51 protein-coding genes, 2 tRNA genes and 2 pseudogenes (1 of these 55 running past the window's edge) are annotated in these 57671 nt (G+C 55.3%); 39 read left to right on the forward strand and 16 right to left on the reverse strand.

The genetic code is table 11. The annotated features are described in order from the left end of the window. Nucleotides 1-77: 77 nt before the first annotated feature. The 4 genes from PY311_RS07190 to mobP3 all read left to right on the forward strand — a co-directional run bounded on the left by PY311_RS07190 (nucleotide 78) and on the right by mobP3 (nucleotide 4018). Complete coding sequence (locus tag PY311_RS07190; RefSeq protein ID WP_286148002.1) at nucleotides 78-287, forward strand: helix-turn-helix transcriptional regulator; 210 nt, start codon at nucleotides 78-80, stop codon at nucleotides 285-287. Next, nucleotides 284-697, forward strand: a complete 414-nt coding sequence (locus PY311_RS07195; protein ID WP_286148003.1) for a helix-turn-helix domain-containing protein — start codon at nucleotides 284-286, stop codon at nucleotides 695-697. The genes PY311_RS07190 and PY311_RS07195 overlap by 4 nt, the downstream gene beginning before the upstream one ends. Nucleotides 698-1652: 955 nt before the next feature. After that, nucleotides 1653-2066: a hypothetical protein gene (locus PY311_RS07200; protein ID WP_286148004.1), complete on the forward strand. Its 414-nt coding sequence runs from the start codon at nucleotides 1653-1655 to the stop codon at nucleotides 2064-2066. Continuing rightward, on the forward strand, nucleotides 2054-4018 hold the full coding sequence (gene mobP3 / locus PY311_RS07205; RefSeq protein WP_286148005.1) for a MobP3 family relaxase: 1965 nt from the start codon (nucleotides 2054-2056) through the stop codon (nucleotides 4016-4018). The genes PY311_RS07200 and mobP3 overlap by 13 nt, the downstream gene beginning before the upstream one ends. Before the next feature lie 90 nt (nucleotides 4019-4108). Here the strand turns inward: mobP3 and PY311_RS07210 are convergent, their stop codons facing one another. Continuing rightward, nucleotides 4109-5506 (reverse strand): SLC13 family permease, encoded by a 1398-nt coding sequence (locus PY311_RS07210; protein WP_491066566.1) that lies wholly within the window; start codon nucleotides 5504-5506, stop codon nucleotides 4109-4111. Between PY311_RS07210 and PY311_RS07215 the strand changes: the two are divergent. Further along, a pseudogene (locus PY311_RS07215) lies at nucleotides 5472-6626 on the forward strand (tyrosine-type recombinase/integrase). The gene PY311_RS07210 and the pseudogene PY311_RS07215 overlap by 35 nt on opposite strands. A 242-nt stretch (nucleotides 6627-6868) precedes the next feature. On the opposite strand, the gene PY311_RS07220 reads toward PY311_RS07215, so the two are convergent. Further along, nucleotides 6869-6944 (reverse strand) — tRNA-Thr (locus tag PY311_RS07220). 338 nt (nucleotides 6945-7282) lie between these two features. Here PY311_RS07220 and PY311_RS07225 point away from each other — a divergent pair. After that, nucleotides 7283-7390, forward strand: a pseudogene (locus PY311_RS07225) (AbrB/MazE/SpoVT family DNA-binding domain-containing protein); the annotation flags it as partial. Nucleotides 7391-7925: 535 nt separating this feature from the next. Here the strand turns inward: PY311_RS07225 and PY311_RS07230 are convergent. Further along, nucleotides 7926-8285 carry a hypothetical protein gene (locus PY311_RS07230; RefSeq protein WP_286148006.1) on the reverse strand — a complete coding sequence of 120 codons (360 nt, stop codon included), beginning with the start codon at nucleotides 8283-8285 and terminating at the stop codon, nucleotides 7926-7928. Between the two features lie 175 nt (nucleotides 8286-8460). Then, on the reverse strand, nucleotides 8461-8868 hold the full coding sequence (locus PY311_RS07235) for a hypothetical protein (RefSeq protein ID WP_286148007.1): 408 nt from the start codon (nucleotides 8866-8868) through the stop codon (nucleotides 8461-8463). A gap of 28 nt (nucleotides 8869-8896) precedes the next feature. Here PY311_RS07235 and PY311_RS12660 point away from each other — a divergent pair, with 28 nt between their 5' ends. The 7 genes from PY311_RS12660 to PY311_RS07270 all read left to right on the forward strand — a co-directional run bounded on the left by PY311_RS12660 (nucleotide 8897) and on the right by PY311_RS07270 (nucleotide 18440). Then, nucleotides 8897-9283: a helix-turn-helix domain-containing protein gene (locus PY311_RS12660; protein ID WP_350309715.1), complete on the forward strand. Its 387-nt coding sequence runs from the start codon at nucleotides 8897-8899 to the stop codon at nucleotides 9281-9283. 83 nt (nucleotides 9284-9366) lie between these two features. Next, nucleotides 9367-10665 carry an ATP-binding protein gene (locus tag PY311_RS07245; protein WP_286148009.1) on the forward strand — a complete coding sequence of 433 codons (1299 nt, stop codon included), beginning with the start codon at nucleotides 9367-9369 and terminating at the stop codon, nucleotides 10663-10665. Nucleotides 10666-10685: 20 nt separating this feature from the next. After that, nucleotides 10686-13547 (forward strand): DEAD/DEAH box helicase family protein, encoded by a 2862-nt coding sequence (locus PY311_RS07250; protein ID WP_286148010.1) that lies wholly within the window; start codon nucleotides 10686-10688, stop codon nucleotides 13545-13547. A 1-nt stretch (nucleotide 13548) separates the two neighbouring features. After that, nucleotides 13549-14409, forward strand: a complete 861-nt coding sequence (locus PY311_RS07255; protein WP_286148011.1) for a hypothetical protein — start codon at nucleotides 13549-13551, stop codon at nucleotides 14407-14409. Next, nucleotides 14406-14603 (forward strand): hypothetical protein, encoded by a 198-nt coding sequence (locus tag PY311_RS07260; RefSeq protein WP_187015765.1) that lies wholly within the window; start codon nucleotides 14406-14408, stop codon nucleotides 14601-14603. The genes PY311_RS07255 and PY311_RS07260 overlap by 4 nt, the downstream gene beginning before the upstream one ends. Further along, complete coding sequence (locus PY311_RS07265; protein WP_286148012.1) at nucleotides 14603-16621, forward strand: DNA methyltransferase; 2019 nt, start codon at nucleotides 14603-14605, stop codon at nucleotides 16619-16621. Before PY311_RS07260 ends, PY311_RS07265 begins: the two co-directional genes overlap by 1 nt. 28 nt (nucleotides 16622-16649) lie before the next feature. Further along, on the forward strand, nucleotides 16650-18440 hold the full coding sequence (locus PY311_RS07270; RefSeq protein WP_286148013.1) for a hypothetical protein: 1791 nt from the start codon (nucleotides 16650-16652) through the stop codon (nucleotides 18438-18440). Between the two features lie 22 nt (nucleotides 18441-18462). On the opposite strand, the gene PY311_RS07275 is transcribed toward PY311_RS07270, so the two are convergent. After that, nucleotides 18463-19761 carry a DUF6076 domain-containing protein gene (locus PY311_RS07275; RefSeq protein WP_286148014.1) on the reverse strand — a complete coding sequence of 433 codons (1299 nt, stop codon included), beginning with the start codon at nucleotides 19759-19761 and terminating at the stop codon, nucleotides 18463-18465. Nucleotides 19762-19830: 69 nt separating this feature from the next. On the opposite strand from PY311_RS07275, the gene PY311_RS07280 reads away from it, so the two are divergent. From PY311_RS07280 to PY311_RS07305, 6 genes are all read left to right on the forward strand, one after another. Next, nucleotides 19831-20877 carry an AAA family ATPase gene (locus tag PY311_RS07280; RefSeq protein WP_286148015.1) on the forward strand — a complete coding sequence of 349 codons (1047 nt, stop codon included), beginning with the start codon at nucleotides 19831-19833 and terminating at the stop codon, nucleotides 20875-20877. 746 nt (nucleotides 20878-21623) lie between these two features. Further along, entirely contained in the window at nucleotides 21624-21929 is a 306-nt protein-coding gene (locus tag PY311_RS07285; protein ID WP_286148016.1) for a MobC family plasmid mobilization relaxosome protein, read from the forward strand. 5 nt (nucleotides 21930-21934) lie between these two features. Next, entirely contained in the window at nucleotides 21935-23389 is a 1455-nt protein-coding gene (locus tag PY311_RS07290) for a relaxase/mobilization nuclease domain-containing protein (RefSeq protein WP_286148017.1), read from the forward strand. 64 nt (nucleotides 23390-23453) lie between these two features. Next, nucleotides 23454-23702 (forward strand): hypothetical protein, encoded by a 249-nt coding sequence (locus PY311_RS07295; protein WP_286148018.1) that lies wholly within the window; start codon nucleotides 23454-23456, stop codon nucleotides 23700-23702. Nucleotides 23703-23859: 157 nt separating this feature from the next. Then, complete coding sequence (locus PY311_RS07300) at nucleotides 23860-24882, forward strand: virulence RhuM family protein (protein WP_286148019.1); 1023 nt, start codon at nucleotides 23860-23862, stop codon at nucleotides 24880-24882. Further along, the gene (locus PY311_RS07305; protein ID WP_286148020.1) at nucleotides 24879-27068 is read left to right on the forward strand and encodes a stage V sporulation T C-terminal domain-containing protein; all 2190 of its coding nucleotides are present in this window, start codon (nucleotides 24879-24881) and stop codon (nucleotides 27066-27068) included. The genes PY311_RS07300 and PY311_RS07305 overlap by 4 nt, the downstream gene beginning before the upstream one ends. A gap of 94 nt (nucleotides 27069-27162) precedes the next feature. Here PY311_RS07305 and PY311_RS07310 read toward each other — a convergent pair whose 3' ends face one another. The 6 genes from PY311_RS07310 to rbr all read right to left on the reverse strand — a co-directional run bounded on the left by PY311_RS07310 (nucleotide 27163) and on the right by rbr (nucleotide 31721). Continuing rightward, on the reverse strand, nucleotides 27163-27489 hold the full coding sequence (locus PY311_RS07310) for a carboxymuconolactone decarboxylase family protein (protein WP_350309716.1): 327 nt from the start codon (nucleotides 27487-27489) through the stop codon (nucleotides 27163-27165). Nucleotides 27490-27501: 12 nt separating this feature from the next. After that, nucleotides 27502-27933, reverse strand: a complete 432-nt coding sequence (locus PY311_RS07315; RefSeq protein ID WP_286148021.1) for a cupin domain-containing protein — start codon at nucleotides 27931-27933, stop codon at nucleotides 27502-27504. A 17-nt stretch (nucleotides 27934-27950) separates the two neighbouring features. After that, on the reverse strand, nucleotides 27951-28628 hold the full coding sequence (locus tag PY311_RS07320; RefSeq protein WP_286148022.1) for a RibD family protein: 678 nt from the start codon (nucleotides 28626-28628) through the stop codon (nucleotides 27951-27953). Nucleotides 28629-28737: 109 nt separating this feature from the next. Next, entirely contained in the window at nucleotides 28738-30606 is a 1869-nt protein-coding gene (uvrC, locus tag PY311_RS07325; RefSeq protein WP_286148023.1) for an excinuclease ABC subunit UvrC, read from the reverse strand. 113 nt (nucleotides 30607-30719) lie between these two features. Continuing rightward, nucleotides 30720-30983: an HPr family phosphocarrier protein gene (locus PY311_RS07330; protein ID WP_286148024.1), complete on the reverse strand. Its 264-nt coding sequence runs from the start codon at nucleotides 30981-30983 to the stop codon at nucleotides 30720-30722. A 204-nt stretch (nucleotides 30984-31187) separates the two neighbouring features. After that, nucleotides 31188-31721 carry a rubrerythrin gene (gene rbr / locus PY311_RS07335; RefSeq protein WP_286148025.1) on the reverse strand — a complete coding sequence of 178 codons (534 nt, stop codon included), beginning with the start codon at nucleotides 31719-31721 and terminating at the stop codon, nucleotides 31188-31190. 163 nt (nucleotides 31722-31884) lie between these two features. On the opposite strand from rbr, the gene PY311_RS07340 reads away from it, so the two are divergent. The 7 genes from PY311_RS07340 (at nucleotide 31885) to mnmA (ending at nucleotide 37888) form a co-directional block, all read left to right on the forward strand. Beyond that, a complete protein-coding gene (locus PY311_RS07340) occupies nucleotides 31885-32193 on the forward strand; it encodes a hypothetical protein (protein WP_286148026.1) in 309 nt (102 codons plus the stop codon). 130 nt (nucleotides 32194-32323) lie between these two features. Further along, a complete protein-coding gene (gene tsaA, locus PY311_RS07345; protein ID WP_286148027.1) occupies nucleotides 32324-33025 on the forward strand; it encodes a tRNA (N6-threonylcarbamoyladenosine(37)-N6)-methyltransferase TrmO in 702 nt (233 codons plus the stop codon). A gap of 80 nt (nucleotides 33026-33105) precedes the next feature. Further along, on the forward strand, nucleotides 33106-33543 hold the full coding sequence (locus PY311_RS07350; RefSeq protein ID WP_286148029.1) for an RrF2 family transcriptional regulator: 438 nt from the start codon (nucleotides 33106-33108) through the stop codon (nucleotides 33541-33543). Nucleotides 33544-33719: 176 nt separating this feature from the next. After that, nucleotides 33720-34652, forward strand: coding sequence for a cysteine synthase A (gene cysK, locus PY311_RS07355; RefSeq protein WP_286148030.1), 933 nt, complete (start codon nucleotides 33720-33722; stop codon nucleotides 34650-34652). Between the two features lie 14 nt (nucleotides 34653-34666). Continuing rightward, entirely contained in the window at nucleotides 34667-35440 is a 774-nt protein-coding gene (locus PY311_RS07360) for a serine O-acetyltransferase (protein ID WP_286148031.1), read from the forward strand. A 111-nt stretch (nucleotides 35441-35551) separates the two neighbouring features. Continuing rightward, a complete protein-coding gene (locus PY311_RS07365) occupies nucleotides 35552-36739 on the forward strand; it encodes a cysteine desulfurase family protein (RefSeq protein WP_286148032.1) in 1188 nt (395 codons plus the stop codon). 84 nt (nucleotides 36740-36823) lie between these two features. Then, nucleotides 36824-37888 (forward strand): tRNA 2-thiouridine(34) synthase MnmA, encoded by a 1065-nt coding sequence (mnmA, locus tag PY311_RS07370; RefSeq protein ID WP_286148033.1) that lies wholly within the window; start codon nucleotides 36824-36826, stop codon nucleotides 37886-37888. Nucleotides 37889-37924: 36 nt separating this feature from the next. On the opposite strand, the gene PY311_RS07375 is transcribed toward mnmA, so the two are convergent. Next, complete coding sequence (locus PY311_RS07375) at nucleotides 37925-38629, reverse strand: peptidoglycan DD-metalloendopeptidase family protein (RefSeq protein WP_286148034.1); 705 nt, start codon at nucleotides 38627-38629, stop codon at nucleotides 37925-37927. 224 nt (nucleotides 38630-38853) lie between these two features. Here PY311_RS07375 and PY311_RS07380 point away from each other — a divergent pair, with 224 nt between their 5' ends. The 4 genes from PY311_RS07380 to PY311_RS07395 all read left to right on the forward strand — a co-directional run bounded on the left by PY311_RS07380 (nucleotide 38854) and on the right by PY311_RS07395 (nucleotide 43247). Next, on the forward strand, nucleotides 38854-39411 hold the full coding sequence (locus tag PY311_RS07380; protein ID WP_286148035.1) for an ECF transporter S component: 558 nt from the start codon (nucleotides 38854-38856) through the stop codon (nucleotides 39409-39411). A 473-nt stretch (nucleotides 39412-39884) separates the two neighbouring features. Further along, a complete protein-coding gene (locus PY311_RS07385) occupies nucleotides 39885-41039 on the forward strand; it encodes a DEAD/DEAH box helicase (RefSeq protein WP_286148036.1) in 1155 nt (384 codons plus the stop codon). A gap of 15 nt (nucleotides 41040-41054) precedes the next feature. After that, nucleotides 41055-42746, forward strand: a complete 1692-nt coding sequence (locus PY311_RS07390; protein WP_286148037.1) for a peptide ABC transporter substrate-binding protein — start codon at nucleotides 41055-41057, stop codon at nucleotides 42744-42746. A gap of 36 nt (nucleotides 42747-42782) precedes the next feature. Beyond that, the gene (locus PY311_RS07395) at nucleotides 42783-43247 is read left to right on the forward strand and encodes a flavodoxin (RefSeq protein ID WP_286148038.1); all 465 of its coding nucleotides are present in this window, start codon (nucleotides 42783-42785) and stop codon (nucleotides 43245-43247) included. A gap of 109 nt (nucleotides 43248-43356) precedes the next feature. Here PY311_RS07395 and PY311_RS07400 read toward each other — a convergent pair whose 3' ends face one another. After that, on the reverse strand, nucleotides 43357-45465 hold the full coding sequence (locus tag PY311_RS07400) for a heavy metal translocating P-type ATPase (RefSeq protein ID WP_286148039.1): 2109 nt from the start codon (nucleotides 45463-45465) through the stop codon (nucleotides 43357-43359). A gap of 69 nt (nucleotides 45466-45534) precedes the next feature. Then, the gene (locus PY311_RS07405) at nucleotides 45535-45813 is read right to left on the reverse strand and encodes a DUF6110 family protein (protein ID WP_286148040.1); all 279 of its coding nucleotides are present in this window, start codon (nucleotides 45811-45813) and stop codon (nucleotides 45535-45537) included. A 381-nt stretch (nucleotides 45814-46194) separates the two neighbouring features. On the opposite strand from PY311_RS07405, the gene udp reads away from it, so the two are divergent. The 9 genes from udp (at nucleotide 46195) to PY311_RS07450 (ending at nucleotide 55067) form a co-directional block, all read left to right on the forward strand. Beyond that, nucleotides 46195-46968 (forward strand): uridine phosphorylase, encoded by a 774-nt coding sequence (gene udp / locus PY311_RS07410; protein WP_286148041.1) that lies wholly within the window; start codon nucleotides 46195-46197, stop codon nucleotides 46966-46968. Between the two features lie 12 nt (nucleotides 46969-46980). After that, the gene (locus PY311_RS07415) at nucleotides 46981-47793 is read left to right on the forward strand and encodes a mechanosensitive ion channel family protein (RefSeq protein ID WP_286148042.1); all 813 of its coding nucleotides are present in this window, start codon (nucleotides 46981-46983) and stop codon (nucleotides 47791-47793) included. A gap of 86 nt (nucleotides 47794-47879) precedes the next feature. After that, entirely contained in the window at nucleotides 47880-48068 is a 189-nt protein-coding gene (locus tag PY311_RS07420) for a hypothetical protein (RefSeq protein WP_286148043.1), read from the forward strand. Nucleotides 48069-48382: 314 nt separating this feature from the next. After that, nucleotides 48383-50377 carry a DNA gyrase/topoisomerase IV subunit B gene (locus PY311_RS07425; RefSeq protein ID WP_286148044.1) on the forward strand — a complete coding sequence of 665 codons (1995 nt, stop codon included), beginning with the start codon at nucleotides 48383-48385 and terminating at the stop codon, nucleotides 50375-50377. Between the two features lie 41 nt (nucleotides 50378-50418). Further along, nucleotides 50419-52665 carry a DNA gyrase subunit A gene (locus PY311_RS07430; protein WP_286148045.1) on the forward strand — a complete coding sequence of 749 codons (2247 nt, stop codon included), beginning with the start codon at nucleotides 50419-50421 and terminating at the stop codon, nucleotides 52663-52665. Between the two features lie 77 nt (nucleotides 52666-52742). Further along, nucleotides 52743-53597: a YitT family protein gene (locus PY311_RS07435; protein WP_286148046.1), complete on the forward strand. Its 855-nt coding sequence runs from the start codon at nucleotides 52743-52745 to the stop codon at nucleotides 53595-53597. 13 nt (nucleotides 53598-53610) lie between these two features. Further along, nucleotides 53611-54213, forward strand: a complete 603-nt coding sequence (locus PY311_RS07440) for a lactate utilization protein (protein WP_286148047.1) — start codon at nucleotides 53611-53613, stop codon at nucleotides 54211-54213. 21 nt (nucleotides 54214-54234) lie between these two features. After that, complete coding sequence (locus PY311_RS07445) at nucleotides 54235-54939, forward strand: hypothetical protein (protein ID WP_286148048.1); 705 nt, start codon at nucleotides 54235-54237, stop codon at nucleotides 54937-54939. A 52-nt stretch (nucleotides 54940-54991) separates the two neighbouring features. Continuing rightward, nucleotides 54992-55067, forward strand: a tRNA-Gly gene (locus PY311_RS07450). A 785-nt stretch (nucleotides 55068-55852) separates the two neighbouring features. Here the strand turns inward: PY311_RS07450 and PY311_RS07455 are convergent. Continuing rightward, nucleotides 55853-57052 carry a trans-sulfuration enzyme family protein gene (locus tag PY311_RS07455; RefSeq protein WP_286148049.1) on the reverse strand — a complete coding sequence of 400 codons (1200 nt, stop codon included), beginning with the start codon at nucleotides 57050-57052 and terminating at the stop codon, nucleotides 55853-55855. A 73-nt stretch (nucleotides 57053-57125) separates the two neighbouring features. Further along, nucleotides 57126-57671: the 3' end of a branched-chain amino acid transport system II carrier protein gene (gene brnQ / locus PY311_RS07460; protein ID WP_286148050.1), read on the reverse strand. 744 nt of this gene lie beyond the right edge of the window; 546 of the gene's 1290 nt are visible here — the last part of the coding sequence; the start codon falls outside the window, past its right edge; its stop codon occupies nucleotides 57126-57128.

Below are 57671 nucleotides of genomic sequence, written 5' to 3' on the forward strand. Positions count from 1 at the left end.
CCATCTGCAAACAGTCTAACAGAGGGACCTCCGAAACGCAAGTAATTTTTCTCTGAATTCTATTGGAGGTAACGATTTTGAAAATATCGACCTATCACAGCTACGATGAATTGCCGCTGTTCCTCAATGCGGAACTGGTGGCAAAGGTGCTGGGCGTGTCCATCTCCAGTGCCTACGAGCTGATGCACGAAGAAGTATTTCCGTCTGTGCGCGTCGGCAGTCGGTTCGTGGTGCCCAAGGATAAATTCCAACAGTGGGTGGAGCAGCAGACTGGAGGTGCCAGATGAGAACTTGGACAAAGCGCGACCCGGTCAAGAACTATTTTCCTCTGCCCAATGAGATCTATCAGTTGGGCTTGTCTCACGGCGCGATCGTTGTCTACGGTTACCTGCTCCGCATCGAAGACCGCAGAACCTATCAGTGCCATCCCAGCTACGCCACCATCGGCAAGGCGGTGGGCATGAGCCGCAACACCGTGCGGAAGTATGTGCAGGAGTTGGAGGAACGCGGGCTCATCCGCACAGAGCGCACCAGCATCATCACGCGGGACGGCCGCAAGCAAAACGGAAGTCTGCTCTACACGATCCTGCCCATCCAGTTTTCCATCGACCAGTTTTATAAGCGGCAGATGGATGCTGTGGACAGGGCAAAGGAACGGCAGCGAGTGGCAAGACGCATGGAGCAGACCAGCGTGTGAAAACAGCAGATATGTTCTCTGCGTGCTGTTATCATAGGCAACCAAAACCGTGAAGCCCATCAATGCGGCAAGAGAAACAGCAATGGGATCACGCAGCCCAGCGAGGCCGCGACGCCTCGAGACAGCGACGCGCATGAGCGCATCGCTGTCCCGCAGGCTCAGCGTGTCGAAAAAGTCTTTTCTCCCCGCTGAGCAAGTTTTCAGAACTTTATAAAAGTTCTGAAAACTTAGGATTTCAATGGCGCAGGACACCCCTCTTGGGTTTCCCGCGCACACTCTTCCTTTCCGTCGCGGAGAATTTACCACTTTATTGACAGTCTGCGCCTTCGGGAGCACACCCGACCAAGACCCGAAAGCGGCAAAGTTTGCCGTTCTGATACCCGGCCGCGCAGGGTTTCCGAACCGCGCAAAACGCTCCGAGGGTAGTGATAGCGCCCCCATCCAAAACGCCCCGTGTTTCGCCGTGTAAGCCGCTGTGTGCGATCCTGTTGGTGAAGGCAAGTGTGTACCCGCTTTCACCTGTGAAAACGAACGTGAGCCGTTTGTGCCGGAGGTGTTGAAGCCGAACTTTTACCGTGTGCTGTTTCTTGTCGGAAGCGAGGTGGAGATGCCTGCAAGCAATGGTCGTCAAAGAAAACAGGGCTCCCGCCGAAGCCCAGCGAAGCGGGTTCGGTGGGAAGAGGAGACGCAGCGGGATGAGTGAGTTTTCGCCGCTTTCGGCGGAAATGAGGGATATGGAGCTTGCGCCGACGAAAAGCAGGATAAAGGGCTGGCGTCGGAACCGACGCTCTGCCCAATCACTCCTGCCCGCAGTGCGGGCAGTTGACGGAGGTTTCAACGCAGGCGGTTGTGGCGTCTATTCGGAAGATTTTTTGTACGATTGGCGTCTAACGTCCGTGAAAAGCCGATGAATACAGACTTTTCGACGGCGTCTTAGTGAGAAAGAAGGCATTTTATGAGTGATAACAAGGATCGCTTGACCTATCGGCCGGAACCGGAGACCAAGCAAAAAATAGAACGGTGGTATCAGGAAGATAACTGCCGCAGCAAAAACGAGTTCATCGAAAAGGCGGTGAACTGCTACGCGGATATGCTGGCCGCAGGCGAAAGCACCGCGCTGCCCCGTGCGGTGCAATCCGCCATCGACGCGCGGCTGAAACTCTTCGAGGATCGCATCGCGTCGCTGCTCTACAAGCAGGCAGTGGAGATGGACATGGCGATGTCCATCCTCCTGCAAAGCCTCAACGTGAGCGAGGAAGTGCTGCGACAGGAACGGGCCAAGAGCATCGCCGCCGTCAAGCGCACTAACGGTCAGCTGCGGTTGGAGCAGAAGCTCCGTGAGCTGGAGAGCGAAGCATGGCAAGGCTGATTGTCAAAAGTCCGTACATCAAGTGCGGCACTGGGCAAAGCGCTGGCGGGTACCTCAAGTACATCGCGACGCGGGAGCGGGTGGAGATTATCCCGGATGACCGTCCGCCCACCAACAAGCAGACGCAGCTCATCGCGAAATTGGTGAAGGATTTTCCTGACGCAAAAGAGCTGATGGAGTACGAGGACTACAGCTCACACCCGACAAAAGCAACGGCGTCCGCGCTCATCACGCTGGCGCTGGAATCGAATTGGGACAGGCTCTCCTCGATGGATGGCTACGCCAAGTACATCGCCCTGCGGCCCAGAGCGGAGCGGTTGGGGGAACACGGTCTCTTCGGTGACGATGACGATGTGGATTTGAGCAGAGTCATGGATGAACTGGATCACTACACCGGCAATGTGTGGACGCACATCATCTCCCTTCACCGGGAGGATGCGGAGCGGCTTGGCTACAACCACGCGGAGGCGTGGCGCACATTACTGCGTACCCACCGCAATGACATCGCCGCGGCGATGAAGATTCCGCCGGAGGACTTTCACTGGTACGCCGCCTTCCATGACGAAGGGAATCATCCCCATGTCCACATGATGGCGTGGTCGGTGAAAACGAATCAGGCGTACCTGTCCAAAGATGGTATCCAGCAGATCAAGTCCACGCTGACCAACCAGATTTTCCGACAGGAGTTGCTGCACGTCTATGAGCAGAAAAGCAAATCCCGTGATGAGCTGGTACGGGAAGCGCGGCGGACAATGCTGGAACTGGTGCAGACCATGCGGGGGATGACCTGCATCCACCCAGAGGCGGAGCAGATGATCTGGAAACTCTCCAAACAACTCAGCATCGTAGCGGGCAAGAAAACCTACGGCTATCTGCCGAAGCCGATGAAAAAGTTGGTGGATGAGATCGTCGACCAAATGGCGCGGCTGCCCACTGTGGATGCGTGTTACCAGACATGGTGGGAACTGCAATGTCAGGTGGAGGATTACTATTCCGAGGGGAAGAAACGTCTGCGCCCACCGCTGTCTCAGCAAAAGGAGTTCCGCCAGATCAAGAACGCCGTCATCCGTGAGGCGGAGCATATTCGCATGAACAGAATTTCCTTTGAGGACGCGGAAATGCAGGATGACGGCGAGCAGATCAGCGCCTACGCCATGAGCTACGAGTGCCAGAATCTGCAAAGCATGGCGAACGATGACAGTTTCCCTCTGGAGGAACGGGATGAAGCGGCGGAGCAGTTGGAGCAGCTTGCGGAGGATGGTGACGCATACGCCCAATACGTCATCGGCACGGCGTATCGTGACGGCGGACTGCTGATTCACGACATGGTCAAAGCACAAAAGTTCTTGGAACGCGCCGCCGAGCAGGAAATCGATGCGGCGCAGTACGCCCTCGGCAAGCTGTATCTCTCTGATGATGCAGATGTGCACGATCCTGCCAAGGGCATCTATTGGCTGAAACGCTCAGCTGACAGTGGCAACGATTACGCTGCCTACCGGCTGGGCAAGGAATATCTCAGCGGCAAAAATGTGTCAAAAGGCACTTCGACTGCGGCGGAATACCTGCGGCAGGCCGCGGATAACGGCAGCGCCTACGCACAGTATCTGTTGGGCAAGCTGACCCTCATGGGTGAGGGCGTTCCGAAGGACATGGACGCCGCCTACGAATGGTTCGCGGCGGCGCGGGATAACGGCCACGCCTACGCGGAATTTTTCATGAAACGCATGGAGCGCGGCGAACAGGAGCCGCCCTCCGTCCTGCTGGCCTCTACCCGACTGCTCTACCACATGGGCAATATCTTTCGGGACAACGCCCCGGCTCCCGCTGCCAACGGCATCCAAATCGACCGAAAGCGGCTGGCGCAGCTGCGGCAAAAGCGCGTCGCCCTCGGCCACAAGCCGGACGATCACGAGTTGGAACAGCAACAGGGATTTTCAATGAAATTCCATTGATTCCACAGGTTAAAAGACCACACAAAGAGTGTATATCTTGAACTGTTGAAATTAATAAGGATTTTCCCAAAAGATGCTGGCAATAAAGGCTCATCCGTTCAGGAAGGACATGGCCATCAAAAGAATCGTCAAAAAGGTAAAGCTGATCCCAGAAAAAAGAAAAAGAAATTGCTTTCCACCATTAGGAACATGGCGTGTATATTCCCGAAAGGTAATGAGGCTTGCCAGCGAAGCTACCAGCGTTCCTGCGCCGCCCACATTGACGCCAACCAGAAGCCCGCGGGCATCCTGCGTGAAGCGGCTGAGCAAAATGGCGGCAGGGACATTGCTGATGATCTGGCAGGTAAGCGCAGAAATCAGAATGGTTCCGTGGGACAAAAGGCGGGCGAACAGTACCCGAACAGCTTCCATCCGGGCAAGGTTGCCGGAAAAGGTGAAAAAAGCAGCGAAAGTGGCCAGCAATCCCCAATCTACAGTTTTCAGCGCATGACGGTCCAACAGCCAGAGCGCCAGAACGATGACAGCCAAGCCAAGAATGTAGGGTACCAGTCGCAGCACCATGGCAACGGCTAAACAGAATAGTCCACCATAGATAACGGCTCGGCGTGAGTCTACCGTGACCTGTGCTTCCGGCACTGAAAGCTGTTCCTTTGGAAACACTAAGCAGCACAGGAGAATGAGAACAGTAGACAGGATGAATGGCGGCAGCATTGCGGAAAAAAATATTTTCGCGGAAAGGTCATAATAGCTGAAAAGATAGAGATTCTGCGGATTGCCGAAAGGCGTGATCATCCCACAGAGGTTAGCGGCACAGTTTTGCAGAATGAACAGAAGCGCCGTGTGCCTTTCCTGTCCAGTGGAGGAAAGGACAAACCAACCCAGTGGCAGAAAAGTCAACAAGGCGGTATCATTGGTCAGGAGCATAGAGCCGAACATGGTGATAACCACCAGCGCCGTACAAACGCCCCGGACAGTGGAAAAGGTGTGTACCATCCGTTGGGAAAGAGCGGAAAAGATATGCAGATCCCGCAAAGCACCCACCACTGCCAGCACACAAAATAGGCAAGCAAGTGTCTTGAGGTCATAATAACCTAAGTAGTCCCTATCAGGCGGAACAAAAAATGCCGTTACAATTGCAGCCAGTAGTGAAATGACCAGCATGGCATTGGCGTGACACCAAGATTTGATCTTACTCATAAAAAGCCCCTTTGCGTGAAAAGTGTAGAATTCTGTATGGACGCTTCTGCGAAGAAGATAACACATTTTCGAATGATTTACAATGGCACTCCGTTGACCTAAGAAACGCAAAAGGCAGTTCAAAACTCGTGTACATTTTGCACTGCTGGAATCAATAAAAGCATTTTCAAAAAAATCGATTTCTTTGGAAGAATCAGTAGCTTTCCGGCGCAAGGTGTGGTATGTGTTGTGGCTACCAAAGAAAGGAGCGATGCTCATGGCAAAAAAACGTGCAAACGGTGAAGGCAACATTCGCAAACGCGCAGACGGACGTTGGGAGGGATGATACACAGCAGGCTACCACCCTGAAACAGGAAAGCGCATCATCAAAAATGTGCTGGGTAAGACACAGGCGGAATGCAAGGCGAAACTAAAGAAAGCCATTGAGGAAAGCAGAGAATTGGATATCAGCCGCGCAAATGAATATACGGTTGCCACATGGCTGCGGACGTGGTTTGAATTATATGCCAAACCGCATATCCGCCCCTCCACCATGAACTACTACCACAGGAACATCGAACAGCATGTTGCCCCGGCTATCGGAGACATTCCTCTGAACAAGCTTACTACCCGTGACCTGCAAAAGCTCTACAATGACCTACAAAGCAACGGCAGGTTGCGGAAAGTTCAGAAAAAGAAAAAAACCGGACTGAGCAACTCCACTGTGCGAGGCATCCACATGATGCTGCACAATGCCCTTGACCGGGCGGTGAAAGAAAAACGCATCCTCAGCAATCCCACGGAGAACTGCATCATCCCTAAAATTGAAAAACAAGAAATGAAGATCCTCCATCCAGACCACATCAGCGCATACCTTGACGCCGCTGAACGGCGCGGCGCACTCCCAATGTTTTATCTGGAGCTGGTCAGCGGACTGAGAAAGGGCGAACTGGTGGCGCTCCAATGGAGCGATCTTGACGAAGCCAACTGCACCATCTCCGTCAGTAAGCAGGCCAGCTGGGACACAGAGGGAAACCTCATTCTGAGCCAACCCAAAACCGGGAATTCCATCCGAGAGGTGTCCATTCCGCAGGATGCCGTGGAGCTATTGAAGCAGGAGCACACCAAGCACCCGGACAATCCGTGGATGTTCCCGTCCAGCAGAACAGGAGAAATGTACCACCCAGACTCGGTGGTAAACCTTCATAAGAAAATCCTCAAGGATGCGGGACTGGAGCATATCCGCTTTCATGATCTCCGACATACCTTCGCAACGCTGGCACTGCAAAACGGAGTGGATGTCAAAACAGTATCCTCGATGCTGGGCCACTACGATGCGGGTTTCACCCTCCGCACCTACACCCACGCCACGCGGCAGATGCAGCAAAAGGCCGCGGAGAAAATGGGCAGCTTTATGGCACAGATTCGATAAGTCCCACAGGCAAGCAGAGCACCGGAAAGGAAACGGTTTCCTCTCCGGTGCTCTTTGGCTCTTTCCGCACAGTTCGTTGTGTGGGTCACGGTGTGGGTCGGGCCGGTGTTTCAAGACGGTAATTTTTGAAAAGCGTCGAAGAAAAATGCCTTCGGCGTGAGGTGTAACCGCAATTTGTGTGGGTCAAAGCTTTTCTTAAAAGTTATGAAAACAGCGGAAATCATTCGATTTCCGCTGTTTTCTGGAGCTAATGATGTGACTCGAACACACGACCTGCTGATTACGAATCAGCTGCTCTACCGACTGAGCTACATTAGCATATTCACTTTTGGGGTCGCAGACCTGATTCTTACGAATCAGCTGCTCTACCGACTGAGCTACACCAGCTTATGAAATTCTGGGGACTGCGTTTGTTCGCGGTGGAATTTTGAGAAGCTTTGAAAAGTATTGCGCTCCCAAATCTCCACATCAGTGCTAATTACTATAGCATATTTTTTGCGGTGCGTCAACTGCTTTTCTGAAGCACAAACATATTTTTTGTTGATTGGCTTGCTTGCTGCCAAAGAGTTCCAGCCCGCCGGCGGCATAAGGCGGAAATTATGGCAGATACTACTTCCAGTTAGACATAGGAATCGACTGATAAAGGAGTTTGAGATATGAAAGCAACCGGAATCGTGCGGCGCATTGATGACTTGGGCCGGGTGGTCATTCCCAAGGAGATTCGCCGCACCATGCGTATCCGCGAGGGCGACCCGTCACAGATGACATTGGCACCGTGGCAGCGTTTCAGCTTCGCCATGCTGGATCTGGCAAAACGGCAAGGCTGGAACTAATACATAATGTCGGGACGGCCCGACTCATGTCATTTGCATGAGTCAGGCCGTCTTTTACCACCAATATCCAGAATGCTTTGGCGTTTTTTCATCCTTTGCTTTTGCGTGATCTCGTTTTCCCAGAAGCTCATCCTCTCGGGATATGGTCGGATCGTACCAATCCGCTTTTGCGTTTGCCCACTCCTGCCATTCAGAAATATCTTCATCCAGATGGGCTACTTTATATGGGCAAATAATTTGCCATTGCTGCTTTTATTGTACAGATTTCGTTTCAGTTTTGCAAGGTTTCTCCGAAAACATGATTGAGCGGAAGACCACACAACAGCGTAGAACGAGAACCACTTGAAGTTCTGTAAAATACAAATTGAACATTTGCGGTTTACATTAGCGCCGTGGGAGCAGTTTTGTTTCGGAATGATGGATTTAGCCAAGCGGCCGGGGTGGAAACCGCTGTGATCCCGACTACTTATGGAACGAAATGATATTGCACATCCTCATAGGAAAATTCGTAGATCGGTACATCAGGAAATTTTGCACGGATCTCCTCTAAGCTGAAAAAGGACTCGTTGGAAATTCCTTGTTGCCCAAGGGAGTCCGGCCTGCGGAAATCCATATAGCGACTGGCAGAAAACTGACCGTAATGGCTCCGAAATTTTCCACAGAGCCTGCATCTTCCGCCCCATGCATACCCAATAAATTCTCGGATGATAACTTTTTCATATTCGTGTTTGTGATTAGAACGTTGGACACTTTTTGAAGTCTTGGAGGTTTTGGATTTCTTTCTATGACGCACATCCTCATCGTACTCCTGTAAGAATCGCTTCATCGGTCATACCCCCTTATTGGTATCACGGAGAAGTTCTCGTTTGCTCTTTGCTCGGCAGTAGGTCTTTCCACTCTCGATCCGCTTTGTGACCGGACAAAGGCCGTTCCAGGAACCGCGCTGCTTTGTGTAAAAGGCTCGCTGTGCCCGTTTCGCCTGCTTTTTTAATGGGGTCAATTTATTCATGAAGTCCCTCCTTCTGTGGTGCATTAAGTAACTCTTGAAAGCTACGGCAAAAATCAAGATAGCCAGCATGTCCCAAAAGAAGCATCTTAGCCGGCAGTTTTTGAAGGGCGGTCAGAAAAGCCGTTTCGTCACGCTTCCTGACCTTACAGAAAATAACGCAGTAGTCGTTGTCGGTGCGATGGGTTTCCTGTCTAAAATAGACCCGCACTTTCTCCTGAATGAATAGCTGATCCGCAAGATAGTCTTTCGTATCCACAAAAGCATAGTTCCGAAAGAGCAGGGAATGGCTTTCAAGTTGAACAAAGTGCGTGTTGCATAGAACCTCTTGTTGCAATTTCATTACAATTTGGTGAAAATAGTTGTTTTTCTGCTTGAAATTCGCTATGCTAAAATCTCCCACTGGGAAATTCACCAAGGAGGCTGAGAAAATGAGCCTTGTATCGTTTCCGGTCATTGATCCTGCTGCAACAGGCAGAAACATTATGCGCTTGCGTCTGGAGCAAGGGTTGACGGTTCGTGATATACAGGTGTTTTTCGGTTTTGAAGAACCGCAGGCCATCTACAAGTGGCAGAGCGGGAAAAGCCTGCCCACCGTCGATAACCTCTACGCCCTGAGTGCTCTCTTGGATGTACGGATGGATGAGATCTTAGTTGCCGCAAAGCCTGAATTGAAAATTGCAGAAATTGAGCCGCAGGCCGAAGCCTGCGGCTCAATTATATTTATAGTCTGTTTTGTTGGCGCTGTCATTGAACTGCTGGTTGAATTTGATGACAGCATTGTAAATTGGAGAAATACGCAAAATTCCCGAAAGTGAATATTGACTTGCTTTCGGGAGTACAATATAATGAGGTCAAGAAAACTGCGTAATTACGCAAAATTCCCGAGTGAGGTATGGGTATGATTGAACGGAAAAAATATCTGGAACGGCTCATCGCAAGAAAAGAAAACGGTTTAGTGAAGGTCATCACCGGCATCCGGCGGTGTGGAAAGTCCTATCTGCTGTTCAATATCTACAAGAGCTATTTGAAATCCATCGGTGTGGAGGACGAGCAGATCATCTGCCTTGCGCTGGACGATGACGAAAACATCCAGTACCGCAATCCGCTGGAGTTGGGCAAATACATTCGTAGCATGACCACAGATGAGAGCAAGACCTATTATGTGTTCCTCGACGAGATCCAGAAGGTCGTAACCATTCAGAACCCCTATATTCAGGGCGCGGAGGATAAGATCGGCTTTGTGGACGTGGTCCTCGGCCTGATGAGACACGATAATATTGACGTGTATGTGACGGGCAGCAACTCGAAAATGCTGTCCTCGGATATTTTGACCGAATTTCGCGGGCGCGGCGATGAGATCCGGGTCAATCCCCTGTCTTTTGAAGAGTTTTACCATGCCTACGAGGGCGACAAGCGGGACGCTTGGCAGGAGTATTATACTTACGGCGGCCTGCCCCTCGTGATGATGAAAAAGAGCCACGAGGAAAAGGCAAAGTACCTGCAATCCCTGTTTGATAAGATTTATCTTGGCGACATCATCGAACGGAACAAGATCTTGCACGATAAGTCCGTTTTAGATGATATTCTGAACATCATTTCCTCCTCAGTCGGCTCCCTGACCAACGCGGGTAAAATTGCCAAGACCTTCCGCAGCGAGCGGCAGGTCAACATCAGCGATGAGACTGTCAGCCGGTATCTGGAGTTTTTCGTGGATGCCTTTATGATCTACAAGGCAGACCGCTATGATGTGAAGGGCAGAAAATATATCGGCTCGCCGCTGAAGTATTATTTCAGCGATGTGGGCTTGCGAAATGCCAGACTGAATTTCCGCCAGCAGGAAGAAAATCATATCATGGAAAACATCATCTATAATGAACTTCTGTGTCGTGAGTTCAATGTGGATGTGGGCGTAGTGGAGTACTGCTACAAGGATGAGCAGAAAAAGAGCAAGCGCACGCAGTTGGAGATCGACTTTGTGGCAAACAAGGGGAGCCGCCGGTATTATATCCAATCTGCCTTGACCGTGACGGACGAGGAAAAGCGGGCGCAGGAAGTAAACTCCCTCAACCGCGTGGGGGACTCCTTTAAGAAGATCGTGGTGGTGAAGGACAATATCATCCCATGGCACGATGAGAACGGGATCCTGTATGTGGGCATCGAGAAATTCCTGCTGAACGAAACAGCGATGGAACTGTGAGAGGGTAGCGAGGTGTTACTATGTTCTACAAAATGATCGAAGCCAAGCGCAATGAGTGGTTGGCTTCGGAGACCTGCACAGTCAAGGCGGTCATTGACTACATCGTAAAAACCGGGCAAATGCGCGATGCGCAGGTTGAGGCAATCAAAACCTATCTGTTTTTGAAAATCGCGTGTAGCTGCAAGCCTTTAGCGGAGCTGTTCTACGAGGGTGCGTTCAATACGCTGGATCTGGATGATTCGGAGGTATCGCACAGCACCCGTGAATACCTCAAAGTAAACAAAGCTGCTGCGGCACTGTTTGAATACGCCTGCCTCACCAACGATGCAGGAGAGCAGGTCTCTCCCAAGCTGGAACAGCAGATTCGTAAAGCTCCAGAAAGCATTGATTATGGTAAGTTCTTTCGCGACGCCTTTTATGATTTATCTTACACCGACTACCTGTTCAGCCTCCCCATGGGCGCAGGCAAGACCTATCTGATGGCGGCTTTTATCTATCTGGACTTATACTTTGCACGGAATGAGCCGAAAAATTCTGCTTTCGCACATAATTTTATTATCTTTGCGCCCTCCGGCCTGAAGTCCTCCGTTGTCCCCAGTCTGAAAACTATTCAAAACTTTGATCCTACATGGGTCATTCCCGAACCGGCCGCTTCGGAACTCAAGCGCATGATCTCCTTTGAGGTACTGGATCAGAGCAAAACGGCAAAGAAGTCCAACAAGACGAAAAACCCGAATGTGCAGAAAATTGCAAACCATCAGCCGCTGTCGGAGTTGTTCGGTCTGGTTGCCGTCACTAACGCGGAAAAAGTCATTCTCGACCGTATTCAGGAAAGTCAAGGTCAAATCAACCTATTTGAGGAAAGTGATGACGAAAAAGATCGTCAGGCGAATGAGCTGCGCAACCTGATCGGCAAACTCCCCGCTTTGTCTATTTTCATTGACGAGGTACACCACGCTGTCAGCGATGAAATCAAACTGCGGGCTGTTGTCACACGTTGGGCGGAAAATGATACGGTCAATTCAGTCATCGGCTTTTCCGGCACGCCGTATCTGGAAAAAGCAGAGAAAATCACCGTGGTGGACAATCTGTCAGTCGCCACAGCGGAGATCACAAATATCGTGTATTACTACCCGCTCATTAACGGTGTTGGAAATTTTCTCAAGCGTCCGGTGGTGAAGATCGCGGAGTTTGCGGACAGCAGCCGTATCATTGAAGCCGGTGTGCGTGAATTTTTTGAAACCTACAAGGATACCGTCTATGCCAATGGCACAGTCGCAAAGCTGGGCATCTACTGCGGAACCATTGAAAAGCTGGAAGAACTTGTTTACCCGCTTGTCGCAAAAATCGCCGCGGAATGCGGCTTTGGCAGCGACACCATTCTCAAGTTCCACAAGGGCAATAAGCAGTATCCCCAGCCTACCGACAGCCAGATGCAGTTTGATTCACTGGATAAAGCAATTTCTAAAATCCGCGTTGTTTTGCTGGTTCAAATCGGCAAGGAGGGCTGGGACTGCCGCAGCCTGACGGGGATCATCCTCTCGCAGGAGGGCGACTGCCCGAAGAATATGGTGCTGCAAACCTCCTGCCGATGCCTTCGTCAGGGGGATAAGAACGCGCCGGAAACGGCACTCATCTACCTGAACGACAGCAACGCGGACAAGCTCAATGCTCAACTCCAACAGCAGCACCGCATTTCTCTGAAAGAATTCACCGAGGCCAGCCACGGTAAAACTGAAATCAAGCGGTATGACCGCACCGCTTACTTAAAGTTGCCCAAAATTGATTTCTACCAGTTCAAAGTCAATTACGAAACCCAGACCGAGGAACCTGCCGCTCCGGAATCAAAGATCCCTGTTGCCGCAGACGAAGCGAAGGTGTCTGGTGACATTATCAAGACCACCGACCTGACTATGGAGACTCAGGACATCAAGGTGGATGATACTGAGCGCGGCACAGAACAGGCGACCTTTGCCACGTGGCTGCTTCGTATTGTCAAGGGCAGCTTTGGTTCACTGACCATGCAGGAATTAAGCCGCTACAGCGATTTGCTGCGGGAGGTCTATTTGACCGTGACCTACGAGCGCGACGGCGTTCGTTACTACAGTTCCCGCTACGACCATGCTATGGTGGAAGCAAATATCCGAAAGGCGTTCTGCGAAAAGCGCACCTTCCACACAAAGGAAGAGCTGATTCCCGAGGAAGCCAGCCTGCTGAATATCGCAAATTTCACTCCCACAGTCCACACAGAGAAACCGGACGATTACTACCCCGCACAGGACTTGGTAGAACGCATCATTCTGGATGATAAAGGTAAGTTGAAAGTCAGCGCAAAAGAGCAGGCCATGATGGAGTTGGCAGAGGAAACCGGAAATACCGCCATTTTGGAGATGCTTCGCAAGCAAAATTCGTCCCATCCGCAAAAAGACCGCACCTTCCACTATCTGCCCTATCACACAGACAGCGGCTTTGAGCAGACTTTCCTCAAAGAAGTCCTGACCTTTGATGAGGTTGAGCGTCTTGGCTTGGAGGTCTACTACAACGGCGACCGTGCCATGACGGAATTTAAGATCAAGTGCTATCAGCGCCTGAACGGTGGCTGGCGATATATTGGAATGTACACGCCGGACTTCCTCGTTCTCCAGCGCAAAGATAGTAAAATTCACAAGGCCATTATCGTGGAAACCAAGGGCTGTATTTATGCCAATGACCCTGCGTTCAAGGATAAGCGGACTTTTATGGAAATGGAGTTCTCCCGCTATAACAATCAGGCGTTCGGCTATGAGCGATTTGAGTATCTCTATCTGGAGGATACTCTGGCAGATGCGGAACGTATCAGACAAACACATGAGAAAATCTGCGGTTTTTTTGAAGGAGTATAGTATGGATTTTTTAGACTATAGAGAAAAATTAGGGATTGGATGCTATGATGGGGAGAAATTCACCTTTTTCCTCACAAAAATATTTAACTTCTTAAACGGAATTTCCGAAGAGACACACTCAGGATGTGTTACAAGTAGTGAGTATTTTTCTTTCTGCAACTTAACAGGTTCTCGGTATAATCAGCAGCTTTCTGCTGACTATCATAATCGGGAGCGTTTCAACGAGTGTTTAACCATATTAAATCGACACCGCAACAGGTTAGAAGAGTTTTTGGCTTATTATATTGCCTTCACAAATTCAATAGAACCTCAAAAGGCTCTTCCCTCAAATTGGACAAGAGCGCATTTTGCGAACTTATTAGTCCAAATGTTAACCGAATCGCACATTCCGGTTGAGTTGATAAAGAATGACGATGAATACTTTGCTTTCCCCAAAGGCGCAAAAGAATTGGATGATGCGCTTGTTTCTGAGCCGTTAGAGTGGTTAGCTGATTATCCTGAGTCGCGCAAGGCATTTGTAAAAGCTCTAAAAGAATATTCAGAAACAACTTCGGATAACGCCAGCGATATTGCAGACAAATTTCGCAAAACCTTGGAAAACTTTTTCCAAGAGTTTTTTGGAGGCAACAAGTCACTCGAAAACTACAAAAATACATATGGGACATATTTGAAAAGCCAAGGAGTTCCTAAAGAAGTAAGTGGAAATTTTGAAACATTGCTTCAAGCATATACAAGCTTTATGAACAACTACGCAAAGCATCGAGATGCCACAAGCAACAGACTTCTGGAATACCTTATGTATCAAACAGGTAACATCATTCGTCTCCTGATCACATTAAAACAAGGGGCGGACAAACAATGAATATCAGACCTACAGTAGATTTTGATGACAAATATCTGAATGCAAAGTGTAAAGTGATTGAATGTATTAAAGCGCTGAATCAACTAACTCCGGAACAAAACCAGCAACTGGCTCGAGAATGTTTTGCCTCTATGGGGATGGCAATGTCACTTGAACAGTTCATACACCACATGGAGAATGGAGGACAAGGATAATGCCCATTAAATACATTCCCTTCATTCCAGAACCCGTGGAGGGGCAGGCGGTGCTGGGAAATTTCAACCGCATTCTGCGCTACAAGGGCGCGGACGAACTGTCCATGACGCTCCAGCGGGGAATGCCCCTGTACGAGATGGAGAAGCAGGAGACCGTGGGCGAGAACACCGGTGGCAACATGGTCATTCGCGGCGAATGCGTGTCTGCCTGCGCCTATTTGAAAGAGCAGGGCATTCAGGTTGACTTGGTCTACATCGACCCGCCCTTTGCCAGCGGCGCGGACTACGCCAAAAAGGTCTATATCCGCCGCAATCCCAAGGTTGCCGAGGCCATCGCGCAGGCGGAGCGGGAGCTGGATGTGGACGAGCTGAAAGCCTTTGAGGAAAAGATGTACGGCGATGTCTGGGATAAAGAAAAGTACCTGAGCTGGATGTACGAAAACCTCATGGCGATCAAGGGCGTCATGAGTGAAACGGCATCGATCTATGTGCATCTGGATTGGCATATCGGGCACTATGTAAAAATTCTGATGGATGAAGTGTTTGGTGAGGATAATTTTAGAAATGAAATCACATGGGTACGTACCGCTTCGCATAATGACAGCACACAAAATTATAGCCGAGTAAAGGATAGTATTTTTTTCTATTCATTCTCTGACACATATACCTTTAACATTCAGTATACGCCTTATACTGAAGCCTACATTGCTGATGAGTGGGCGAAAGCACCGTCGGGCAGATATTATAAGTTTGAAAACATGCTTGACCCCCAGAATAAGATGGTCGCATACGACTTTCATGGTACAGTAGCCCGCTGGCGCACAGTTCCGGAGAAGTTTGAAGAATTATGGAACGCGCCACAGACAGAAGTTCCGAATAGTCACGGAAGAATCCGCCTCGGAAAAAACGGAAAGCCGATCAAACGATGCAGAATTGTTTTTATGGATGAACTCCCAGGGGTTCCCCTCAATGACAATTGGTCGGACATTGCATATGTGGCGGGACGTGCAACAGAGGCGGTAAATTACTCTACGCAAAAGCCGGAAACGTTGCTTGAACGTATCCTAAAAAGTTCGTCCAATGAAGGAATGGTTGTTGCCGACTTCTTTGGCGGCAGCGGCGTGACTGCCGCCGTTGCCAACAAGCTGGGGCGGCGCTTTATCCACTGCGACATCGGGCTCAACTCCATCCAGACCGCCCGCGACCGCCTCGTTACTGATGGCGCGGAATTTGATGTACTGGAGATCAAGGACGGCGTACAGCTTTACCGCAACCCCGTTCAGACGATGGATAAGATCAAGTCCCTCATTCCCGGTCTAAAAAACGAGGACGATTTGGACTCCTTCTGGGAGGGAGCCATCTCTGACAGCAAGCTGGGCATGATTCCTGTCTATGTGCCGAACCTGATGGACAGCAGCTCCAAGCTGCTGGATGTGGTGCTGATGAACCGCATTCTCCATCAGGCCATCCCTGACTTGGATAGTAATGTGAAAAAGGTCATCGTGTATTACATCGACATCACCGACGAGGATGAAATTCGCCGCTTTATCGCCGCGGACGACAGTACCACCGTGGAGATTGAACTGCGCGACCTGAAAACGGTGTTGGACGATGTGGCCATTGGGGACGAGGCATCGTTCCATTGCACAGAAGTCCATGATGACCTCTTCGGCGGCTGGCAGGTGGTGATCGACAGCTTCGTCAGTGACCGCGTGCTGCAAAAGATCACGGAGTTCAACAACAAAGCCCGCATGAACGCCTCGCCCAAGAAGCCCTTCAAGCCCATTGAAATCAGCGAGGAGGGGCTGGAACTGATCGAGTATCTGAGCCTTGACTGCACCGCCGCTGACGGAGCGTGGCACTCCGACAGCGAGATCAAGATCGACAAGCTGGGTTATGTCATCCGCAACGGCGAGAAAACCAAGGAGTTCTGGGACGGAGCTATCCGCAGCGAAAAGAAACCGGTTAGATTGAAGATCCGTAACATCTGCGGAGATGAAACCATGTGGGAGATTTGATAACAGGCATATAAGAGGTGGCAAAGATATGGAAGAGAAGCCTAATACTTCTGTTATAGAAATGTACTCAATCAACAAACTGACAGATGCTGTTTTAAGGACAGGCGTCATCGAACCCGACATTCATGAAAACGATAAAACACCCTCGTGGGATGGGGAAATGAGACTATATCACTCAAGTGAATTTAATAAATCCAATTTAGCGGGGCGGATTCCTGTCCAAGTCAAGGGCACTTGGGTTGAACGCTTTCAAAAAAACAAGGCAACATTTCAAGCTGAGGTCAGTGATTTACGTAATTATCTAAATGATGGTGGTGTTATCTTTTTCCTTATCCAAAGCAAGAATTATGATGATTACAAAATTTATTATACTTCGCTTTTGCCATTTGACCTCAGACGCATATTGGATTCGGCTGGTTCGCAGAAAACCAAGCAGATAAAATTGGATTTATTCCCGCACAGATATAAAGATGGCATAATACGAGTTTGCTATGATTTTTTGACAAATAAGCGGAAGCAAGCCAGTTTACTTCCCGATGTTTGCTCTGTTCAGGATTTGAAAAAAACATCATTAGAAATCGATAAATTGCAGTTCTCTGTGCCAAGTATCGGCTTAAAAAACAGAGATGACCTTTTTGAAGAATTATTGAGCCATCCCCAATACATCTATGCGAAACCGAAAAATATTGACCTTGCTTTTGCTGTAGATAAGATATATCCTCAAAAAATTATAACAAGACAAAAGAACGAAATAGTTGTGAATGGAGAAGTTTTGTATGACCACATAGATGTCATTCGAGCGCCAAATAAGAAACGGCATTTTGAACTTGGTAGCGATATTACAATCACCGCAAATAATCATCATTTTAATGTGAACTATAAATTCCAAGGAACGCTACAAGAACAAATCCGAGAAATGAAACTCATATCAGCAATGATGCAAAAACAACCCATTTACATCGGTAAGGTTTTAATGCCTGTCTTTTCTTCTCTCGATTTTCATGGACATACGCTGGACGAGGTTTCGAATCGTTTGTCCGCTCTCCTGCGCGCAGATGCCACATTGAAGAAACTCCATGTCCAAAAAGATTTATCATTGGGAAGTCTAACAGATAAAGAAACAAGTAATCTCAATTACCTCGTAGATGGTATATTGGATGGTTCTACAGTTCCTTTGAAGTGTTCGGAGCAACCCGCTGTTGGGAAAATTTCAATAGGGAATATATCACTTCTGCTTGTGCTGAAAAAGGCGGATAATGAAACAGGCTGCTTCATTCGTAACTTCTTTGAAATTGACGATCTGGTTTTAGCGGGAAAAGATGATTCACCTGAACATGGAACAAGAGTAAGCCCTTACGTTCTCGTGACGGCCGAACAGCTTGAAACAATAGATAATGCAGACCTATCAGAAATTGTTCCATCAATACAAAAACAGCCGTATTCCGCTGTATATGGGGAACATATTATCTTGCTTATTCTGGAACTTTTGAAATTATATGACAGGAGAAAAGATACTACCATCTTAGATGTAGTAATTCAGTTGCTTGACTTTTTGAGTGAAAAGGATTCTTCGCAAGTGGATCTATATCAAATTAATCGTTTGCAGACAGAGAAGCGTCGTCGGAAATTGAATCCAGAAGAAATCCAGTACCTTTCATCCATGAAAACCAAGGGAATCCCTGCGCAATATCAGTTAGCCGCCAATATTCTTTTGGAGAGTTTTTATGAGGCTCATTTAATTTATGACCGGCTCTGCCCAGAAGAAAAAGAGGTATTTGCATCATATCCTATTATGAATCTTTGGAAAAGTAAGGACTGAGGGAGTAAAACTCCCTCAGTCCTTACTTTTTATACTTCTCCCTTAAGCTCCCATGCCCGCCGCGGTCGATATCCGCCTGTTCCTCCGGCGTCCAAACCTTCCATTCCGCATTCTCTTCTCTCAAGTCCAGCAGCATGAAGCCCTTGTAGTTTGTGGCTGGATCAAAGTCCAGATTTCCCTTGATATGCTGCCGCCATGCCGTGCTGTCCGGCTCTGGCAGAGACACCTGCTCGACCTCATAGGTTTCCAGTTCTCCAAAGGTATCGATTCCCCGCAGGAAATCCGATGCGGAAATTTTTCCTTTGAGATACTGTCCTCTTACCTTGACTGCTGCCCTGATCCATTCCTGATAGCGGGTATCGCTCACAGGCTTCAGCCGTTCCCGCTGGTCTGGCGGAGCGTCCTCATAACGGTTCCGCCGTTCTTCCATTCTATGTCGCAGAGCATTGTATATCCGCAGTGCCTCATCCAATGCCGCACCATCCTTGCCCTTGAGCTTTGGCCCCAGCGCCTTGCAGGACAGTCCGTCGATCACACGGTCGCAGTAATGCGTTTCTGCAGAGGTCTTTGGAATAAAATACTGCCAGCAGCACTCACACCGTGCGATGCGCTTTTTCTTCTGGCGGAAATAAAGCTGCAATTCCAGCAGGTACAATTCAAAGGTGCTTTCAACCGTGTACCGCAACCGATGTCCGAATGGCATCGGCCTGCACGGAAAGAACTGGTGCATCAACGCAGGGTATGCTTCCTCCAATGCTCCATACCGCTCCCACTGCGCGGCGCGTTCATAGTCGGCAAATCCAATCTCCAGCAGATTTCGAATACGCAGCTGCGCCCTGCACGGCTCGTCCAGCGCACAAAGAACTGCGGCACCTTTCTCGGACGGAAAAATCGGCGAACCATTGTCCTGCATTGCCATTGCGTCCTGAAGATGTTCAGCGGCATAAAAAGCGGAGATGGTATCGATCTTCATGATCCAATCAGGCAAGTCGCCGATCTGCTTTTCAAAATCCTCATAGTCCGAATAGGGAACATCCATGCGTTCCAAAAACAGAGGATGCTCCGTCCAGAGCCGCTGGATCACGGCATGGTATTCCGCAAAATCCAGAGAAGTAAACCGAACCAGTTCCTCCGCTGGCGTTCGACCCCTGAGTTCTTCTACACACCCATCCTTGCCAACCAATAAAATATCGATGTTCTCTCCGGTATCTGTTTCCAAAAAGATGCCGGAGATATTCTTTTCGGGAGCGGTCAACTTGGGGTCACGCAGTCCGAGCTGTAGTTGCAAGTCTTGGAAAAATCTCGAAAACCACTCTTCCATGTAAAAACCATCTCCCTTCCTTTACAGTATCAGTATACCACATTGACAAACCGGAAAGGAGAAATTTTTATGAACCGACTGCAAACCATTGACGCGGACACGCTGCAAAGCACCGCTTACGAGCCGGCCTCCTTCGTGGTCGACGATCTGCTCCCGCAAGGGCTGCACCTGCTGGCAGGCGCGCCGAAGATCGGCAAATCGTGGCTGGCGCTGTGGCTGTGTCTCTGCGCCGCGCAGGGCAAACCGCTCTGGACGTTCGCCACACGGCCATGCGAGGTGCTGTACCTCTGTCTGGAGGACAGCTTCCAGCGTATCCAGAGCCGCCTCTTTGATCTCACAGAGGACGCACCGCCCACGCTGCACTTCGCCGTCATGTCCCAGCAGCTCCACAATGGGCTGGTGGAACAGATCGAGCAATTCTTGAAGGAGCATCCGCAGACCAGGCTCATCGTCATCGACACGCTCCAGCGCATCCGCACCGTGGGCAATGACGCGAATCCCTATGCCAGTGACTATCGGGACATCGGCGTTCTGAAAGCGCTGGCGGACAAGCACCGCATCGCCATTCTGCTGGTGCACCATCTGCGGAAGATGAATGACGATGATCCCATGAACATGATTTCCGGCACCACCGGACTCAGCGGTGCCACCGACAGCAACTTCGTCCTCCGCAAGAGTAAGCGCAGGGAGAACACCGCCACGCTCTACTGCACCGGGCGGGACATCCCCTACCGGGAACTGGCGCTGGAGTTCGACGGTGAGGATCATGGCTGGAAGCTGCTGTCAGACGACTGCGAACAGACGGAGCAGCCCAGTGAACGGATTCTTTTTCTTCTCTCTGAACTGCTGCGCCGGCAGCCGGAGATCAGCGCCCCTGCCAAGGTGCTACTGGAAAAGATCGACCCTGCCGGTGCGGAGTGGCTGACCCCCAACAGCTTCTCCCACCGAATCCGCAAAAGCGTTGACGCTCTAAGGAGAAACGGCATTACGGTGTCCTTCCGCAAGAGCAACGGCGACCGTCTGATCTGCCTGAAAAGGGCCGATGGTGTCGATGATCCCGCTGCCGGAAACATCGTCACCATCGACCCTGATAACCCGCCGTGTTTCGGCGTGTGAGCCGCTGTGTGCGCGGTTGGGGGCTGGGGTGGCGTGTGTACCCGCTGAGGGGATCTTCAGCCCACACAGGGCGAATTCCGGGACGGCATAAAAACGGCAAATAAGCCGCCGTGACCCGCGGGCGTCCAGCGTTTCAACGGCATGAAGCACACACCGAGGGTAGTGATACCGCCCCACGCATAGAGGTGCCAAAAAAGCACTGTGTGCGGGAGGGAACAGCTCGTCCGTCGGTGCAGAGCACCCGCTCTGAGAAAGCCGTTTTTTCTGCTGAAATAAACCCCGTGCCGGGTTGTTCCGACACAGCCACAGCAACCGGAGGGTAAGTGATACCACCCCCACACAGAAATGTAAAAAATATAACACGGGAGTTTTTATCACCTCCCCCAACAGGGCTCCCGCCGAAACCCAGCGAAGCGGTTTCGGTGGGAAGAGGACGAGCGACAGAGAGCGCGAGTCCTGCCGCTTGCGGCGGGACGAGGGATTCGTCGTCCGCTCGGACGACGGCCAGCATCGCATTTGTCTGGTCTGCGGCGAAGCCGCTGCCCTGCCAAATGCACTGGGCGGGGCATGGCCCCACACCCCATTTCCGGGCGGAAGCCCACACCCACTCAAAGCTGCGAGCGTTTCTGCGGAAACGCTTTTACCCACCTCCGGCGGCGCAGCTTCAAAGGGGGACCAGTCCCCCTTTGAGGAACCCCCAGCTCTCCGAGGGGACGAGAGAAATCATTTCAGAAAGGTCACTGATTGTGAAAAAAGATATCAAATTCAGCACGCGCATGGCGTCCGCTGACCGTGAGAAGATCAGGGCGCTGGCGGCGAAGGCCCACATGTCCATGAGCGGCTACGTCACCGCCTGCTGTCTCGGCAAGCGGATCGTGGTCATCGACGAGCAAAAAGAACTGCTCCGCCAGCTCAAGGGCATCGGCAGCAACATCAACCGCCTCACCGTCCTCGCCAACATGGGCAAGGTGCAGGTCATCGGTCTGGAAAAAGCTGCCGGTGAGCTGTCCGAGGTCAGCGCCGCGTTGCGATCAGTCATGGAAGGGCGGTGAGCCGTATGGCCATCGTACATTTTGTGGACTACAAACGGGGCACACAGTCCCGCGCCGCCATGCGCGGCGTGATGCTCTACGTCATGCTGGAAAAGAAAACCGCATGGGAGGGCGGGCCGCTCGTCAGCGGCATCAACTGCCAGCCGCAGAGCGTCTACGATGATTTCCTGAGCACCAAGCTGCTCTACCACAAGGACGGCGGCGTGATGTTCTACCACATGGTGCAGAGCTTTCCGAAGGGCGCGGCGGTCGATCCCCGGCAGGCTCACGAAGCCGCGCGGCAGCTGGCAGAATACTTTGACGGCTGCGAGGTGCTGGTCTGTACCCACGTAGACCGGGAACATATCCACTCCCACTGCGTCATCAACTCCGTCAATTTCGACACCGGCAAAAAGCTGCACATGGCGAAGGAACAACTGCAGGAGCTGATGCAGCGCAACGACGTGATCTGTCCGGAGATGGGTCTACCGGTTTTTGAGCCGACCGCGCAGCAGGCCCGCGGCATGAGCGGCGCGGAATATCACACGGCTCTGAAGGGCCAAAGCTGGAAGCTGTGGCTCATGAACACCATCGATGCGTGCATGAAATACGCCGCCGACAAGGACACCTTCGTTTCCCTGATGGCATCCGAGGGCTACGCGGTGTGCTGGGAGAGCACCCGCAAGTACATCACCTACACCACGCCGGACGGACTAAAGTGCCGTGACAGCAAACTACACAAAGAAAAGTATTGCAAGGAGGCCATGGAGCATGAATTCAGAATACGAGCAAAGCTCGTCCAGAGAAAATTCCATCGAGCAGAGGAAACCGATGGAGGAATTGAAGCGGATGAACCAGCCGAACAGCGCACCGCAGCAAGCAGCGCAGCCGATGCAGCCCATCGTGATCCAGTGCGATTTGCCGCAGGCGATGAGCAAGCTGGCGGAGCAGGCAGACAGAATAAACTGGGAGCTGGAGGAAATTCGGAAAGCACTGCCGGAGTTGAAACCGCGCACCGACCTGACGCCGGTGCAGAAGTCGCTCACGGAGATGCAGAGATCGCTGACAGAGATGAACAAACTGCTGGAACGGGTTGGGAACCTGAGCGAGAAGTATTCCTCCAAGTGGATCGACTGGCTCCCGGACTTCAGCCTGCTGGTGGCCCTCAAGCGGATCATGCTGGTGCTGATCCTTGGCACGGCGACACTGGCGGGTTGGTATGGCGCGGCGGCGATCCGCGGCCTGTTTCTCTGATGCCCGCCGTGGCCGGACTGGCTGCCGTGGGGACATTGATGGACGAGGATGAGGACACCGAGGAAAAACAGCGGCGCATGGAGGCGAAGATCGCCGCCGAAAACCTCGGCGCGGTGATCGGCTTCGCCGCAGGCGCGGCCATGGCTGTGAAAGAAAAATTGGATGAACAGGCTGCGCGGGAAGAACAGAAAAAGCAACAGCATGAGCAAACGATGGGAGGACTATGACGGCAGACATCGGGTATAAAGTCTTGAAAGCAGAGGAAACTATTGGAAAAGGAGCGTGATGCATTTGGAAATCAATGTCCATGATGACCGTAAGATCGTAGAGATATGGCTCAGCCATTCGGAACAGGCAGATGCCGCTTTGCGTGAACAGCTCCGTCCAATCTATCAGGAATACAACGGCAAAAAATACACCGTGGCAGTCTTTCAGTCCGGCACGGAAGATCTGTATGAGCAGACCCATCAGCTCCTGCTCTACAATCGAAACCATGCGGCAGAGTTGGAAGCGAAACAGCAGACACCGGTGATGGAATGAAAGGCGCAAGCGGTATCGGTACTGACCGATACCGCTTAGTCAAACCGGCAAAACGAAATGCGATTTGCGGTTGCTTTTATAAAAAAACCGTGATACAATATTATCTGCAAAGTTAAATCAACAAGCAGATCAATCTTGATAGAAAGGCGGCGTGCCTATGAGTGGACTCCTTCCACAACACGGCGAAATTCTACTGTACGACAACGGTACTGACAAGCAGTTCGTTAGCGTGGTGTTCAAGGACGAAACCTTTTGGCTGACACAGAGCGGCATGGCAGAATTGTTCGACTGCTCCGCCGACAACATCTCTCTGCACCTGAAAAACATCTATGCGGACGGTGAATTGGAGCAGACAGCAACTACCGAGAAATTCTCGGTAGTTCGCAAGGAGGGCAGCCGCGAAGTGCGGCGCGGCATTGACCATTACAATCTCGACGCCATCATCGCCGTAGGCTACCGGGTCAACTCCAAAAAGGCCACCCGGTTCCGCCAGTGGGCGACGAAAACGTTGAAGGAATACATCCAAAAAGGCTTTGTCCTCAATGACGAACTGATGAAGAACGGCCGTCCGTTCGGCAAGGATTACTTCGACGAGCTGCTGGAGCGCATCCGCGAGATTCGCGCCAGCGAGCGCCGGGCTTACCAGAAAATTGCCGATGTGTTTGAGCAGTGCAGCTACGACTATGACAAAAACAGCGAGACCACGAAAGCGTTCTACGCCTTCGTGCAGAACAAGCTCCACTTTGCTGTCACCGGTAAGACAGCGGCGGAACTGATTTCCGAACGAGCCACCCTGGACAGCCCCACCATGGGCCTGACTAACTGGAAGGGCGCGCCGGACGGAAAAATTCTGAAAAGCGACACGCTGGTGGCCAAAAACTACCTGAACGAAAAAGAATTGAGCCGCTTGAATCGTCTTGTGACCATGTTCATCGACTATGCCGAACTGATGGCGGAGGACGAGCAGCTCATGAGCATGCAGGATTGGCTCAGTGAGACCGACCGCTTCCTCACCAACAACCGCCGCAAGGTGCTGGAGGGCAAGGGCCACATCTCCCACGAGGCGGCAGTGAAAAAAGTAGGTACTATTTATGAGGAATTCCGCCAAAAGCAGGATGCCGACTACATCTCTGAATTTGACCGGCAGACCGCTGCATATCTGAAAGGTGACAAGCTATGATCGAACGCTTTGCCATCGCGGGCTACGCGCGCATTTCGGTGGACGAGGAACTGGACCGCGACAATGTATCCATCGAGAACCAAAAGGCTATCATCGAAGATTTTGTGAAGCACCGCTTCCCCGACAGTACGCTGACCTTCTACGAGGATCGGGACCGCTCCGGCTACACCTTCGAGCAGCGGGAGGGTTATCAGGAAATGCGGCGCGGGCTGATGAGCCACAAGTACGACATTCTTATTGTCAAAGACTTCTCCCGTTTCTCCCGCCGCAATTCCCGCGGTTTGGTGGAGTTGGAAGACCTGCGGGACGTCGGTGTGCGTATCATCTCCATTGGAGACAACATTGACTTCCCAAACGACGATGACTGGCTGAAAATCCAGTTCCAGTTTCTCATCAACGAAATGCCAGTGACGGACACCAGCAAGAAGGTAAAGTCCGTCATCCGCCGCCGTCAGGCTGACGGCGCGTGGCTGTGCGCCGCGCCCTATGGCTACATCCTCAATAAACAAAAGCAGTTTGAGATCGTCCCCACGGAGGCGGAGATCGTGCGGGAAATCTTCCAGCTCTATCTGGACGGCTGGGGATATAAGAAAATCGCCAACCACCTGACAGATACTGGTGTGCCCACCCCTCGGATGTCAGAGCAGCTTCGCAAAGAGGCGGAGGGGGAGGAATTCCGCCGCACGGTGAAAAAGGACTGGGCTATTGTCACGGTGCAGGGTATTCTGGACAACGATTTTTACATCGGGACCCTGCGGCAGGGCAAGCACACCCGTGCCAAAATCAACGGTAAGGACGTCAAGCGGGATGAGTTGGAACACATCGTCATTGAACACCACCATCAGGCTATTATCGACTACCGCACCTTTGCCACCGTCCGCGCCCTGCGGGAACAGCGCTCTACCAACCACTACCGCGGGAAGAAAATCAATGACAATGTGTATTCAGGTTTTCTGGAGTGCGGCGACTGCGGCAGTCCCATGTTTGCTATGAGCCGCCGGGATCTGCGCCCCGCCTACACCTGCGGCACCTATCACCGCCGGGGACTGTCCGGCTGCACCAGTCACCACATCCGGGTAGACAGGCTGGACGAACTGATGAAGCTATATCTCAAAAAGGTAAAGGACAACTCCGCAAATATGCTGGAGCGTCTCAACGCCGACCTTGCTCACGAGCAGGAGGACATAAGTGAAACGGAACGCACTGCGGAGAATCTGGAAACCCTGCTGCTGGACGCACAGGAGGAACTGAAAGCCACCAAGCGCCAGCGTATCCGGGATATGGCGCGGCACCCGGAGCAGGAGGCCATTTTGGAGGAGACCTATGACGAGCTGGAGCATGACCTGATTCAGCGCATCAACGGCTTGCAAAATCAGCTTCAAATGGCGGCGGACAAACGCAATACCATTATCCAAGTGAACCGTGCGGCGAAAACCGCCATGGAGGTCTTTGATGACCTGCTAAGCAAGGAACATCTTGACCGCAAGGATCTACAGCTTATCATTGAGAAAATCAAGGTCTATGAGGATCATCTGGAAATTCGGCTGAAAGCCGACATTGACTGTCTGCTCCGCTGCGGAGAGCTGCCGCATGAGGAGAACTTCGTTGCCGCCATGGCCCGTCAGGGGGGCAACGTAAATTTTCCTGACGGCACGGGAGATATCTCAACCATTACCATCGTCCAAAGCGCAAAAATGCGTCCGGACAAGGTCTTTCGTGCCAATGTTATCAGCAACGGCGACCCTCTGGAGATTTATACAAGCCGGGACGGCGAGGTCATTTTCAAAAAGTATTCCCTGATGGGCGGCGTGGAGGATTTTGCCGCCCAGCTCTGCGAGACCATGAGCCGCTCCACGGGGGCCATCTGCGCCGTGACGGACCGGGATACCGTTATCGCCGTGGCTGGCGGCGCCAAGCGGGAGTTGCTGGGGAAGCGCATCTCCGCGCAGTTAGAGCAGATCATGGAAAACCGCCGGATTTACCAGTATGACGGTCAGAACCAGCCGGTGCCGGTGTCCGACAGCAGCGACCGTCTCATGACTGTAGTGGCGGCGCCGATTCTCTCAGAGGGCGATCTGCTGGGGCTGGTGCTGTTCATCGGGGACGGTCAATCCGCTTCCGGCGACGCAGAATATAAGCTGGCGCAGACCATTGCCGCGTTTTTGGGCCGCCACATGGAAAGCTGATGCCTGCACAGAGCGCAGCAATTTGAAAGGAAACGATAAGAGCCGCAGCCCGATATGGGCTGCGGCTCTTATCGTTTCAGAATATTGTGGGGACTTATTCTTCACCGTAGACCTCTTTTGCCATACGGAACACGGCCCATGCCTTGGGCCAGCCGCAGTAAAAGGCGGCGTGGGTGATGATCTCCGCCATTTCCTCCTTGGTGATGCCGTTTTTCTTGGCGCTTATCAGGTGATAGCGGAAGGACTCGTCCGTCAACCCCTGCGCCATCAGTGCCACAACAGTGACAAGAGAACGGTCCCGGAGGGAGAGCTGCTCCTCCCGGCTCCATACCTGACCGAACAGAACATCGTCATTCAGCTCGGCGAATTTAGGGGCGAACGTGCCTAACTGGTCCCGCCCCGCGGTCTGCCTGACTGCCATATCGTATCCTCCTTACAGCTTGCTGTATTCCTCGTCCGTCACTGGCTCGCACCATTCGTTCCGGCAGCCCTCGCCGGGGACCTCCACGGCGATATGGCTGAACCAGCTGTCCTTTTTCGCGCCGTGCCAGTGCTTCACCTCGGCGGGAATCATCACCACGCTGCCGGTGGTCAGGCTCACGGCGGGCTTGCCGGCCTCCTGATACCAGCCCTCACCGGCGGTGCACAGCAAAAGCTGCCCGCCGCCCTTTTCGGCATGATGGATGTGCCAGTTGTTGCGGCAGCCCGGCTCAAAGGTCACATTGGCGGCGAACAGGCCGCCCTTGGGGTCCGTCAGGGGGTTGAGGAAGGAATTTCCAATAAAATACTGGGCATAGGCGGTGTTGGGAGTGCCGGTGCCGAACATATTCGCTTTTTCAAATGCGTCCTGATTTTGATATTTCATGCTGTTTCCCTCCGTATTTATTTCTTCACGGCGTAGCGCAGCCAAACGGCGCCGCTGCCGTACTGCCGGACAGAATTGAGCTTCAGCTCCGTGACAGGCCGTTCCATGGGAAGACCGTCAAACACGGCGGGCATTCCGCCCCGACCGTCGATTCCAGCGCCGATCAGCACACTGACCTCGTCCAGCAGACCTGCCGCCAGAAATCCGGCGTTGATATGCCCGCCGCCCACAACGGCCATGCGCTCTACGCCGAACTGCTCCGCAAGGATTTCACAGGTCCGGGGCAGGTCGATTTTCGTTTCACCGCAGGCAATCCAGGAGATGTTCTGTGCGTCCAGATAGGCAAGGTACTCCCGGCTTACCTGCTGGCTGGTGAGAATCAGCAACGGGCGCTCGCCCTCCGGCACCTCCCACAGCAGTGTGCCCTTTGTATCCGCAATGATCTCGTACCCGGCGGCAGCGGTCTTTTTGGAAAAGCCCTCCCGCCCGAAGGGAGTGACGGTCTCGCTGTGAAATACGCCGGGGCCTGCCAGCTCCAGCTCCGCCGTGACCCGACCGCTGACGCGGGTGGGGGCGTTCAGGGCATCCAGCGTGTCATAATATTCCTGCACGCCCGGCAGATGCTCCGTCATGGCGCAGTCGATACGGCCATCCACAGAGGTCATCATGTGGCAGATGATATACGGCTTCTTCATCGGTATAGCCTCCTTGTGTGCCTGCCCTCCGTGCGGAAGCAGCAGGACGATTTGTTCGGGAATTACTATACAACTTAAAATGAACTTTAAGTCAAGAGGGAATTTGGATTTATTCGGACAAATCGCCGGAGGCAGTGTGCTCCGTCCCGGCGGTGTTACCCTCGTGGAAATGGAGCCATACGGCGTGGGCCGTGTTTTTCGGCAGAATCGCTGCCAGTGTCTCCTCATCCGCCTCCCGAATGGCCCGGATGGTGCCAAGACGCCGCTTCAGCTCCGCCTGCCGCTTGGTGCCGAGACCGGGAATGCCATCCAGCGCGGAGCGCATGGTGCTCTTGGTGTGGCGCTGGTGGTGATAGGTGATGGCAAAGCGGTGGGTCTCCTCCTGAATTTGGCCGATAAGGGAGAAAACCGCCTGCTGATTTACGATTCCGATCTCCCGCCCCTCCGGCGTTACCAGCGCGCGGGTGCGGTGGCGGTCATCCTTTACCATGCCGAAAATGGGGATGGTACAGCCGAAGGACTGCGCCACCTCCAGCGCGGTGTTGGCATGGGTGATGCCGCCATCGATCAAAAAGACATCCGGCAGGGGCAGGAATTTTTCGTCCCCGTCCGCTGCCCGCTGCAATCTCCGGCGCAGCACCTCCCGCATAGAGGCGTAATCGTCCGGGTGGCCCTCCGTCAGCTCCTTGATCTGGAAGCGGCGGTAGGCGGATTTCAGAGGCCTTCCGCCCTGAAAGACCACCATAGAGGCCACAATGTCGCTGCTGCCGGTGTTGGAAATATCGAAAGACTCCATCCGCTTGGGCGGTTGGGGGAGATTCAGCATTTTTTGCAGCAGCTCCAGCGTATAGGCTGTTTTTTCCTCGGCGGTGGTGGCCCGCTGCACCTCCTCCTGCGCGTTGCGGATGGCCATATCCGCCAGCGTGGACTTTTCGCCCCGCTGGGGTACATGGACCCAGACCTTGTGCCCGGCCCGCTGCGTCAGTGCCTCAGACAGCTCCTCACAGTCACCAGTGTCCACGCAGAGTAGAATCTCGTGGGGGAGAATGGCCCGTGGCAGATAGTATTGGGCGGTGACTGCCGCCAGCAGCTCTGCCGCCGTTTCCTCCATGGGGGCGTTCAGCAGCTCTGTTTCGCGGCCTGCTAAATTGCCGCCCTCCATGTGGAGCACAGCGTAGCCGCTTTTGCCCGCGCCACGGAACACGCCCCATACATCGGTGTCGGCGCACAGGCCGGCAATGACCGTTTGCTTTTTGCTCAGGGCACTGATGGCCTGAATCCGGTCCCGAAGCTGGGCCGCCTGCTCAAAGCGCAGCGCCTCGGCCTCCGTCTCCATGTCGGCGGTCATGTCTCGAATCAACTGCTTGGAGCGGCCCTCCAAAAGCTGACAGGCCTGCTCAATGCGGCGGTCATAGTCCGCCTCCGGCATTTCCGGGCGGCAAAAACCGTCGCACCGGCCCATGTGGAAATTCAGGCAGGGCCGCTCCGCGCCGATGTCCCTTGGAAACTGGCGGCGGCAGGTGGGGAGCCGCAGTGCCTGACATACGGCGTCGATGGCCTGCCGGGTCTCAAAGCGCCCGCCGAAGGGGCCGAAATATTTCGCCCCGTCATTGGCAGGGCGGTTCACCATGGTGAATTTGGGATAGCGCCCCCGGCCCAGCCGGACAAAGGGGTAGCCCTTGTCATCCTTCAGCAGAATGTTGTAGCGGGGCATATGCCGCTTGATGAGGGAATTTTCCAGCACAAGGGCCTCAAATTCGCTGGAGACGAAAATTGTGTCAAAATGGTCCACCTGACTGACCATTTGCCGGGTTTTCAGGGTGTGGGAGGCGCTGTCCTGAAAATATTGGCTGACGCGGTTCTTCAGCTTTTTCGCCTTGCCGACATATATGACCTTCCCGGTCCGGTCCATCATCAGATAGACCCCCGGCTGCAAAGGCAGATCGTTGGCCTTTTCCCGCAGCTCATCCTTTGTCATCCAATCACCACCCGATCATCATTTTACCCACAGTGTAGCAAAAAAGACACACCGGCGCAAGAGCGTAAGAAAACCGCCCCTGCAAAAGCAGAGGCGGCTGATGTAGCGTTTGCTTATTCGCCGAAGTTGTCCTTTACCAGCTCTACCAGAGCGCCGACAGCTTCCTTTTCGTCCGTGCCATCCGCGATCAGGGTGATCTTGGTGCCCTTTACAATGCCAAGGGACAAAACGCCCAGCAGGCTCTTGGCGTTGACGCGGCGGTCATCCTTTTCCACCCAGATGCCGCTTTTGAATTCGTTGGCCTTCTGAATGAAGAAGGTTGCGGGTCTGGCGTGCAGACCTACCTCGTTATTAACGGTGATTTCCTGTGTATACATGATACAGCTCTCCTTTTCTATACCAAGTAGTTCCTCATCTTAACCAAAGAGGTGTGCTCCACCAGTTTTCTAATGCTTACTATACCTGTTTTTTTCCGTCCCGTCAACGGCGAATTTCACAAACATTTCAGGCGAAATGTCAAACGCCCGCCATAGAAAGCGTCAAGGTTCCCAAAAGGGAGCCTTGACGCATAAAATGACTTCTCAATAATTTTCCGCCTTGATTTGGAAATAGGACTGGGGATGATGGCACACCGGGCACACGGCTGGGGCCTCCACGGCCAGCTCCACATGGCCGCAGTTGCGGCAGAACCAGAGAACCTTGTTGCCCTTTTTGAAGACCTCACCGTTTTTCAGATTTTCCAGCAGTTTCAGATAACGCTCCTCGTGGGCCTTTTCGATTCTGGCAACGCCCTCGAACTGAGCGGCCAGCTCCAAAAAGCCCTCCTCCTCGGCGGTGCGGGCCATTTCGGCGTACATACTGGTCCACTCCTCGTTCTCTCCGGCAGCGGCGGCCACCAGATTTTCGGCGGTGGTGCCGATGCCATCCAACGCCTTGAACCACAGCTTTGCGTGCTCTTTTTCGTTCAGGGCCGTTTCCTGAAACAGAGCCGCGATCTGCTCGTAGCCCTCCTTTTTCGCCTTGCTGGCATAGTAGTCATACTTGTTCCGGGCCTGAGACTCTCCGGCAAACGCCTTCCACAGATTGGCCTCCGTTTTGCTTCCCTTCAATTCCATATTTCTGCTCCTTTCCAAATTCATAATTAGAAATTATTCCTGATAATTGTATTATACAGGAAGAAAACAGATAAAGCAACTGTTTTTTCCTGATTGGTTTGCCTTCCAATGGGGAAAATAGGCGTGGGTATCGCATTGACTCCGCAGAAAAGGAGGAAAGAGGATGAAACGAAGCGTTTCGATTTTGCTGGCAGCCTTGACGCTGGCGCTGGCGCTCAGCTCCTGCGGCAGCAAAAATAGCGGGAACACAACCGATGACAGCCATCAGCAGGAGAGCGGGATGCTGGACCGGGATGACAATACCGTTACCGCGCCGGACACCAATCCGGGTCAGTCTCCGGCCAATACCGATGAATCCGTAACGGAGGGCGTTCCCATGGACCAGATGCTGGAAAACGCCAAGGCCCGTGACCGGGACGGTGATCTGCTGGACGGCGAAAACGCCGTTACCCCCGGCGCCGACCGCTGGTAGGGCAGTGGGCTTCAAAGAGACAGGCATCGGCTGCCGGAGCTTCACCGGCGGCGGATGCTTTCTCTTTTCCAGCGGACATTTTTCTGCTATAATAACAGCAAATACATTTCAGTCCGACAGGAGGCGCTTTATGGCCAACAGCTTCAGCATGGAACCCATCGCCCACATCCGCAGTGATTTTGCCGAAAAGTTCGGCGTTCCCCGGCAGAGCGGTCTGGTGGACGCGCTGGAGGCATCCATCGTATTTACACCGCCCTACCGCAGCCCGGACGCCCTCCGGGGACTGGAGGATTTTTCCCACCTCTGGCTCATCTGGGTTTTTGACCGGGCGATTCGGGAGAGCTGGTCTCCCACAGTCCGCCCGCCCCGGCTGGGGGGAAATGCCCGTATGGGCGTGTTCGCCACCCGCTCACCCTTCCGGCCCAACCCCATCGCGCTGTCCTGTGTGAAGCTGGAGGGCATCGAGCAGACCGCCGAGGGGCCGGTGCTCCGGGTGCGGGGTGCCGATTTAGTGGACGGCACGCCGATTTTGGATATCAAGCCCTACATCCCATACGCCGACTGCCACCCGGACGCGCTGGGCGGCTTTGCCGCTGTACCGGCAGGGGAGAGCCTGACGGTGGAGATTCCGCCGGAGCTGCTGGAACGGATTCCGGCCCAGCGGCGGGAGGCGCTGCGGGGCGTGCTGGCACAGGACCCCCGGCCCCATTACCAAAATGACCCGAACCGCGTTTACGGCTTTCCTTTTGCCGGAATGGAGGTGCGCTTCACGGTAGAGGGGAAGATCCTCCGCGTCCGGGATATCCTGCCCGCCAAGCCTGAAAAGGAATGACCGTTCGGAATTTCACTTGTAATTTGATAACATAGTGGTAAAATTGGTTTATCGGAACATATTTGACGGGAGGCGTTTTTATGCTGATATCCACAAGAGGACGTTATGCGCTGCGAATCATGCTGGAGCTGGCGCAATACGATAGAGGAAAGTACATTCCGCTGCCCCTGATCGCGGAGCGGCAGGAGATATCCGAAAAGTATTTGGAGAGCATCATTTCCGTGCTGGGCAAGGCCGGACTTGTGGAGGGCCTGCGGGGCAAAGGCGGCGGCTATCGCCTCAGCCGGGAGCTGAAGGACTACTCCGTGGGGGAGATTCTGCGGCTGTCCGAGGGGTCGCTGGCCCCGGTTGCCTGTCTGGACGGTGAGGTGAACCGTTGCCCCCGGGCGGAAAAGTGCCAGACGCTCCCGGTCTGGGAAAAGCTGGACGAGCTCATTAACGGCTATCTGGACAGCATTTCGTTGGCAGACCTGCTGCATCAGGTCAAGGATACGGATGTGGGGCCGTGCTGTCTGTAAAAAAATTATAAACCTATTGACAAAGTATGCTTCAAAGCATATCATATAAACATACCTAATCAGTAGGTGATTGCCATGACTCTCTTAACCAAACTCCCCTCTCCTGATTTTCGATGTTGAAGGCTGCGGTCCATTTTTAGAAGCCTCAACCTTTAATATCAAAAGGAGAACACATTATGTCTAATATTTATACCTCTGCCGATCAATTAGTCGGCCATACGCCCCTGCTGGAACTGACGCATATCGAAAAGGCCCACAGCCTGAAGGCTCGTGTGCTGGCGAAGCTGGAATATTTCAATCCTGCCGGGTCCGTAAAGGACCGCGTGGCGGTGGCCATGCTGGATGACGCTGAGAAGCGGGGCGTTTTAAAGCCCGACTCCGTTATTATTGAGCCTACCTCCGGCAACACGGGCATCGGTCTTGCCTCCGTGGCGGCCGCCCGTGGCTACCGTGTCATCATTGTGATGCCGGAGACCATGAGCGTGGAGCGGCGGCAGTTGATGCGTGCCTACGGCGCGGAGCTGGTACTCAGCGAGGGCGCCAAGGGAATGAAGGGCGCCATCGCCAAGGCGGAGGAGCTGGCGAAGGAATACCCCAACAGCTTCATTCCTGGCCAGTTTGTCAACCCCGCTAATGTGCAGGCCCATTATATCACCACCGGCCCCGAAATCTGGGCGGATACCGATGGCGCTGTGGATATTTTGGTAGCCGGTGTCGGCACCGGCGGCACTATCACCGGCACGGGCCGCTACCTCAAGGAGCAAAAGCCTGCGCTGAAGGTCATTGCGGTGGAGCCGGCAAGCTCCCCGGTGCTCTCCACCGGTATGGCAGGAGCTCATAAAATTCAGGGCATCGGCGCCGGCTTTGTGCCGGAAATTCTGGATACCACCGTTTATGATGAGATCATTCCCGTTGCCAATGAGGACGCCTTTTCCACAGGCCGCGAGATCGGCCGGCATGAGGGCGTGCTGGTAGGAATTTCCTCCGGCGCCGCCGTGTGGGCGGCGATTGAGGCGGCAAAGCGGCCGGAAAACGAGGGCAAGACCATTGTGGTCCTGCTGCCGGACACCGGCGACCGCTACCTTTCCACGGAACTGTTCGCGCAGTAAAAAGGGCGTGCCCCATGCTGAACTATGCGCGGTTAAAGGAGCGGCAGCTCCATCTGCTGGCGCTGCTTCGCTTCCTGCTGTATCCCAATGTATTCGCCCCTGCGGCGGAGGTTCATACCAAGGCCGAGGCGGAGTCCGCCGTGCGGACGCAGCTTCGTGATATTTTAGAGCTGATCTGCCCGGATATTTCGCCGGAGGACACGGCAAACACATTGCTGGTTCGGCTCCCGGCTGTCCGAAAAATGCTGGATACCGATGTGCAGGCGGCTTACGAGGGCGACCCCGCCGCCACCTGCCGGGAGGAGGTCATGCTGGCCTATCCCGCCTTTGAGGCCATCAGCGTATTCCGAATCGCCCACGAGCTGTACTGCCTGCATATCCCCATGCTGCCCCGGATGATGACGGAGTACGCTCATTCCGTGACCGGTATCGACATTCATCCCGGCGCGGAGATCGGTCCCTACTTTTTCATTGACCACGGCACCGGTGTTGTTATTGGCGAGACCACCGTCATCGGCGCCCATGTTAAACTCTATCAGGGTGTGACACTGGGAGCGAAGAGCTTTGCTGTTCAGCCGGACGGTACGCTGGTCAAGGGCCGGAAGCGCCACCCGGACATCGGCAGCAATGTGGTCATTTACGCCGGAGCCACCATCCTTGGCGGTGACACCAAAATCGGTGACGGCTGCGTCATCGGCGGCAACGTCTGGCTGACCCATTCCGTAGACCCCGGCAAGCGGGTATTGACCGCCCGGGAGCAGACGGAGCTGATCACTGCGGATATCTGATTTTTTCATACCCCTCCATTGCGTAAAGGGCAATACGGCTCTGCGGCAGTCTGCCGCGGGCAGCGTATTGCCCTTTGCGCGCGGAAAAATCTCTGTAAAGGAGACTGCCCTATGACCGTTTACGCGGACAACGCCGCCACCACAAAAATGAGCCGCGCTGCCATTGACGCCATGCTGCCGTATCTGGAGGGCTGCTTCGGCAATCCCTCCAGTCTATACCGCATGGGGCGGGAGGCCGCCGGGGCGCTGCAAAGCGCCCGGGAGACCGTGGCAGACTGTCTTGGCTGTACGCCACGGGAGCTCACCTTTACCTCCGGCGGCAGCGAGGCCGATAATCAGGCCCTCATCTCCGCCGCCCGCATCGGCGAGCGCAGCGGCAAAAAGCATATTGTCTCCACCGCCTTTGAGCACCACGCCGTTCTCCATACGCTGAAAAGGCTGGAGGCGGAGGGCCTTACGGTGGAACTGCTGCCGGTGGGTCCCACCGGCACCGTTACCGCCGGACAGGTGGCGGCAGCCCTCCGGCCGGATACCTGCCTCGTGTCGGTGATGTGCGCCAATAACGAGATCGGCTCCGTGCTTCCCATTGCGGAGATCGGCGCCGTGTGCCGGGAGCGGGGCGTGCTGTTCCATACGGACGCCGTGCAGGCGGTGGGTCATCTTCCCATCAACGTAGAGGAGCAGAATATCGATTTGCTGTCTCTCTCCGGCCACAAGTTCCACGGCCCAAAGGGTGTCGGCGTGCTGTATGCCCGACGGGACGTTCCCCTGACTGCGCTCATTGAGGGCGGCGCGCAGGAGCGGGGCAGACGGGCTGGCACGGAAAACGTCCCCGGCGTCATGGGTCTTGCCGCCGCGCTGAAGGAAAGCTGTGCCCACCTTGCGGAAAACGCGGCCAAGGTCAGTGCTCTGCGGGACAGGCTCATTACCGGACTTTCCAAAATCCCCCACAGCGTTCTCAACGGAGACCCTGTCCACCGCCTCCCCGGCAATGTGAGCTTCTGCTTTGAGGGCGTGGAGGGGGAGAGCCTGTTGCTTTTGCTGGATCAGGCCGGAATCTGCGCTTCCTCCGGGAGTGCCTGTGCCTCCGGCTCGCTGGATCCCAGCCATGTTCTGCTGGCTATCGGACGCTCCCGGGAATTGGCCCACGGCGCTTTGCGCCTGAGTCTTAGCGAATGGAACACGCAGGCGGAGATAGACTATCTCATCCGGGAGGTCACCCGGGCGGTGGAGCGTCTGCGGAGCGCTTCTCCCGCATGGCAGGTGTGTCTTTCCGGCAAACAGCAATTCATTCTGTAGACCTGTGTACCCAAGGAGGAACAATATGGAATTTTTCAAGAAAGCGGCGGCGCTTGACCGCTTTTCCGGCTGTCGGGTGATGTGATGGGAAAGGTATTGATCGCGATGAGCGGCGGCGTGGATTCCAGCGTTGCCGCGTACCTTATGGGCCAGCAGGGCTGGGACTGCCTCGGCGCCACCATGACGCTGTACCGCAACGAGGACATCGGCATTTCCCGCAGCCGCACCTGCTGCTCGCTGGAGGATGTGGAGGATGCCCGGAGCGTGGCAAACCGGCTGGGAATGCCCTACTATGTATTCAACTTTTCCAATGAGTTCCGCTGTCAGGTCATGGACCGCTTCGCCGCGGCCTACGAGCGGGGGCAGACCCCCAATCCCTGTATCGACTGCAACCGCTACCTGAAGTTTCGGCGGCTCTATGACCGGGCGTCCCTGATGGGCTGCGATACCATTGCTACCGGTCATTATGCCCGCATTGAGCGGGAAAATGGGCGATATTTATTAAAAAAGGCGCTGGACACAAGCAAGGACCAGAGCTATGTGCTCTATATGCTCACGCAGGCGCAGCTATCCCATACGCAGCTCCCGCTGGGGGCGTTCCATAAGACGGAGGTGCGGGCCATTGCGGAGGAGCAGGGCTTTTACAACGCGAAAAAGCCGGACAGTCAGGACATCTGCTTCGTGCCGGACGGTGACTATGCCACTTTCATCCGGCGGCATACCGGAAAAACGGATGTCCCCGGCGACTTTACAGACGAGTCTGGCAAAATCTTAGGGCAGCACAAGGGCATCACGCACTATACCGTCGGCCAGCGGAAGGGCCTTGGCGTTCCCTCTAACGAGCCGCTGTACGTCAAGGCTATCGACCCGGCGCGAAACCGCGTGGTGCTCAGCGGAAACGCGGCTCTATATTCCCGGACGCTGACAGCCGGGGACCTGAACTGGATCGCGTGGGATACGCCGCCCCGGCAGTTTCAATGCAGCGCCAAGACCCGCTACCGCCAGACGGAGCAGCCTTGCACGGTGACGGTCACGGCGGAGGGCCGCGCAGAGGTCTGCTTCGATATGCCCCAGCGGGCCATCACGCCGGGACAGGCCGTGGTATTTTATGAGGGAGATACCGTCCTCGGCGGCGGTACGATTTTGTAAGTAAGGGCCGGGAGCATTTGCTCCCGGCTTCTTCATTTACTGCTCCAGATAGGCGCGGGGGTCCACGGCCTTTCCGTCCCGGCTCACCGCGAAGTGCAGGTGGGGCGCGCCGCTCTCTGCGGCGGCGGTGGTGCCGACAGCGCCGATGATCTGCCCGGCGGATACGCTGTCCCCGGTTTCTACCGTGGGCTTGGACTGCAAATTGGCGTAGGTGGTTTCGTAGCCGCCCTCGTGCTCCAGTACCACGGTGGTACCCATCAGCGCATCGCCCGTGACGGAGCGTACCGTCCCGGAGCTGGCCGCCAGCACAGTGGTCCCGGCCTTGGCAGCAATGTCAATGCCGTCATGGGTGCGCCAATCTCCCATTGTGGGGCTGTAAATTAGCTCCTCCATGGAAAAGGCGGTCAGAACCTCGCCCCGCAGCGGCTCCACAATGAGCTTGGGAGCCTGTGCCGCTACGGGAACGTCCTCCACCGGCAGCTCCGGCATTTCCGGCTTGTCCGCCGTGTCTACGGGGACGGGCTCCGGCTTCAGTGTTTCCGCCACCGGCTCCTCTACGCGCTCTGGCACCGTCACCGGCTGAGAGACCGCCGCCTGCGGCGTCACCGGGAGCTCTTGTACCGGCTCCGTGCCCTCTCCGCGCAGCAGCACCCAGCCGCACACGCCCACCACAGCGAGGCAGACCGCCAGCGTACCGTAAAAGCCCACGCCGGATAGCACCTGCTTCACATTTCTTTCCATAAAATTCCTCCCTTGCAGAAAATAGGTACGATGGGAGTATGGACGCGGGAAGCGGAAACTATACCGCTTTCGGGCAAAAACAGTTGCAATCTATGAAAAATCGCGGTATAGTAAGCGGGTAACTGCCGGCCAAGCCGGCTATTTTCCCGGCATTTCTTCGTAACCGTGCCCCGGGGCACGCCTCCCGTTCAAGACGGCAAACCACTTTGAAAGGGAGCTTTTCCATGAATGCAAATTCCAGAACCAAATTGCTGCTGCGCCATCTGACCTGCGCGGCTATGTGTCTGGCCCTGTGCCTGTACCTGCCGTTTCTCACAGGACAGATTCCACAGATCGGCCGGGCGCTGAGTCCCATGCACATTCCCGTGCTGCTGGCAGGCTTTCTCTGCGGCCCGTGGTGGGCGATGGTGGTGGGACTGGTGGCGCCCATGCTGCGCCACAGCCTGTTTTTGATGCCGCCGCTGGTCACAGCCATTGCCATGAGCTTTGAGCTGGCGGCCTACGGCCTGTTTTCGGGCCTTTTGTACCAGTTGCTGCCGAAAAAGCGGAGCAACATCTATGTGTCGCTGATTTTGGCCATGCTGGGCGGACGTATCGTCTGGGGCCTTGCCATGACGATCATCAGCGGCGTCACCGGCTCCGAGTTCGGCTGGGCGGCCTTCATCGCCGGAGCCTTTACCAGCGCAGTTCCCGGTATCATCGTGCACATTATCTTGATTCCTGTGTTGGTGATGAGCCTGCAAAAAGCAGGCTTTTTGAAAACGGAGCCCTGCGCCGCCTGATTTCCGCAGAGAAAAGAGCGACGTCCGCGCCCCCACACTTGAAAAAACGCCCCATGAGGGGATAGTGAAAAACAAGATTTTTCCGGCCAGCAGCCCAAACGCTGCTGGCCGCTTTTTGCGCGGCAGGGCAAAGCCTGCGCGCTTTCACCCTATTTTATCGCTGGCTGACCTCCCACGGCTCCTGAAAGATGAGATCATCCACATCGCCCAGCGGCTTTTTCGGTTCCATATCCACCCCTCCTTTGCAAAAAACAGAACTCCTACATGATATGCGCTCAAATGCGAAAAGTTGCACGAAAACGTGCAACAGACCTGAAAATTTTTTCAAGCGGGACACCGGCATTGCTCATAGCAGGCTGCGGCCTTCAAAAACGAGGCTGCAAAAGAAAATTGTTCACAGTCGGCAGGCTTTACAAAAACACTGGATATGTGTATAATATTCTTAATTATGTGCAAATGTGAGGAAATTGACCATGGAGATCACTCAGGGAGTTCGGTTCGACAGCCTGAAGCTGTCCCCCGAAATTCTGCGCGCTCTGCTGGAGCGCAATATCGTTCAATCCACCCCGGTGCAGGCCGGCTGCATCCCTCCCATGCTGGAATGGCGGGATGTGGTGGCCAAGGCTCCTACCGGCACCGGTAAGACTTTTGCCTACGGCATTCCCGTCGTGGAGCATATCGACCCTGCGGACGAAAGCGTGCAGGCGGTGATTTTGGCCCCCACCCGGGAACTGGCTATTCAGATCACCGATGAGCTGCGGGTGCTGTGTACCTACAAGCCCGGCGTCCGGGCCGTGTGCCTGTATGGCGGTGCCCCCATCAACCGGCAGATCGAGGCGCTGAAAAAGCGTCCCCAGATCGTTGTGGCCACACCGGGCCGGCTCTCCGACCACATGAAGCGCCACACGGTCCGGGTGGAGACCGCCCAGACCGTGGTGCTGGACGAGGCGGACCGGATGCTGGATATGGGCTTCATCCATGATGTGACCCGCCTGCTGGACAAGATGGACAAGCGGCGGAATCTCGGATTGTTCTCCGCCACCATTTCCCGGGAGGTCATGGATATCGCGTGGGTGTACCAGCGGGACGCTGAGGAGATCACCGTCCGGGAGGACGAGCAGAACAAGCCGGACATCAAGCAGTTCCGCATGGACGTCAGCTATGACGGAAAGGCGGAGGCTATTGCCAAAATTCTCACGGAGACCGGCTTTGACCGCTGCATGGTGTTCTGCAATACCAAGGGCAACACGGAGCGCATCACAAAGTTTCTGCAGATGCGGGGCATTGACGCCCAGTGCATCCACGGCGACATCCCCCAGAAAAAGAGGGAGCAGGTCATGGATTTGTTCCGCAAGGGGAAACTCCGGGTGTTTGTCTCCACAGACGTTGCCGCCCGGGGCATTGATGTAGACGATGTGGACATTGTATTCAACTGCGACATCCCCGACGAAAATCAGGACTATGTCCACCGCATCGGCCGTACCGGCCGGGCCAAGCGGCAGGGCGTAGCCGTGAGCTTTGTGGCGGATTTTCCCTCTAAAATCCGCATGGATGACATCGCTAAGAACACTCGCAACGAAATTCTGCCGGTGAAATTCGACGATGACGGCAAGCTGACCATGGCTTAAAGCAAAGGAGTCCTTATGAAACTTCGCAAAAGGCTGGCGGCTCTTGCTCTTGCGGCGCTGACGCTGCTTACCTGCCTTACGGGCTGCGGGAGCGCCGGTGATGACGGAGACCGCCTTTCCCTGTCCGTCCGGGTGGGGGACAAGCCCGCCACCTATGACCCCATTTACGCCGAGGAGATCGGCGACCAGACCATTTTAAATCACCTCTATGAAAACCTCATGCGGTTGGAAAAGGACGAAAACGGCCAGATTACCGCTGTGAGCGGCGCCGCAAAGAACGTGGATGTCAAGGAAAACGCCGATGGCACCGTGACCTATACCTTCCGTCTGCGGGGCGGGAAATGGTCCGATGGCGTTGAGGTCAAGGCCGGGGATTTCGTGTATGCGTGGCAGCGCTTGGCGGACCCGGCCACCGCGTCGGTCTACGCGCCGCTTTTGTCCATTGTCAGCGGCTATGAGCAGGCCCGCGCCTCCGGGGATATGTCCCTGTTGGCGGTCAGCGCTAAAAACAGCAGTACGCTTACCGTCACGCTGGACGGTCACTATGACTGGTTTTTGCGGGAGGTCTGTACCTCCATTGCCACCATGCCGCTGCGGCAGGATGTGGTCAAGCGGCTGAAGGAGGCGGCGGACGCCGTGAACGAGGTGAAGCCCGATTCGGATTCTTCCGCCCGCTGGTGGTCCGACCCCACCATGCTGGTGACCAACGGTCCCTACACGGCGGAGACCCTGACCGGGAGTACCCTGACCCTGACGGAAAACGCCAATTACGGCAAAAAAATCACCGGCCCGGATGAGCTGGTGTTCCATTTCAGCGACGAGCAGACCGGACAGATTCTCTACGCGCAGGAGCTTGTAGACGCTGTGTGGCCTCTGAGCGAGGAGGAGATGGCGGCACGGATCACCGCCGATGAGACGTGGCAGGCAGATCCGGTGCTGGAGACCTACTCCGTCCTCTTTAACTGGAGCCGGCTGGAGGAAGACGGGATTCGCCGCGCCCTGAGCCTTGCCATTGACCGGGACGCCATCGCCGCACTGGCGGGCGTTACAGGGAAGCCTGCCGCAGGGCTTGTTCCCCCCGGCGTGCCGGAGGGGGAGCAGGACTTCCGCACCAGCGGCGGCGATTTGATCGACATGACCTCCGAGGGCTATGCCGACCGCTGCACGCAGGCGGTGCGGCTCATGCAGGAGGCAGGTTATGACCGGGGCTCCGATTTGGGTACGCTGGAATATCTCTACGCAGACGAGGGCACCAACGGCGCTGTGGCGGAGGCCCTGTGCCGGATGTGGCGCAGCGTGCTGGGCCTGAACATCACCCCCCGGGGCGTTACAAAGGCGGAGCTGATGACCGCGCTGCGCAGCGGCAGCTATATGCTGGCCGGTAGGGCCATTTCCGCCGTGTGCAATGACGCCGAGTGCTTTTTGATGGACTGGACCTCCGGCAATTCCGATAATCTGCTCCATTATGAAAACAGCGCCTTTGATACCCTCATGTCCATCATCGCCAAGGCCGAGGAGGGCTCCGCCCGCATGGGCTGTCTCCACGATGCCGAGGACCTGCTGTTGGAAATCGACTGTGCGCTGGCCCCGCTTTATACGGCGGGAACGGCGTGGGACCTGCGGGAAACCTATATGGGCGGCTTCCGGGACCCCCGGGGCTGGTTCGATTTCCGCGGAGTCTATCTGCGGCCCGTCACCGTACAGTAGACTACGCAAACTATTTTTGAAAATCAGGAGGCGGCTATGAACGGTAAAATTCTGGTAACGTCTTTTTCGGCCAGCGGCGTCACCGCCGGTGTGGCCCGGGAACTGGCGCAAGCCATAGGCGCGGACCTTTGTGAAATCGCCCCGGTCCAGCCCTATTCCAGCGCTGATTTAGACTGGACGAACAAGAAAAGCCGCAGCACGCTGGAAATGCAGGACCCCGCCAGCCGCCCGGCCATGAAGCCGCTGACCGTGGACCCCGCGCAGTATGATACGATTTTTGTGGGCTTTCCTATCTGGTGGTATGTGGAGCCCCGCATTGTGGACACGTTCCTTGATGGGGTCGCGCTGGAGGGGAAAACTGTGATCCCCTTTGCCACCTCCGGCGGCAGCGGCGTGGAAAATGCCGCCGCGCACCTGAAGGAGCTTTATCCCGCCGCTGATTGGCGTCTGGGTAAGCTGCTCCGCCGCGGAAACGCAGCAGCGTGGGCCAAAACGCTGTAACGCGCAAAAAGCAATATAACCACTTAATTCCGTATAAAAACTCCCTCTGTAAGAGACAGCCTGCTTTTGCTGTCTCTTACAGAGGGAGTTATCAATTTTTGCTGTATTTTTAAGCGCTTTCGGTCTCAGGGAGCGCCTTTTCTTTGTCCTTGTCCAGTAGGTCCGTCATGCTGTCAAGGCTGATGCCCAGCGTAGAGGCATTGTGCAGCAGGGCAGAGGTAGTGGGCTGAATCACGCCCGTCACGCCCAGAACAATGAGCATCAGGTTGAAGCCGACAATGAAGCGGTAATTGCGCTGGATGCGGCCCATCAATGCCTGAGAGATTTTCCGCAGCGTCACCAGCTCGAAAAGGTCCTCGGAGGCAATTGTTACATCGGCGATCTCACGGGCGATGGCGGCGCCGGTATTGATGGCGATGCCAACATCCGCCTCAGAGAGAGCCGGGGTATCGTTGACACCGTCGCCGATCATAATGACCTTCCGACCGGCGGCCTTTTCCTGCCGGACAAAATTGGCCTTGTCCTCTGGCAGAACCTCGGCATAGAACTGGTCCACGCCCACCTCCCGGGCCACGGCCTCGGCGGTGCGGCGGCTGTCGCCGGTCATCATGACTACCTTGGAGATGCCGCAGGCATGGAGCGCCTGAATTGCCTCCTTGGCCTCCTTGCGGAGAGGATCGGAAATGCAGATCACGGCGGCCAGACGTCCGGCGATGCAGAGGTAGAGGTGAGAATATTCCTCCGGCAGCGTATTGAACTTTTCCTGTTCGGCCTCAGGAACTACGCAGCCCTCGTCCTCAAAGACAAAGTGGGCACTGCCGATAATGACCTTTTTATCCTCAACGGTACTGGAAATGCCGTGGGCCACTACGTATTCCACCTGAGAGTGGTATTCCTTGTGGTCCAGCCCCAGCCGCTTGGCCTCCGCCACCACGGCGTTGGCAATGGAGTGGGGATAGTGCTCCTCAAGACACGCGGCCAGCCGCAGCATTTCGCTGGCGCTGTAGCCGTCAAAGGAGACCACCTTGGCCACAGTGGGCGTGGCGTAGGTCAGTGTGCCGGTCTTGTCGAACACAACGGTATCGGCATTGGCAACGGCCTCCATAAAGCGCCCGCCCTTGACGGAAATGTGATAGCCGCTGCTCTCCCGCATGGCGGAGAGCACGGCGATGGGCATGGACAGCTTCAGTGCGCAGGAAAAGTCCACCATCAGCACGGCCAGCGCCTTAATGGTGTTCCGGGTCAGAAGATAGGTCAGCGCCGTGCCGCCCAGCGTGTAGGGCACCAGCCGGTCCGCAAGGCGGGAGGCCTTGTCCTCCGCCGTGGATTTCAGCTTTTCGGACTCCTCAATCATCTTGACGATGCGGTCATACCGGCCGCCGCCGACAGCCTTTTCCACCCGGACAACGAACTCGCCCTCCTCCACCACGGTACCGGCATAGACATAGCTGCCGGCGCTCTTGGGGACCGGCAGGGATTCGCCGGTGATGGACGCCTGATTGACGGTGGCCTCGCCGGAGTCCACCTTTCCGTCCAGCGGAATCATGCCGCCGGTGCGGACCACGATGCAGTCCCCGGCCTTTACATCGCCGATGGGGACCAGCACCTCGCTGTCGGCGGTTTTCAGCCACACCTTGTCCACGTTCAGGGACATGGCCCCGGCAAGGTCCGCCACGGACTTCTTGTGGGTCCAGTCCTCCAGAATCTCGCCAAGGTTCAGCATGAACATCACAGAGCTTGCGGTCTCAAAGTCGCTCCGGAGCATGGACACCGTAACAGCGGTGGCGTCCAGCACGGAAACAGCCAGATGACCGTGGAGCAGAGCGCTCAGACCGGCCTTGATGTACTTGATGGAGCGGAACACGGCGATGAACGTCCGAATGGACATGGGCAGAAACAGCTTGCTGCCCGCCCGCCGCAGCACTGTGAATACCAGCTTGTCCTCAAATTCCCGGTTCAGCTCCCGGGAGCTGTGCTCCGGGGCCAGCGCCTCCGCCTTGTCATAGGAGAAAACGGACAGGGCGCGGAGCACGGGCTCCCGGCTGCCGGTATAGCGGATCACGGCGTCCCCGGTGCGGTCATAGACCTTGACGCCCTCAACGCCGGACGTCTTTTTCAGATATGCCTCCAGAATGTCGGCCTGCCGCAGAGACATGGCAGGCGCCGCCGCGTGAATCCGCAGGCGGCCGGGGCATTCGTGAAGAATGGTACATTTCATATATGTATGCCTCCAAAGAGTAAAAGAAGGAAAGCCGCCAGAGCGTGGCGGCTTTTCCGTGGATACCTGTTATTCCGCAGTCTCAGCGGAAGCCTCGGCGGCATCCTCCACGACCTCAGCCTCGGCAGCGGCGGCGCGCTGGTCATTGATGACCTTGGCGTCGGCCAGAATGTCTCCGGCACTCTCCTGCACGTTGGTGACAGTGGTCATCACACACTCCTTGGCCCGCAGGGCGGCGGCGGTGACCTCGGTGTAGACCTTACGGGCATCCTTGCTGGTGAGAACCTTGATACCGGCGGTGCCGAACAGCGTACCGGCGGCGAACAGACCCAACTTCTTGAAATTCATAATAAATACCTCCTGTTATTTCTTCTTCATGCCGGTGAACATTGTCAGGGCAAAGAAGATGACGGTGAGCCACGCGAATGCTTTATGCTGCTTCATATATGACCCCTCCTTTTTTGCAGACGCATTGTAACACGGGACTCGACAGAATGCAAGAGATTTTTGTGAACAAAATGTGAAAAGAGTGCGGTTTTTTTGAAAAAATATGAGTTAAATAAATAAAGCTTTCGGTTAATGTTCGCTAATTTGAGAAACCTAATCGCAAAAACCGGCGCGGTGGCGCGGAAGCCGGGAAATTTCGCGGCGGGAGGCTGCAGCGGCTTTACAAGCCGGGGGAGGCTCTGCTATACTATATTTTATAAAGGAAAGGATCGGTGATTCGTTATGCATCAGTTAGAAAAACAGTTCCATATCCGTTGCACCTCCGAGGACATCGGCCGTTACTGCATTCTGCCCGGCGACCCGGGCCGGGTGCCGGCCATTGCCGCACTGTTTGAGGACGCGCATCAGGTGGCCTATAACCGGGAATACAATGTCTGGACCGGCATGCTGCTGGGAGAGAAGGTCACGGCCTGCTCCACCGGCATTGGCGGTCCCTCCGCCTCCATTGCCATGGAGGAGCTGCATAAGTGCGGCGCGGACACGTTTATCCGCACCGGCACCTGCGGCGGTATTGATCTGAATGTGAAGTCCGGGGATATCGTGGTGGCTACCGGCGCTGTTCGCTTTGAGCACACCAGTCTGGAGTATGCCCCTATCGAGTTCCCCGCCGTGGCGGATTGGGACATTACCAACGCGCTGGCGGAGGCCACCCGGGCGCTGGGCTATCCTCTGCATTTAGGCGTTGTCCAGTGCAAGGACAGCTTTTACGGCCAGCATGACCCCAGCGCCTCCCCAGTGTATTATGAGCTGAAGCAGAAGTGGGAGAGTTGGAAGCGTTTGGGTGTCAAGGCCAGCGAGATGGAGTCCGCCGCGCTGTTCGTGGTGGCTGCCGCGCTGGGCTGCCGCTGCGGAAGCTGCTTCCATGTGGTATGGAATCAGGAGCGGGAGGCCGCAGGGCTGGACCAGACCATGAGCGAGGATACCACCGCCTCTGTGAAGGTGGCGGTGGAGGGGCTGAAGCGGCTCATCGAGGCTGACCGCAGGGCCGGACGGTAAGGAGGGACAGCAATGCCTGACCTTTCCAATTTTTTAGGGGCCTCTGTGGCCGGGTACAGTCTCGACAAGGTCCTCTCCGCCCTTGCAACGCTGCTGGTGTGCCTCATTGCGGTGAAGCTCATCATGAAGCTGCTCACCCGTCTGCTGAGCCGGATGCAAAAGCTGGGCGACCGGCTGCAAGGGCTCCTGCTTACCGCTGTCAAGGTCATTTTATATGTCCTGACGCTCATCATTACGGCGGAGGCGCTGGGCTTCAACACGTCCTCGCTGACAGCACTTTTGTCCGTGCTGACCTTGGGTGTTACCCTGGCGGCGGAGGACATCCTCGGCAATGTGGCCGGCGGGCTGGTGATTCTCTCCTCCCGTCCCTTTGCCCTTGGGGATTATATTGAGGCCGGCGGCGTATCCGGCACAGTCCGTGAGATCGGCTTGAACCGCGTGAAGCTGGAAACGCCGGACGGGCAGATGGTCCTGATGCCGAACAAGGAGCTCTCCGCCTCCAAGATCATCAACTATACCGTGCTGGGCCGCCGCCGGGTGGTGCGGACGGTCACGGCCTCCTATGATGCCCCCACAGAGGCAGTGAAGGCCGCCTGTATGGAGGCGGTGGAGGCAGCGGCGGATGTGCTTTTAGACCCGGCGCCCACCGTGCGGCTGACGAATTACGGCGCCAGCGCCATTGAGTATACCATCTGCTGCTGGTGCGCCCCGGAAAACTATTGGCCGGTGTACTTCTCCGTCAACGAAAATCTGCGGGACGCCTTTGCCCGCCACAGCATTGAGATGACCTATGACCATCTCAACGTGCATATTCTGGAAAAATAAGGAAGTGATCGTATGCCTGCCGTTTCTCTCCGCGTCGCGGCGCCAAGGAACATCTGACCGGCAACAGCCTCGGCTTTCACGAGCACATGGATTTTACGCTTGTGGGCGTTTTGCCGAAGTGCGGCTATCAATTCGGCTGCTGGTACGGCACGGCCCATCTGAATAAGGCGCTGGGGACGTATCCCACCCCGGCAGTCCCTATTCGGCCGTTCCCCGAAATCCGCAGCGATTTTGAGGCGTGGCTCAGGGAGCAGACAGCCCCTTTTAAGGGATAGCGGCAGGATTTCAGCAGCCCCGGTATGACCGGGGCTGCTTCCTTGTATAAGCCTATGTGAAATTGTGAACTTTTTGCAACTTGTCAGGGTGACATAATGATGTGGAAAACCGTGTGGAAAATGTGAAAAACTCTGCAATGGCGGTGAAAACGCCTGTGGAGAGAGCGGGGCAGGTAATATTACGCAACAACATTTCCGGGCGAAACGGCCCCCTTTCCGTCAAAAAGAGCCGCAGGAGGGGGGAACCCTTGAATTTGCAGCGGAATCGTGTTACAATGCCAACATATTGAAAATTTCAGCCCCATGGAGGAACTATGGCAACAAAAAAGCAGGATTACGGTAATGACAGCATTTCGTCCCTGAAGGGCGCGGACCGGGTACGCAAGCGTCCCGGCGTTATTTTTGGCTCCGACGGTCTGGATGGCTGTGAGCACGCGGTATTTGAAATTCTCTCCAACTCCATTGACGAGGCCCGGGAGGGCCACGGACGGACCATCATCGTCACCCGGTACGCCGACCGCTCCATTCAGGTGGAGGACATGGGCCGGGGCTGCCCTGTGGACTGGAACGAAAAGGAACAGCGCTACAACTGGGAGCTGGTGTACTGCGAGCTGTACGCCGGCGGCAAGTATGATAATCTCACCGGCGACAACTATGAATACTCTCTGGGCCTCAACGGTCTGGGCGCCTGCGCCACCCAGTACGCCTCCCGCTACATGGACGTCACCGTCTGGCGGGACGGCTTTGAGTATAAGCTCCACTTTGAGCGGGGCGAGATCGTGGGCGGACTGGAAAAAACGCCGCTGCCGAAATCGCAGGCGAAAAGGACCGGCACCCGCACCCGCTGGCTGCCGGATCTGGATGTGTTTACCGACATTGCCATCCCGGCGGAATATTTCACGGATATACTGCGCCGTCAAGCAGTGGTGAATGAGGGGATTACCTTCAAGTTCCGGGATCAGCAGGAGGACGGCTCTCTGCCTGAGGAGGATTTCGTTTACGAGCACGGCATCCAGGACTATGTGGCGGAGCTGGCCGGGGAGGGAGCCCTGACGTCCCCGGTATTCTGGCAGGCGGAAAAGCGGGGCCGGGATCGGGCGGACAAGCCGGAGTACAAGGTGAAGCTCTCTGCCGCCTGCTGCTTTTCCAACCGGGTGCAGGTCATTGAGCACTACCATAACTCCTCGTGGCTGGAGCACGGCGGCGCGCCGGAAAAGGCCACGAAAAGCGCCTTTGTCTCCGCAGTAGATAAGTACCTGCGGGATCAAAACAAATATCAGAAAAATGAAAGCAAGATCACATGGCAGGATATTGAGGACTGCCTGATCTTCGTCTCCAATAACTTTTCTACGCAGACCAGCTACGAGAACCAGACAAAAAAATCCATCACCAACAAGTTCGTGCAGGAGGCCATGACGGAGTTCCTGCGGACAAATCTGGAGATTTACTTCATCGAGAACCACTTCGACGCCGAGAAGATCGCCGAACAGGTCCTTGTAAACAAGCGCAGCCGGGAAAGCGCGGAGAAGCAGCGACTGAATATCAAGAAAAAGCTCTCCGGCAATATCGACATTTCCAACCGGGTCCAGAAATTTGTGGACTGCCGGTCCAAGGATGTGGAGAAGCGGGAAATTTATATCGTGGAGGGCGACTCCGCCCTGGGCAGTGTTAAGCTCAGCCGGGATGCGGAGTATCAGGGCATCATGCCCGTCCGGGGCAAAATTTTGAACTGCCTGAAGGCGGATTACGCACGCATTTTCAAAAGCGAGATCATTACCGACCTCATCCGCGTGCTGGGCTGCGGTGTGGAAATTCAGAATAAGCACGTAAAGGACCTGGCCGCCTTTGACCTTGCCAACCTCCGCTGGAGCAAGGTGGTCATCTGCACCGATGGCGATGTGGACGGCTTCCAGATTCGCACGCTGATTTTGACCATGCTTTACCGCCTGACGCCCAGCCTTATTGAAAAGGGCTATGTGTATATTGCGGAAACGCCGCTTTTTGAGATCAACTGCGGCGATAAAACGTGGTTTGCCTACTCCGATAAGGAGAAGGCGGAGATCGTAAAGTCGCTGGAGGGAAAGAAGTACAAAATCGACCGCTCCAAGGGCCTTGGCGAAAATGACCCCGACATGATGTGGCTCACTACCATGAACCCCGAGACCCGACGGTTGATCCGGGTCATGCCGGAGGACGCCGCCCGGACGTCCGAAGTATTTGACCTTCTACTGGGGGACAACCTGCAGGGCCGGAAGGACCATATCGCGGAAAACGGAGCAAGGTTTTTGGATTTGGCGGATATTTCGTGATTTCCGATGAAACCCCACTGATAGAATAAGGAATTTTTACTATGCCGAAAAAGAAGCAGCCGGAGGAAGCCCGGCACCCAGTTAATAACCCCAACGTCATGGGCCTTCATGCGGCGGTGGTGGAGCAGCCCATCACCGACACGCTGGAGACCAACTATATGCCCTATGCCATGAGCGTCATTGTCTCCCGGGCCATCCCGGAAATCGACGGCTTCAAGCCCTCTCACCGCAAGCTGCTCTACACCATGTACAAAATGGGCTTGCTGACCGGAGCACGGACGAAGTCCGCCAACATCGTGGGTCAGACCATGCGCCTGAACCCCCACGGCGACGCCGCCATTTACGATACCATGGTGCGCTTGTCCAAGGGCTACGGCGCTCTGCTGACCCCCTTTGTGGACTCCAAGGGCAACTTCGGCAAGTCCTACTCCCGGGATATGTCATGGGCTGCTCCCCGGTACACGGAGGCGAAGCTCTCCGCCATCTGCGGGGAGATCTTCAAGGACATCGACAGTGATACCGTGGACTTCGTGGATAACTATGACAACACCATGAAGGAACCGGCGCTGCTGCCCACCACCTTCCCCAATATTCTGGTATCTGCCAACAGCGGCATTGCCGTGGGCATGGCCTCCCAGTTCTGCGGTTTCAACCTGAAAGAGGTCTGCGATACTACGGTGGCCTACCTGAAAAACCCGGACTGCGACCTGACGGAAACGCTGCTGGCCCCGGATTTTCCCACCGGCGGCGAGCTGATCGCGGACAGCAGCGCCCTTCGGGATATTTACAATACCGGCCGGGGCAGCGTCCGGGTGCGGGCCAAGTACCGCTATGTCAAGGATGAAAACCTTATTGAAATTTATGAGATTCCCTATTCCACCACGGTAGAGGCGATTTTGGACAAGGTGGCGGAGCTCATCAAGGCGGGCAAGGCCAAGGAGATCGCCGATATGCGGGACGAGACGGACCTGTCCGGATTGAAGCTGGCCATCGACCTCAAGCGGGGCACGGACCCGGATAAGCTCATGGCTAAGCTCTACCGGCTCACGCCACTGGAGGACGCCTTTGCCTGCAATTTCAACGTGCTCATCGGCGGCAGCCCCAAGGTGCTGGGTGTCCGGCAGATTTTGGAGGAATGGACCGCGTGGCGCACGGAGAGCGTGAAGCGCCGGGTCTACTTTGTCCTCGGCAAGAAGAAGGACAAGCTGCATCTGCTCAAGGGTCTCAAGCGCATTCTGCTGGACATCGACAAGGCCATCAAAATTATCCGGGAGACGGAGGAGGAGGCCGAGGTCATCCCCAATTTGATGATCGGCTTCGGCATTGACCAGATTCAAGCGGAATACGTGGCGGAGATCAAGCTGCGGAACATCAACAAGGAATATATCCTCAAGCGCACCCGGGAGACCGACGCCCTGCGGGACGAGATCGAGGATCTGGAGGACCTTCTGAACAGCCCCCAGCGGGTAAAGAAGGTCATTGTGGAGGAGTTGAACGCCGCTGCGGAAAAGTACGGCGAGCCCCGCCGTACCACCATTGTCTATCCCCACGAAATTACGCAGTATACCCCGGAGGCGGAGCAGAAGGAGGAATATCCTGTATCTGTGTTCCTGTCCCGGGAAGGGTATTTTAAGAAGATCACACCTGCCTCTCTGCGGATGAGCAGCGAGCAGAAGTATAAGGAGGGTGATGCCCTCCGCCAGGGCTTTGAGACCACCTCCAATGCCGAGGCCATGTTCTTTACGGATAAATGTCAGGTCTATAAGACCCGCCTTGGCGAGTTCGATGATGCCAAAGCCAGTGTCCTTGGCGATTATCTGCCCACAAAGCTGAAGATGGACGCCGGGGAAAGCGTAATTTTCATGGTGCTGCCGGGGGCGGACTATGCCGGGAGCCTGCTGTTCTTCTTTGAAAACGGCAAGGCGGCCCGGGTGGAGCTGAAGGCGTATCAGACCACCTCTAACCGCCGCAAGCTCACCGGCGCGTACTCCGATAAAGCCCCGCTGGCCTGTATCCGCCGGCTGGACGAGGACTGCGAGCTGGCGGTCTATTCCAACGAGCCCCGCTGCCTGATTTTCCACACGGCGCTGCTGGCGCCGAAGACCACCCGTTCCGCACAGGGCGTGGCGGTGATGACGCTGAAGCCGAAATACCATCTGGAGTCGGTGCGGCTCTCCGATGAGACCGCCATTACCAACCGGACCCGTTACCGGGTGCGGGCGATTCCCGCCGCCGGGGCCTTAGTAAAAGAGGAGGACTCCGAGGACCAGCAGATCAGTCTGCTGTAAAGAGCGTGTACCTTCCGCATGGTAGTCGGACGTCTCTGCGGCATAAAAGACAAACAGACAATGAGGGGGAGAAGCTTTTGAAAAGGCAACTGAAAAGCTATGCCATCATAGCGCTGGGTGCGGTGATTTTCGCGCTGGCCTTTGACTGGTTCTTTGCGGCAAATGCCGTAGGCATGGGCGGCATCACAGGTCTGGCGCAGGCCATCAATGTCCTGCTGCCGGTGCTGCCGGTGGGTATTTTGACAATTCTGCTGAATATCCCGCTGTTTCTGGCGGGCTGGCGGTTCATCGGCTTCCATCTGCTGTCCTCCTCACTGTTTGCCATGGCGGTCAGCTCTCTTGCCATGGACGGAATTGCCCTGTTTTATACCTTTCCGCCCATGGATTCCATGCTGGCCGCAGTCTGCGGCGGCGCCATGATGGGAACGGGCCTTGGCATTGTATTCTCACAGGGGGCCACCACCGGCGGCACGGACATCGTGGCCCGCCTGCTGAAGCTGAAATTTCCGTGGCTTCCCATGGGCAAGCTGATACTAATCCCGGATGGTGTGGTACTGGCATTGACGGCCATCGCCTTTCAGCGGCTGGAAACGGCTCTCTATGGCGCGGTGGCCCTGTATGTGTCCAGCAAGGTTATGGACACGGTGCTCTACGGCATGAACGCCTCTAAGGTGGCGTACATCATTTCCGATGACTGGAAGGCGGTGGCAGACGCTATTTTGGCCTATGACCGGGGTGTGACCATTCTCAATGCCGCCGGGGCCTACACCGGCGCGGAAAAGCACGTTTTGCTGGTGGCGTTTCGTCAGCGGGAGATCGTGGAGATCAAGCGGCGCGTCCATGCCATTGACCCCGGCGCGTTTTTGATCGTCTGCGACGCCCATGAGGTCTTGGGCGAGGGCTTCCGGGAATATCAGAAGGAAGAGCTGTAAAGGAGAAGGGGCTATGACGGATTTTTCAAGGGTAAAACAGAATTTGGAGGCCCGGGGCTTCCGCGTCAGTGTATTCGCCACGGCGGCGGAGGCGGCGGACTATCTGGACAGCGCCATTGACAATACCTCCGTGGGCTTCGGAGGCTCCGTGACACTGGAGCAGATGGGTCTTTATGAGCGGCTGGAGCGGCATGACCGGGTCAACTGGCACTGGCGGCCCACGGTTGACGGAGCAGACGCCCGGCAGGCGGCCATGACAGCGGAGCATTACATTACCTCGGTAAACGGTCTTGCGGAAACAGGAGAGCTCATCAATATCGACGGTACCGGCAACCGCGTGGCATCCACACTGTACGGTCATAAAAAGGTCTGGTTCGTGGTGGGCCGGAACAAGCTGGCTCCCACGTATGAGGAGGCCCTCTGGCGGGCGCGGAATATTGCCGCGCCGAAGAACGCCCAGCGTCTGAAGCGGAAAACGCCCTGTGCGGTCAAGGCTGACCACTGCTATGACTGCAAGAGCCCGGAGCGCATCTGCCGGGGACTGGTGGTGCTGTGGGAGGCCATTGGCAGCATGGAGATGGAAGTGGTCCTCGTAGACGAGGCGCTTGGCTATTAAAATCGAACGGAGGGGACGCGGATGAAGGGTCAACGGTTGGCGGCGGCAGGGCTGGCGCTATGCCTGCTGACAGGCTGCGCCCCCTTGCTGGAGCGCTCCTATACCGTCTCAGAGCCCCACAGCAGCAAGCTCTGGGAGAGCGAGGCGGCGGGGACGCTTCGGGCGGAAAACCATCAGGACATTGTCAATGACCTGCTGATCTTGATCGGCCAGCACACGGAAAGCGCCGTGTTGCGCCTATACGGTTTTGAGGACGATCAGGCTGCCATGGAGCAGATGGATCAGGCCATGCTGGAGGTCCAGCAGGAAACGCCGCTGGGGGCCTATGCCGTGGAGTATATCACCGCTGTGGAGCAGCCCCAGCGGAGCTGCTATGAGATGAACGTCCAGATCAGCTACCGCCGCAGCGCCGAGCAGGTGCAGACCATTGTAAACGCTACCAGCCCCAGCGCTCTGCATGATCTGCTGACAGCGGCGCTGGACGGGGACCGGGCGGAGTTGGTGGTCCGCGTGAGCTATTGGCAGGCAGACAGCCGCGAAAAGGTGGAGCAGGCGCTCACGCAGGTTCGGCAGGAGCGCGGCGTCCCGGTGGAGACCGTGTGGCTGGTGCATTATTACCCGGAAACGGACCCGGTGGGAATTGTGGAATTTCTGCTGAAGCCGGCGGAGCAGACTGCGGCAGAACCGGCAGCCAATGAATTACCGGAAGAAAAAACGGAAAAATAGGAAAAACCTCTTGACAGAAACGAGCGTGCTTGCTATAATAACTACTGTTCTTGCGGGCTTAGCTCATCTGGTAGAGCGCCACCTTGCCAAGGTGGAGGTAGCGAGTTCGAGCCTCGTAGCCCGCTCCAAAAAAGAAACACCACCCATTGGGTGGTGTTTCTTTTTTGGAGCGGGCAAGTTTGCTTCGCAAACTTATCCTGCGGGGGGGATTAAAAAGCAGGGGAAACAGGCGATGCGCCGCCAGTGGCGGAAGAAGCGAGCCTGTTTCGAGGAAGCGGCGCTGTTTGTGGTTTTCAAAAGGCCACAAACAGCAATGCCGCGACGGTGTTCACCCGGCTAAGGTTTCCCCTGCAAACATCCCTGTCCTTGCGGACAACAGAAAGTATAGTATTTTTGGATTGCCGCTGATAGAAGTACGAACTCGCTGTCTCCACCTCAACACGTGAAGTGTGTTTTAAATCATGGAGGCCGGCAGGGTTCCTGTGAATTGCCAACGGCAATTCGTGGGATACCGGGAAGCGAGTTCGAGCCTCGGTTTTTGCAAACATCTCCTTCCCTTGCGGTGCGTGCAACTCTGTGCATCCGTTACCTTTACCCGTGTGCGGAGCGCACTTGAATCAGGGAGATCTGGTAGGGTTCTGCATCATCCTCACAAGATCCATAGCCCGCGGCGCTGCCTTCCGGCAGCGCCTTGCTCATTCCGCTGTTCGCCCTCTCCCCACTGAAATCGCTGCGCTGGGTTTCAGCGGGGGACTCCGTCGCAGTGATTCGTAGGATGTTGGAAATGAGTTCGGACCTTGTTCTGCAATCCGCATACGGAAATGCCAAGAATTCGTTTAAAAACGCAAAAATAACAGCAGAGCATCCAACTGGATGCTCTGCTGTTATTTTTATAGGGGTAGGTATCTCTGCTTTACAGCTTTGCCAGCGCCTGATCGAAATCGTTCAGCAGGTCATCGGTGTCCTCAAGGCCGGAGGAGAGGCGAATCTGGCCCATGGTGATGCCAATAGCCGCCAGCTCGTCGGGGCTGAGATCGCGATGAGAGGCTCTGGGGGGATAGGTCAGCGTGGTGCCGACACCGGCCAGCGTGGGAACAAAGCGGACCAGCTGCAGATTGCTGATGAGCTTGTCGATCTCTTTCTGACCGCCCTTGAAGTTCACGCAGAGCATACCGCCGTAGCCGTTGCCCTCGAACTGCTTGTCGGCCAGCGCCTTGCTGGGAGAGGACTCCAGACCGGGATAATAAACCTTTTCCACCTTGGGATGGCTCTCAAAGAACTTGGCCAGCGCCATGCCGTTTTCCGCCATCTTCTTAACACGCAGAGGCAGGGTCCGCAGGCTCCGGGCCAGCAGCCAGGACTCCGTAGCGCCCAGATTGGCACCGTAGAGGCCGAGGTAGAAGCTCAGGGACTTGATGATCTCCTCGGAGCCGATGACCGCGCCGCCTACCAGATCATCGTGGCCGCCGAGATACTTGGTGGCGCTGTAGATTACAAGGTCGGCACCGAACTTGATGGGCTTTGCGATGATGGAGGTGGCAAAGGTGTTGTCGATGAACAGCTTTGCGCCGTGGGCGTGGGCAACATCCGCCAGATGCTGAATATCGGGTACGCTCATCAGAGGATTGGCGATGGTCTCGCCGTACACCAGCTTGGTGTTGGGACGCATATAGTCCGCAACATCCTGCGTGTTGAAGTCGATGAAGGTGGTCTCCACGCCCCAGCGCTTCAGCTCGTGCTTGAGGTAGTAGAACGCCTCGCCGTAGATGATGGGGGAGGCCACGATGTGGTCGCCGGGCTTCACCGTTGCCAGAATGGAGGTGGTGATGGCCGCCATGCCGGAGGAAAACACCAGACCCTTCTCGCCGCCCTCACCGGCCGCCAGAATTTGAGAGGTGGCGTCGGCGTTGGGGTTGCCAAGACGGAAATAGGCATAGCCGGGAGCGCCCTCGTCGCAAATCTTATCAATGGGATCAATGGAGTCGAAAATGTAGGCAGAGGACAGATAGATGGGGAAGGTCTCCGGCACTGTCAGCGCCTTGTTCAGCTCGTAGCACAGCTCACCATTGCCGGTGTGGACGTATTTGGTTGCGTCGCCCTTTTCAATAGACATATAATCCTCCTTACGCGCTTTGCGCGTTCCAATTAAAATGCGGTATCAGATTTTTTCAGAAACTCACGCGAAATCAGGTCTCCGTGCGGCCCTTGCCCTTTCCGGCGATGAGACCGACGATGAAGCCCACCACAGCGGGAACGATCCAGCCGAAGCCCAGAGCATAGAGGGGGATGTGGTTCATAACGGGATCGAGGAAGCCGAAGCCGTACTCGTGGGGCAGGTCCAGAATGGCGTACACCACGGTGAAATACACAGCGCCCTTAAATGCGCCGTCATTGGGAATCTTCTTCTCGAAGATGCCCAGAATGGTCATTACCAGCGTGATGGGATAGAAGAAGGAGAACCAGGGGGAGGTCAGGCTCACGATGGTATCCAGACCGAAGCTGGCGACGATGGTGGTGACGATAGGGACGATCATGACCAGAACCTTGTAGGACAGCTTGCCGTGGGTGGCGGTCTCATAGAAATCTGCCACTGCGGTGATCTGGCTGATGGCGGTGGTGAGGCAGGCCAGCACCACGGACAGGCACAGGCCGTAAATCGCGATCTGGCCGCCGCTGGAGCGGATGATCGCCAGCAGGAGGTTGGCGTTGCTGATGCTGTCGGGCGTGTACTC

Origin of the sequence: Neopoerus faecalis, from assembly GCF_029218125.1 — a bacterium.
Lineage (GTDB): Bacteria > Bacillota > Clostridia > Oscillospirales > Oscillospiraceae > Oscillibacter > Oscillibacter faecalis_A.

What these genes read in the sequence shown, in the direction of transcription:
- PY311_RS07195 (WP_286148003.1), top strand. Translation starts at nt 284, where the DNA reads ATGAGAACTTGGACAAAGCGCGACCCGGTCAAGAACTATTTTCCTCTG.
- PY311_RS07200 (WP_286148004.1), top strand. Translation starts at nt 1,653, where the DNA reads ATGAGTGATAACAAGGATCGCTTGACCTATCGGCCGGAACCGGAGACC.
- mobP3 (WP_286148005.1), top strand. Translation starts at nt 2,054, where the DNA reads ATGGCAAGGCTGATTGTCAAAAGTCCGTACATCAAGTGCGGCACTGGG.
- PY311_RS07210 (WP_491066566.1), bottom strand. Translation starts at nt 5,506, where the DNA reads ATGTTGCCTTCACCGTTTGCACGTTTTTTTGCCATGAGCATCGCTCCT.
- PY311_RS07230 (WP_286148006.1), bottom strand. Translation starts at nt 8,285, where the DNA reads ATGAAGCGATTCTTACAGGAGTACGATGAGGATGTGCGTCATAGAAAG.
- PY311_RS12660 (WP_350309715.1), top strand. Translation starts at nt 8,897, where the DNA reads ATGAGCCTTGTATCGTTTCCGGTCATTGATCCTGCTGCAACAGGCAGA.
- PY311_RS07245 (WP_286148009.1), top strand. Translation starts at nt 9,367, where the DNA reads ATGATTGAACGGAAAAAATATCTGGAACGGCTCATCGCAAGAAAAGAA.
- PY311_RS07250 (WP_286148010.1), top strand. Translation starts at nt 10,686, where the DNA reads ATGTTCTACAAAATGATCGAAGCCAAGCGCAATGAGTGGTTGGCTTCG.
- PY311_RS07255 (WP_286148011.1), top strand. Translation starts at nt 13,549, where the DNA reads ATGGATTTTTTAGACTATAGAGAAAAATTAGGGATTGGATGCTATGAT.
- PY311_RS07260 (WP_187015765.1), top strand. Translation starts at nt 14,406, where the DNA reads ATGAATATCAGACCTACAGTAGATTTTGATGACAAATATCTGAATGCA.
- PY311_RS07265 (WP_286148012.1), top strand. Translation starts at nt 14,603, where the DNA reads ATGCCCATTAAATACATTCCCTTCATTCCAGAACCCGTGGAGGGGCAG.
- PY311_RS07270 (WP_286148013.1), top strand. Translation starts at nt 16,650, where the DNA reads ATGGAAGAGAAGCCTAATACTTCTGTTATAGAAATGTACTCAATCAAC.
- PY311_RS07275 (WP_286148014.1), bottom strand. Translation starts at nt 19,761, where the DNA reads ATGGAAGAGTGGTTTTCGAGATTTTTCCAAGACTTGCAACTACAGCTC.
- PY311_RS07280 (WP_286148015.1), top strand. Translation starts at nt 19,831, where the DNA reads ATGAACCGACTGCAAACCATTGACGCGGACACGCTGCAAAGCACCGCT.
- PY311_RS07290 (WP_286148017.1), top strand. Translation starts at nt 21,935, where the DNA reads ATGGCCATCGTACATTTTGTGGACTACAAACGGGGCACACAGTCCCGC.
- PY311_RS07300 (WP_286148019.1), top strand. Translation starts at nt 23,860, where the DNA reads ATGAGTGGACTCCTTCCACAACACGGCGAAATTCTACTGTACGACAAC.
- PY311_RS07305 (WP_286148020.1), top strand. Translation starts at nt 24,879, where the DNA reads ATGATCGAACGCTTTGCCATCGCGGGCTACGCGCGCATTTCGGTGGAC.
- PY311_RS07310 (WP_350309716.1), bottom strand. Translation starts at nt 27,489, where the DNA reads ATGGCAGTCAGGCAGACCGCGGGGCGGGACCAGTTAGGCACGTTCGCC.
- PY311_RS07315 (WP_286148021.1), bottom strand. Translation starts at nt 27,933, where the DNA reads ATGAAATATCAAAATCAGGACGCATTTGAAAAAGCGAATATGTTCGGC.
- PY311_RS07320 (WP_286148022.1), bottom strand. Translation starts at nt 28,628, where the DNA reads ATGAAGAAGCCGTATATCATCTGCCACATGATGACCTCTGTGGATGGC.
- uvrC (WP_286148023.1), bottom strand. Translation starts at nt 30,606, where the DNA reads ATGACAAAGGATGAGCTGCGGGAAAAGGCCAACGATCTGCCTTTGCAG.
- PY311_RS07330 (WP_286148024.1), bottom strand. Translation starts at nt 30,983, where the DNA reads ATGTATACACAGGAAATCACCGTTAATAACGAGGTAGGTCTGCACGCC.
- rbr (WP_286148025.1), bottom strand. Translation starts at nt 31,721, where the DNA reads ATGGAATTGAAGGGAAGCAAAACGGAGGCCAATCTGTGGAAGGCGTTT.
- PY311_RS07340 (WP_286148026.1), top strand. Translation starts at nt 31,885, where the DNA reads ATGAAACGAAGCGTTTCGATTTTGCTGGCAGCCTTGACGCTGGCGCTG.
- tsaA (WP_286148027.1), top strand. Translation starts at nt 32,324, where the DNA reads ATGGCCAACAGCTTCAGCATGGAACCCATCGCCCACATCCGCAGTGAT.
- PY311_RS07350 (WP_286148029.1), top strand. Translation starts at nt 33,106, where the DNA reads ATGCTGATATCCACAAGAGGACGTTATGCGCTGCGAATCATGCTGGAG.
- cysK (WP_286148030.1), top strand. Translation starts at nt 33,720, where the DNA reads ATGTCTAATATTTATACCTCTGCCGATCAATTAGTCGGCCATACGCCC.
- PY311_RS07360 (WP_286148031.1), top strand. Translation starts at nt 34,667, where the DNA reads ATGCTGAACTATGCGCGGTTAAAGGAGCGGCAGCTCCATCTGCTGGCG.
- PY311_RS07365 (WP_286148032.1), top strand. Translation starts at nt 35,552, where the DNA reads ATGACCGTTTACGCGGACAACGCCGCCACCACAAAAATGAGCCGCGCT.
- mnmA (WP_286148033.1), top strand. Translation starts at nt 36,824, where the DNA reads ATGGGAAAGGTATTGATCGCGATGAGCGGCGGCGTGGATTCCAGCGTT.
- PY311_RS07375 (WP_286148034.1), bottom strand. Translation starts at nt 38,629, where the DNA reads ATGGAAAGAAATGTGAAGCAGGTGCTATCCGGCGTGGGCTTTTACGGT.
- PY311_RS07380 (WP_286148035.1), top strand. Translation starts at nt 38,854, where the DNA reads ATGAATGCAAATTCCAGAACCAAATTGCTGCTGCGCCATCTGACCTGC.
- PY311_RS07385 (WP_286148036.1), top strand. Translation starts at nt 39,885, where the DNA reads ATGGAGATCACTCAGGGAGTTCGGTTCGACAGCCTGAAGCTGTCCCCC.
- PY311_RS07390 (WP_286148037.1), top strand. Translation starts at nt 41,055, where the DNA reads ATGAAACTTCGCAAAAGGCTGGCGGCTCTTGCTCTTGCGGCGCTGACG.
- PY311_RS07395 (WP_286148038.1), top strand. Translation starts at nt 42,783, where the DNA reads ATGAACGGTAAAATTCTGGTAACGTCTTTTTCGGCCAGCGGCGTCACC.
- PY311_RS07400 (WP_286148039.1), bottom strand. Translation starts at nt 45,465, where the DNA reads ATGAAATGTACCATTCTTCACGAATGCCCCGGCCGCCTGCGGATTCAC.
- PY311_RS07405 (WP_286148040.1), bottom strand. Translation starts at nt 45,813, where the DNA reads ATGAATTTCAAGAAGTTGGGTCTGTTCGCCGCCGGTACGCTGTTCGGC.
- udp (WP_286148041.1), top strand. Translation starts at nt 46,195, where the DNA reads ATGCATCAGTTAGAAAAACAGTTCCATATCCGTTGCACCTCCGAGGAC.
- PY311_RS07415 (WP_286148042.1), top strand. Translation starts at nt 46,981, where the DNA reads ATGCCTGACCTTTCCAATTTTTTAGGGGCCTCTGTGGCCGGGTACAGT.
- PY311_RS07420 (WP_286148043.1), top strand. Translation starts at nt 47,880, where the DNA reads ATGGATTTTACGCTTGTGGGCGTTTTGCCGAAGTGCGGCTATCAATTC.
- PY311_RS07425 (WP_286148044.1), top strand. Translation starts at nt 48,383, where the DNA reads ATGGCAACAAAAAAGCAGGATTACGGTAATGACAGCATTTCGTCCCTG.
- PY311_RS07430 (WP_286148045.1), top strand. Translation starts at nt 50,419, where the DNA reads ATGCCGAAAAAGAAGCAGCCGGAGGAAGCCCGGCACCCAGTTAATAAC.
- PY311_RS07440 (WP_286148047.1), top strand. Translation starts at nt 53,611, where the DNA reads ATGACGGATTTTTCAAGGGTAAAACAGAATTTGGAGGCCCGGGGCTTC.
- PY311_RS07445 (WP_286148048.1), top strand. Translation starts at nt 54,235, where the DNA reads ATGAAGGGTCAACGGTTGGCGGCGGCAGGGCTGGCGCTATGCCTGCTG.
- PY311_RS07455 (WP_286148049.1), bottom strand. Translation starts at nt 57,052, where the DNA reads ATGTCTATTGAAAAGGGCGACGCAACCAAATACGTCCACACCGGCAAT.